This is a genomic window from Pseudomonas sp. NPDC089741, assembly GCF_044748825.1.
Taxonomy (GTDB): domain Bacteria; phylum Pseudomonadota; class Gammaproteobacteria; order Pseudomonadales; family Pseudomonadaceae; genus Aquipseudomonas; species Aquipseudomonas helmanticensis.
The window spans coordinates 112,320-167,650 of the sequence record NZ_JBIVGT010000004.1 but is presented as its reverse complement, the minus strand read 5'-3'; the positions used below and the strand labels follow the sequence as shown (position 1 = coordinate 167,650).

57 protein-coding genes (1 of these 57 only partly in view) are annotated in these 55,331 nt (G+C 59.0%); 28 read left to right on the top strand and 29 right to left on the bottom strand.

The window, feature by feature from the left end; genetic code table 11:
• The 3 genes in view from ACIPZE_RS06280 to ACIPZE_RS06270 are tightly spaced (at most 15 nt apart) and all read left to right on the top strand, a layout consistent with a single transcriptional unit that may run on beyond the window.
• Positions 1–398 carry the 3' portion of an MFS transporter gene (locus tag ACIPZE_RS06280; protein ID WP_283437327.1) on the top strand. It extends 100 nt beyond the left edge of the window, so 398 of the gene's 498 nt are visible here — the last part of the coding sequence; its start codon lies off the left edge, out of view; the stop codon is at positions 396–398.
• A 15-nt stretch (positions 399–413) separates the two neighbouring features.
• Positions 414–1,190 carry a class II glutamine amidotransferase gene (locus tag ACIPZE_RS06275; protein WP_283437326.1) on the top strand — a complete coding sequence of 259 codons (777 nt, stop codon included), beginning with the start codon at positions 414–416 and terminating at the stop codon, positions 1,188–1,190.
• A gap of 12 nt (positions 1,191–1,202) precedes the next feature.
• Positions 1,203–1,745: a DUF2937 family protein gene (locus ACIPZE_RS06270; protein WP_283437325.1), complete on the top strand. Its 543-nt coding sequence runs from the start codon at positions 1,203–1,205 to the stop codon at positions 1,743–1,745.
• 143 nt (positions 1,746–1,888) lie between these two features.
• On the opposite strand, the gene ACIPZE_RS06265 is transcribed toward ACIPZE_RS06270, so the two are convergent.
• Positions 1,889–2,803, bottom strand: a complete 915-nt coding sequence (locus tag ACIPZE_RS06265) for a LysR family transcriptional regulator (RefSeq protein ID WP_283437324.1) — start codon at positions 2,801–2,803, stop codon at positions 1,889–1,891.
• Positions 2,804–2,962: 159 nt separating this feature from the next.
• Here ACIPZE_RS06265 and ACIPZE_RS06260 point away from each other — a divergent pair, with 159 nt between their 5' ends.
• The 4 genes from ACIPZE_RS06260 (at position 2,963) to ACIPZE_RS06245 (ending at position 6,678) form a co-directional block, all read left to right on the top strand.
• The gene (locus ACIPZE_RS06260) at positions 2,963–4,249 is read left to right on the top strand and encodes an MFS transporter (protein WP_283437323.1); all 1,287 of its coding nucleotides are present in this window, start codon (positions 2,963–2,965) and stop codon (positions 4,247–4,249) included.
• A 61-nt stretch (positions 4,250–4,310) separates the two neighbouring features.
• Positions 4,311–5,063 (top strand): 5-oxoprolinase subunit PxpA, encoded by a 753-nt coding sequence (locus ACIPZE_RS06255; protein WP_283437322.1) that lies wholly within the window; start codon positions 4,311–4,313, stop codon positions 5,061–5,063.
• Positions 5,060–5,764, top strand: coding sequence for a 5-oxoprolinase subunit PxpB (pxpB, locus tag ACIPZE_RS06250; protein ID WP_283437321.1), 705 nt, complete (start codon positions 5,060–5,062; stop codon positions 5,762–5,764). Before ACIPZE_RS06255 ends, pxpB begins: the two co-directional genes overlap by 4 nt.
• Positions 5,761–6,678, top strand: coding sequence for a biotin-dependent carboxyltransferase family protein (locus ACIPZE_RS06245; protein WP_283437320.1), 918 nt, complete (start codon positions 5,761–5,763; stop codon positions 6,676–6,678). The genes pxpB and ACIPZE_RS06245 overlap by 4 nt, the downstream gene beginning before the upstream one ends.
• 160 nt (positions 6,679–6,838) lie before the next feature.
• Here ACIPZE_RS06245 and ACIPZE_RS06240 read toward each other — a convergent pair whose 3' ends face one another.
• Positions 6,839–8,017, bottom strand: coding sequence for a VWA domain-containing protein (locus ACIPZE_RS06240; protein ID WP_008085921.1), 1,179 nt, complete (start codon positions 8,015–8,017; stop codon positions 6,839–6,841).
• A gap of 12 nt (positions 8,018–8,029) precedes the next feature.
• Positions 8,030–8,875, bottom strand: a complete 846-nt coding sequence (locus ACIPZE_RS06235; protein ID WP_038358424.1) for a MoxR family ATPase — start codon at positions 8,873–8,875, stop codon at positions 8,030–8,032.
• A 200-nt stretch (positions 8,876–9,075) separates the two neighbouring features.
• Here ACIPZE_RS06235 and ACIPZE_RS06230 point away from each other — a divergent pair, with 200 nt between their 5' ends.
• A complete protein-coding gene (locus tag ACIPZE_RS06230) occupies positions 9,076–9,306 on the top strand; it encodes a DUF4160 domain-containing protein (RefSeq protein ID WP_400772123.1) in 231 nt (76 codons plus the stop codon).
• On the top strand, positions 9,294–9,791 hold the full coding sequence (locus tag ACIPZE_RS06225) for a DUF2442 domain-containing protein (RefSeq protein WP_400771984.1): 498 nt from the start codon (positions 9,294–9,296) through the stop codon (positions 9,789–9,791). Before ACIPZE_RS06230 ends, ACIPZE_RS06225 begins: the two co-directional genes overlap by 13 nt.
• Here the strand turns inward: ACIPZE_RS06225 and ACIPZE_RS06220 are convergent.
• Complete coding sequence (locus ACIPZE_RS06220) at positions 9,788–10,864, bottom strand: DUF748 domain-containing protein (protein WP_283437318.1); 1,077 nt, start codon at positions 10,862–10,864, stop codon at positions 9,788–9,790. The genes ACIPZE_RS06225 and ACIPZE_RS06220 overlap by 4 nt on opposite strands.
• Positions 10,865–10,992: 128 nt before the next feature.
• Between ACIPZE_RS06220 and cysK the strand changes: the two genes are divergently transcribed.
• Entirely contained in the window at positions 10,993–11,967 is a 975-nt protein-coding gene (gene cysK / locus ACIPZE_RS06215) for a cysteine synthase A (RefSeq protein WP_129390555.1), read from the top strand.
• 256 nt (positions 11,968–12,223) lie between these two features.
• Positions 12,224–13,162: an aspartyl/asparaginyl beta-hydroxylase domain-containing protein gene (locus ACIPZE_RS06210; RefSeq protein WP_129390558.1), complete on the top strand. Its 939-nt coding sequence runs from the start codon at positions 12,224–12,226 to the stop codon at positions 13,160–13,162.
• A gap of 57 nt (positions 13,163–13,219) precedes the next feature.
• Here ACIPZE_RS06210 and ACIPZE_RS06205 read toward each other — a convergent pair whose 3' ends face one another.
• Positions 13,220–13,378, bottom strand: coding sequence for a hypothetical protein (locus ACIPZE_RS06205; protein WP_283437317.1), 159 nt, complete (start codon positions 13,376–13,378; stop codon positions 13,220–13,222).
• Between the two features lie 81 nt (positions 13,379–13,459).
• A complete protein-coding gene (locus tag ACIPZE_RS06200; protein WP_400771982.1) occupies positions 13,460–13,939 on the bottom strand; it encodes a hypothetical protein in 480 nt (159 codons plus the stop codon).
• 450 nt (positions 13,940–14,389) lie between these two features.
• On the opposite strand from ACIPZE_RS06200, the gene ACIPZE_RS06195 reads away from it, so the two are divergent.
• Complete coding sequence (locus ACIPZE_RS06195; protein WP_400771980.1) at positions 14,390–15,253, top strand: DMT family transporter; 864 nt, start codon at positions 14,390–14,392, stop codon at positions 15,251–15,253.
• 75 nt (positions 15,254–15,328) lie between these two features.
• On the opposite strand, the gene ACIPZE_RS06190 is transcribed toward ACIPZE_RS06195, so the two are convergent.
• A complete protein-coding gene (locus ACIPZE_RS06190) occupies positions 15,329–16,237 on the bottom strand; it encodes a DMT family transporter (protein WP_129390570.1) in 909 nt (302 codons plus the stop codon).
• Positions 16,238–16,635: 398 nt separating this feature from the next.
• Between ACIPZE_RS06190 and aceK the strand changes: the two genes are divergently transcribed.
• From aceK to ACIPZE_RS06165, 5 genes are all read left to right on the top strand, one after another.
• Entirely contained in the window at positions 16,636–18,357 is a 1,722-nt protein-coding gene (gene aceK, locus ACIPZE_RS06185) for a bifunctional isocitrate dehydrogenase kinase/phosphatase (RefSeq protein ID WP_400771979.1), read from the top strand.
• Between the two features lie 276 nt (positions 18,358–18,633).
• A complete protein-coding gene (gene hrpA / locus ACIPZE_RS06180) occupies positions 18,634–22,545 on the top strand; it encodes an ATP-dependent RNA helicase HrpA (RefSeq protein WP_283437315.1) in 3,912 nt (1,303 codons plus the stop codon).
• 334 nt (positions 22,546–22,879) lie between these two features.
• Entirely contained in the window at positions 22,880–24,001 is a 1,122-nt protein-coding gene (locus ACIPZE_RS06175; RefSeq protein WP_400771977.1) for a beta-ketoacyl-ACP synthase III, read from the top strand.
• A 95-nt stretch (positions 24,002–24,096) separates the two neighbouring features.
• Positions 24,097–24,711: an RNA polymerase sigma factor gene (locus tag ACIPZE_RS06170; protein WP_283437313.1), complete on the top strand. Its 615-nt coding sequence runs from the start codon at positions 24,097–24,099 to the stop codon at positions 24,709–24,711.
• Positions 24,705–24,944: an anti-sigma factor gene (locus ACIPZE_RS06165; RefSeq protein WP_129390586.1), complete on the top strand. Its 240-nt coding sequence runs from the start codon at positions 24,705–24,707 to the stop codon at positions 24,942–24,944. Before ACIPZE_RS06170 ends, ACIPZE_RS06165 begins: the two co-directional genes overlap by 7 nt.
• A gap of 159 nt (positions 24,945–25,103) precedes the next feature.
• Here the strand turns inward: ACIPZE_RS06165 and ACIPZE_RS06160 are convergent, their stop codons facing one another.
• Positions 25,104–26,435 carry a putative porin gene (locus tag ACIPZE_RS06160; RefSeq protein WP_129390589.1) on the bottom strand — a complete coding sequence of 444 codons (1,332 nt, stop codon included), beginning with the start codon at positions 26,433–26,435 and terminating at the stop codon, positions 25,104–25,106.
• Positions 26,436–26,717: 282 nt separating this feature from the next.
• On the opposite strand from ACIPZE_RS06160, the gene ACIPZE_RS06155 reads away from it, so the two are divergent.
• Positions 26,718–27,842 (top strand): GNAT family N-acetyltransferase, encoded by a 1,125-nt coding sequence (locus ACIPZE_RS06155; protein WP_400771974.1) that lies wholly within the window; start codon positions 26,718–26,720, stop codon positions 27,840–27,842.
• A gap of 95 nt (positions 27,843–27,937) precedes the next feature.
• Here ACIPZE_RS06155 and ACIPZE_RS06150 read toward each other — a convergent pair whose 3' ends face one another.
• The 7 genes from ACIPZE_RS06150 to ACIPZE_RS06120 all read right to left on the bottom strand — a co-directional run bounded on the left by ACIPZE_RS06150 (position 27,938) and on the right by ACIPZE_RS06120 (position 33,946).
• A complete protein-coding gene (locus ACIPZE_RS06150; protein ID WP_400771972.1) occupies positions 27,938–28,276 on the bottom strand; it encodes a hypothetical protein in 339 nt (112 codons plus the stop codon).
• A gap of 5 nt (positions 28,277–28,281) precedes the next feature.
• On the bottom strand, positions 28,282–28,551 hold the full coding sequence (locus tag ACIPZE_RS06145; protein ID WP_400771970.1) for a hypothetical protein: 270 nt from the start codon (positions 28,549–28,551) through the stop codon (positions 28,282–28,284).
• Positions 28,552–28,742: 191 nt separating this feature from the next.
• The gene (aqpZ, locus tag ACIPZE_RS06140) at positions 28,743–29,438 is read right to left on the bottom strand and encodes an aquaporin Z (protein ID WP_129390601.1); all 696 of its coding nucleotides are present in this window, start codon (positions 29,436–29,438) and stop codon (positions 28,743–28,745) included.
• Between the two features lie 278 nt (positions 29,439–29,716).
• Complete coding sequence (locus tag ACIPZE_RS06135) at positions 29,717–31,549, bottom strand: ABC transporter ATP-binding protein (RefSeq protein ID WP_400771968.1); 1,833 nt, start codon at positions 31,547–31,549, stop codon at positions 29,717–29,719.
• Positions 31,550–31,637: 88 nt separating this feature from the next.
• Positions 31,638–32,201 (bottom strand): peptidylprolyl isomerase, encoded by a 564-nt coding sequence (locus ACIPZE_RS06130; protein WP_283437308.1) that lies wholly within the window; start codon positions 32,199–32,201, stop codon positions 31,638–31,640.
• Between the two features lie 3 nt (positions 32,202–32,204).
• Positions 32,205–33,008 carry an alpha/beta fold hydrolase gene (locus tag ACIPZE_RS06125; protein ID WP_400771966.1) on the bottom strand — a complete coding sequence of 268 codons (804 nt, stop codon included), beginning with the start codon at positions 33,006–33,008 and terminating at the stop codon, positions 32,205–32,207.
• 14 nt (positions 33,009–33,022) lie between these two features.
• Complete coding sequence (locus ACIPZE_RS06120; RefSeq protein ID WP_129390612.1) at positions 33,023–33,946, bottom strand: LysR family transcriptional regulator; 924 nt, start codon at positions 33,944–33,946, stop codon at positions 33,023–33,025.
• Between the two features lie 49 nt (positions 33,947–33,995).
• Between ACIPZE_RS06120 and ACIPZE_RS06115 the strand changes: the two genes are divergently transcribed.
• From ACIPZE_RS06115 to ACIPZE_RS06105, 3 genes are all read left to right on the top strand, one after another.
• Positions 33,996–34,310 carry a 3-phosphoglycerate kinase gene (locus ACIPZE_RS06115; protein WP_129390615.1) on the top strand — a complete coding sequence of 105 codons (315 nt, stop codon included), beginning with the start codon at positions 33,996–33,998 and terminating at the stop codon, positions 34,308–34,310.
• Between the two features lie 231 nt (positions 34,311–34,541).
• Positions 34,542–35,141, top strand: coding sequence for an FMN-dependent NADH-azoreductase (locus tag ACIPZE_RS06110; RefSeq protein WP_129390618.1), 600 nt, complete (start codon positions 34,542–34,544; stop codon positions 35,139–35,141).
• A gap of 322 nt (positions 35,142–35,463) precedes the next feature.
• Positions 35,464–36,321, top strand: a complete 858-nt coding sequence (locus ACIPZE_RS06105) for a carboxylate/amino acid/amine transporter (protein ID WP_283437304.1) — start codon at positions 35,464–35,466, stop codon at positions 36,319–36,321.
• A 90-nt stretch (positions 36,322–36,411) separates the two neighbouring features.
• On the opposite strand, the gene ACIPZE_RS06100 is transcribed toward ACIPZE_RS06105, so the two are convergent.
• Entirely contained in the window at positions 36,412–37,710 is a 1,299-nt protein-coding gene (locus ACIPZE_RS06100; RefSeq protein WP_400771963.1) for a mechanosensitive ion channel family protein, read from the bottom strand.
• Between the two features lie 191 nt (positions 37,711–37,901).
• Here ACIPZE_RS06100 and ACIPZE_RS06095 point away from each other — a divergent pair, with 191 nt between their 5' ends.
• Positions 37,902–39,242, top strand: a complete 1,341-nt coding sequence (locus tag ACIPZE_RS06095; RefSeq protein WP_129390653.1) for a DEAD/DEAH box helicase — start codon at positions 37,902–37,904, stop codon at positions 39,240–39,242.
• A gap of 56 nt (positions 39,243–39,298) precedes the next feature.
• Here the strand turns inward: ACIPZE_RS06095 and ACIPZE_RS06090 are convergent, their stop codons facing one another.
• From ACIPZE_RS06090 to ACIPZE_RS06070, 5 genes are all read right to left on the bottom strand, one after another.
• The gene (locus tag ACIPZE_RS06090) at positions 39,299–39,898 is read right to left on the bottom strand and encodes a hypothetical protein (protein ID WP_129390657.1); all 600 of its coding nucleotides are present in this window, start codon (positions 39,896–39,898) and stop codon (positions 39,299–39,301) included.
• 12 nt (positions 39,899–39,910) lie between these two features.
• Entirely contained in the window at positions 39,911–40,495 is a 585-nt protein-coding gene (locus ACIPZE_RS06085; RefSeq protein WP_129390660.1) for a papain-like cysteine protease family protein, read from the bottom strand.
• A 260-nt stretch (positions 40,496–40,755) separates the two neighbouring features.
• Positions 40,756–41,031, bottom strand: coding sequence for a hypothetical protein (locus ACIPZE_RS06080; protein ID WP_400771961.1), 276 nt, complete (start codon positions 41,029–41,031; stop codon positions 40,756–40,758).
• Positions 41,032–41,111: 80 nt separating this feature from the next.
• Complete coding sequence (locus ACIPZE_RS06075) at positions 41,112–42,215, bottom strand: tetratricopeptide repeat protein (RefSeq protein ID WP_400771959.1); 1,104 nt, start codon at positions 42,213–42,215, stop codon at positions 41,112–41,114.
• Between the two features lie 81 nt (positions 42,216–42,296).
• The gene (locus ACIPZE_RS06070) at positions 42,297–43,031 is read right to left on the bottom strand and encodes a DUF899 domain-containing protein (RefSeq protein WP_400771957.1); all 735 of its coding nucleotides are present in this window, start codon (positions 43,029–43,031) and stop codon (positions 42,297–42,299) included.
• A gap of 175 nt (positions 43,032–43,206) precedes the next feature.
• Here ACIPZE_RS06070 and ACIPZE_RS06065 point away from each other — a divergent pair, with 175 nt between their 5' ends.
• Positions 43,207–43,599, top strand: a complete 393-nt coding sequence (locus ACIPZE_RS06065; protein ID WP_400771955.1) for a transcriptional regulator — start codon at positions 43,207–43,209, stop codon at positions 43,597–43,599.
• A gap of 77 nt (positions 43,600–43,676) precedes the next feature.
• On the opposite strand, the gene ACIPZE_RS06060 is transcribed toward ACIPZE_RS06065, so the two are convergent.
• From ACIPZE_RS06060 to ACIPZE_RS06050, 3 genes are all read right to left on the bottom strand, one after another.
• Positions 43,677–44,546, bottom strand: a complete 870-nt coding sequence (locus ACIPZE_RS06060; protein ID WP_400771954.1) for a DUF6279 family lipoprotein — start codon at positions 44,544–44,546, stop codon at positions 43,677–43,679.
• Positions 44,547–44,623: 77 nt separating this feature from the next.
• Positions 44,624–45,340 carry a TorF family putative porin gene (locus ACIPZE_RS06055; protein WP_283437298.1) on the bottom strand — a complete coding sequence of 239 codons (717 nt, stop codon included), beginning with the start codon at positions 45,338–45,340 and terminating at the stop codon, positions 44,624–44,626.
• A gap of 218 nt (positions 45,341–45,558) precedes the next feature.
• Entirely contained in the window at positions 45,559–45,747 is a 189-nt protein-coding gene (locus ACIPZE_RS06050; RefSeq protein WP_016985943.1) for a hypothetical protein, read from the bottom strand.
• Between the two features lie 340 nt (positions 45,748–46,087).
• Between ACIPZE_RS06050 and ACIPZE_RS06045 the strand changes: the two genes are divergently transcribed.
• The 3 genes from ACIPZE_RS06045 to ACIPZE_RS06035 all read left to right on the top strand — a co-directional run bounded on the left by ACIPZE_RS06045 (position 46,088) and on the right by ACIPZE_RS06035 (position 48,616).
• On the top strand, positions 46,088–46,924 hold the full coding sequence (locus ACIPZE_RS06045) for a S1 RNA-binding domain-containing protein (RefSeq protein ID WP_129390679.1): 837 nt from the start codon (positions 46,088–46,090) through the stop codon (positions 46,922–46,924).
• Between the two features lie 115 nt (positions 46,925–47,039).
• Positions 47,040–47,444 (top strand): DUF2177 family protein, encoded by a 405-nt coding sequence (locus ACIPZE_RS06040; protein WP_400771952.1) that lies wholly within the window; start codon positions 47,040–47,042, stop codon positions 47,442–47,444.
• Between the two features lie 239 nt (positions 47,445–47,683).
• Positions 47,684–48,616, top strand: coding sequence for a DMT family transporter (locus ACIPZE_RS06035; RefSeq protein WP_129390685.1), 933 nt, complete (start codon positions 47,684–47,686; stop codon positions 48,614–48,616).
• On the opposite strand, the gene ACIPZE_RS06030 is transcribed toward ACIPZE_RS06035, so the two are convergent.
• On the bottom strand, positions 48,561–49,742 hold the full coding sequence (locus ACIPZE_RS06030) for an MFS transporter (RefSeq protein WP_400771950.1): 1,182 nt from the start codon (positions 49,740–49,742) through the stop codon (positions 48,561–48,563). The genes ACIPZE_RS06035 and ACIPZE_RS06030 overlap by 56 nt on opposite strands.
• Before the next feature lie 105 nt (positions 49,743–49,847).
• Here ACIPZE_RS06030 and ACIPZE_RS06025 point away from each other — a divergent pair, with 105 nt between their 5' ends.
• Together ACIPZE_RS06025 and ACIPZE_RS06020 are read left to right on the top strand one after the other, a co-directional pair.
• Positions 49,848–50,741 carry a LysR substrate-binding domain-containing protein gene (locus tag ACIPZE_RS06025; RefSeq protein WP_400771949.1) on the top strand — a complete coding sequence of 298 codons (894 nt, stop codon included), beginning with the start codon at positions 49,848–49,850 and terminating at the stop codon, positions 50,739–50,741.
• Positions 50,742–50,883: 142 nt separating this feature from the next.
• Complete coding sequence (locus ACIPZE_RS06020) at positions 50,884–51,012, top strand: PA1414 family protein (protein ID WP_003184145.1); 129 nt, start codon at positions 50,884–50,886, stop codon at positions 51,010–51,012.
• 89 nt (positions 51,013–51,101) lie between these two features.
• Here ACIPZE_RS06020 and ACIPZE_RS06015 read toward each other — a convergent pair whose 3' ends face one another.
• The 4 genes from ACIPZE_RS06015 to ACIPZE_RS06000 form a co-directional block, all read right to left on the bottom strand.
• Positions 51,102–51,350, bottom strand: coding sequence for an acyl carrier protein (locus ACIPZE_RS06015; protein WP_158836264.1), 249 nt, complete (start codon positions 51,348–51,350; stop codon positions 51,102–51,104).
• Positions 51,351–51,392: 42 nt separating this feature from the next.
• Positions 51,393–52,118 carry an MBL fold metallo-hydrolase gene (locus ACIPZE_RS06010; RefSeq protein WP_400771948.1) on the bottom strand — a complete coding sequence of 242 codons (726 nt, stop codon included), beginning with the start codon at positions 52,116–52,118 and terminating at the stop codon, positions 51,393–51,395.
• A gap of 85 nt (positions 52,119–52,203) precedes the next feature.
• Positions 52,204–53,583 carry a sodium:solute symporter gene (locus tag ACIPZE_RS06005; protein ID WP_400771946.1) on the bottom strand — a complete coding sequence of 460 codons (1,380 nt, stop codon included), beginning with the start codon at positions 53,581–53,583 and terminating at the stop codon, positions 52,204–52,206.
• A gap of 155 nt (positions 53,584–53,738) precedes the next feature.
• Positions 53,739–55,241, bottom strand: a complete 1,503-nt coding sequence (locus ACIPZE_RS06000; protein WP_129390704.1) for a cytosine permease — start codon at positions 55,239–55,241, stop codon at positions 53,739–53,741.
• Positions 55,242–55,331 lie beyond the last annotated feature (90 nt).

Genomic DNA, 55,331 nt, shown 5'->3' with positions numbered 1-55,331 from the left:
TGTGGCGCTGGCTGCGCGAACCGCTGCGCGTGCTGATGGCGGTGTTGCTGTTCAGCCCGACCATCATTGACCCGGTGAAAGCCAAGGTTGCACCGTCCATCGCCATCACCGCGCTGGATCTGGCCTTCAAGGTCGGCAACAACGCCTGGCGGGCGATTTCCGATCTGTTCATGTACAGCATGATCGCTTTCGGTCTTTACCTGATCTTCGTGCTGATCCGTTTCCCGATCGAACGGGCCTCCAAAGCGCGCCGCGAACAGGCTGAATCCGCCAAGGCTGCGGCCCGCGCCGATGACCGCGACGACGATCAACCGTTCGGCGGTGCCGGGGATGACCGTTACGGCCGCCCACCTTTGCCGAATAACCCGCAGCGCATGCGGGTCGAGCCGCGCCTGTAACCCGAGAGTCCGCACATGTGTGAATTACTGGGCATGAGTGCCAACGTGCCGACCGATATCGTGTTCAGCTTCACCGGCCTGATGCAGCGCGGCGGCCGCACCGGCCCGCACCGTGACGGCTGGGGCATCGCCTTCTATGAAGGCCGTGGCTTGCGTCTGTTTCAGGACCCGGCGGCGAGCAGCGAGTCGGAAGTGGCCAACCTGGTGCAGCGTTATCCGATCAAGAGCGAAGTGGTCATCGGCCACATCCGCCAGGCCAACGTCGGCAAAGTCTGCCTGTCCAACACCCACCCGTTCGTCCGCGAGCTGTGGGGGCGCAACTGGTGTTTTGCGCACAATGGCCAACTCGCCGATTTCACCCCGATCAAGAGTTTCTACCGCCCGGTCGGCGATACCGACAGCGAAGCGGCGTTCTGCGATTTGCTCAACCGCGTGCGTGCAGCTTTTCCGGAGCCGGTCGATATAGAAGAGCTGCTGCCGGATCTGGTGGCCGCGTGCGCCGAATACCGCAGCAAAGGCGTGTTCAACTGCCTGCTCAGCGACGGCGACTGGCTGTTCTGCTATTGCTCGACCAAACTCGCACAGATCACCCGGCGCGCACCGTTCGGCCCGGCGCGGCTCAAGGACGTCGACGTGATCGTCGATTTCCAGGCCGAAACCACGCCCAACGACGTGGTGACGGTGATCGCCACCGAGCCTTTGACCGAAAACGAAACCTGGACCCGCTACGAACCGGGCCAATGGAGCCTGTGGCGACGCGGCGAATGCGTAAGCCTTGGCAAGACCGAATAAGGATTGCACCCCATGTTGCTCAGTTACCTACGGCTGGTGTTGTTTGCGGCGGGCCTGTTGATCGGTGTCCAGGTGCCGGGGTTCATCAACGATTACGCGAAACGCGTCGAGGCGCACCTGATCGAAGCGCAAACCGGCCTGCGCGGCTTCCAGGGCACTGCCGAGCAGTTTTTCAAGGGCGATATCCAGGCGCTGGTCGCGCATTACCGCGCCAGCGAAGACCCGGTTTTTCGCAGCGATGCCGACAGCCTGAGCACGTTGCTCAATCGGCAGACTGCGCTGGATAAACAGTTCCAGGCGATGCAAGGGCCGTGGTACATCCGCTTCCTGCAAGTGGTGCTGGCGGCGGATCCGGATATTCGCAAGGAAACCTGGAACGGTTACAGCTATCAGATTCTGCTGACCCCGGAAGCGATGATCTGGGGCATGAGCGGCGCTTTGCTGCTGTCGTTCGGGATTGAATGCCTGTTCCGCCTGATCGACTGGGTGGTGCTGGGCGGCAAGCGCCTGCGTCAGAGCCGGCCGATCGAAGACCGCGACGTGCGCGGCCTCTGATGATCGTTCCCACGCTCTGCGTGGGAATGCAGCCCGGGACGCTCCGCGTCCCAAAGCGGACGCGGAGCGTCCATTGAGGCATTCCCACGCGGAGCGTGGGAACGATCATGTAGGAGCTGCCGAAGGCTGCGATCTTTTGCTGTTCAGGGGTTCAAAACCACATACCCATCACCGACCTTCTGCGCATACCCCGCCAACACCTGCTGACACAACGTCACAATCTCCTCGACCCACTCCACCCCCACCCGCCACGACACCACCACCTGCAAATTCGGTGGCCGTTGATCAATCGCCAACAAGGTCAATTCGCCCCGCGCCAGCTCTTCAGCCACCAGCACCGGCGGTAGCACGCCAACCCCGAAGCCATCGCGCAACAGCCGAGTAATCGCCGACACCGAATTCACGCAATTCAAGCGCGGCGCCATTACGCCGTTCGCCTGCATCAATGCGAGAAGATCCTGATGCGGCCGGGAGTTTTTCGAGTAAGTGATGATTCGCTCCTGCGCCAGTTCAGCGAGGTCGGCGTAGTCGCGGTTGTAGATCGAATTGCTGGCGACAATCCAGCCCAGCGGATGGCTGGCCAGCTCCAGGCTGCGCACACTTTCATGACGCACCAGGTCGGTTTGCAGGATCAGGTCGAGAAAACCTTTTTGCAGCTGATCGCAGAGGTTCAGCGAGGTATCCGCCACCAACTCGATTTCCACCCGTGGATACAGATCGGTCATCTGCGCCACCAGCGGGCTCAGCCAGGTGTGGATCACTGTGTCCATTACACCGATGCGCACCCGGCCGACCTTGCTTGAGCGGGTCTCGATCGACTGCCTCAGCGCCGACATGGTGTCGAGCATCTGCTCGGCATATTCCAGCACCTTCAAACCTTCCGGCGTCAGACTGACACCGCGTGAATCGCGCAGAAACAGCTTCACCCCCAGTTCGCCTTCCAGTACCGCAATGCGGCTGGAAATCGACGCCTGAGTGGTGAACAGCTTGTCGGCGGTGAGGCGAAAACTCTTCAGGCGGGCGACCCAGACAAAGGTCTCGAGAAACTTCAGGTTCATGGGCAAGGCTCGGCTGACAAATTTTTCTTATGCCTAAGGCGGGTTTTTATTCGTTGGACGCGAGAGGGTGCTGCGACGAAAAATCGGCGCATGCGGTTCCCACGATAGGCGTCGTCGGGGCTACGAACAAGACCAATAAAAAACCTGCGGAGATAAGCCATGAGTGCTCCCGACACCCTAAAAGCATCCACGGTAACGGCGCGTCCCGGGCCGTTCGACTGGTATCGCAACATCAACCAGCAGGAGCGCCGCACGTTCTGGAGCTGCAAGATCGGCTACGGGCTGGATGGCATGGATACGCAGATGCTCAGCTTCGTCGTGCCGACGCTGATTGCGATGTGGGGCATCACCACCGGCGAGGCCGGGCTGATTCACACCAGCACCTTGATTGCTTCGGCGATTGGCGGTTGGGTCGCCGGGATTCTTTCCGATCGCATCGGCCGCGTGCGCACCCTGCAACTGACCGTGCTGTGGTTCGCCTTCTTCACCTTCCTCTGTGGCTTCGCGCAGAACTACGAACAATTGCTGATCGCCCGCACCTTGATGGGCTTCGGTTTCGGCGGCGAATGGACGGCCGGCGCGGTGCTGATTGGCGAGGTGATCCGCGCCCAGGATCGCGGCAAAGCGGTGGGCATGGTGCAATCCGGTTGGGCGCTGGGCTGGGGGCTGACGGCGATTCTGTACGCGCTGCTGTTCTCGGTGTTGCCACCAGAAGACGCCTGGCGCGCGCTGTTCATTCTCGGCATCGTGCCGGCAATTTTCGTGATTTTCGTGCGTCGACTGGTCAAGGACCCGGAGATCTATCGCGAGGCCAAGGCCCGGCAAACGCCAGAGAATCAGTCGAAGTTCTACGAGATCTTTGCGCCCGGCATGCTCTTCACCACGTTCCGCGCTTCGCTGCTGACCACCGGCGCGCTGGGCGGTTATTACGCGATTACCTCGTGGCTACCGACCTTCCTCAAAAATGAGCGCGGCTTGAGCGTGCTCGGCACCGGCGGGTATCTGGCGATGGTGATCGTCGGTTCTTACGTCGGCTATGTGATCAGCGCCTATCTGACCGATCTGCTCGGCCGGAAAAAGAACTTCATCCTGTTCGCGGTCGGCTCGTTCACCATCGTTCTGCTCTACACGCAATTGCCGGTCAGCAACGGCGTGATGCTCTGGCTGGGCTTCCCGCTGGGCTTCTTTGCTTCGGGGATTTTCAGCGGCATGGGCGCGTTTCTGACTGAGCTGTTTCCTACACGCATTCGTGGTTCGGGGCAGGGCTTTTGCTACAACATCGGTCGGGCGCTGGCGGCATTGTTTCCGCTGCTGATCGGCCTGCTTAGCCAGAAAGTACCGTTGAGCGTCGGCATTGGCGCGTTTGCGGCGGTGTCTTACGGCGTGGTGATTATCGCGGCCTTGAGCCTGCCGGAAACCCGTGGCAAGCAACTCGATGCGCAGTAACTGATAACCTGCGAAACGAATTCCTACAGATAAAAAGACAAGCCCTACAGGAGTGTTCACCGTGAGCCGCCTGCTATTGAATTGCGACATTGGCGAGAGTTTCGGCAGCTGGACCATGGGTCTGGATGCCGAGGTCATGCCCTTCATCGATTGCGCCAATGTCGCCTGCGGCTTCCATGCCGGCGACCCGAGCATCATGCGCAAGACCGTCAGCCTGGCGCTGAGCCACGGCGTGCAGATCGGCGCGCATCCGGCCTATCAGGATCTGGTCGGCTTCGGCCGCCGCTCCATGGCGTATTCGGCGCAAGAGCTGCAAGACATCCTGCATTATCAGATCGGCGCCCTCGACGGCATTTGCAAGGCGCAGGGCGGTCGAGTCAGTTACGTCAAACCTCACGGCGCGATGTACAACGACATGATGGCCAACCCGGCGCAACTGCGTGCGGTGATTCAGGCCGTAGCGGCTTACGATCGAAGTCTGCCGCTGATGTTGATGGCCACTCGCGATAATTCTGCCGCGCAACAAATCGGCGATGAGTACGGCGTAACGCTGTTGTTCGAAGCCTTCGCTGACCGCGCGTACGACAGCGCTGGCAAACTGGTTTCGCGGCAACTGCCCGGCGCGGTGCATCACGAGCCGGAAAAAATCATCGAGCAAGCGCTGACCATTGCCCGTGGCGACAATCTCACCGCCAACGACGGCAGCGTCTTGCGCCTGCACGCCAACACTCTCTGCGTGCACGGCGACAACGCCAGTTCGGTGGCCGCCGTGCAGCGTATTCGCGAGGCCTTGAATCAGCAGGATGCACAATGAACCCAAGGATTGAAGTGGTGGCACTGGATTGCCTGATGCTGCGCCTGTTCGACGAAATCGCTGAGGCCAACATGCCGTGGATGCTCGCCGCCAATGAGCGTTTGCGTGCGGTATTCGGCGAGCAATTGATCGATCTGGTGCCGTCGTATACGACGCTGATGGTGCATTACGATCTGACGGTTTTAAGCCCGAACCAGGCGCGTGAATTGATCGCTGAGGCGCTGATCGATCTGTCGCCGAATGCGCGCAACGCTGGGCAATGCCACGTGGTGCCGGTCTGGTATGACTTGAGCGTCGGCCCGGAGCTGAGCTTGCTTGCCGAGCGCAGCGGGCTGGCGGTGGAGGAGGTGATTCGGCGCCACAGTGGCCGCGAATATCAGGTATTCGCCCTCGGTTTTGCGCCGGGTTTTGCCTTTATGGGGTTGGTCGAAGAAATTCTCGCGGCGCCACGTTTGAACACGCCGCGCAAGAAAGTCGCCGCCGGCAGCGTCGGAATTGCTGAGCGGCAAACGGCTGCCTATCCCGTGGTCTCGCCCGGTGGCTGGAACCTGATCGGTCGCACGCCGGCGAAGCTGTTCGACCGCCATCGTGACGGCTACAGTCTGATGCAACCCGGCGACACCGTGCGTTTCGAAGCGGTGAGCCACGCCGAATTCATCCGACTGGGCGGCGATGACACGCCATTGGAGGCGCAGGCATGAGCCGACTGACGATTGAGGCGAGTACGCCGCTGTGCCTGTTGCAGGACGCCGGGCGATTTGGCGTGCGGCATCTGGGCGTGACCCAGGGCGGTGCGGCGGATTGGTGCTCGATGAGCTGGGCCAACTGGCTGCTGGGCAATGGACTGGATGTGGCAGTGATCGAAATCACCCTCGGCGGTTTTACCGTGCTGGCTGAAGAAGATTGTTTGCTGGCGCTGGCCGGTGCTGATCTGGGCGCACAGATTGATGGTCAGCCGCTGGCGCCGTGGCGCAGTTTCAAGTTGGGCAAAGGGCAGACGTTGCGATTTACCCAGCCGCTGCTCGGCGCTCGGGCGTATCTGGCGGCGCCCGGTGGTTTTGCGGCGCCGAAGGTATTGGGCAGCAGTGCCACGGTGGTGCGCGAAGAGCTCGGCGGTCTGGATGGCATGGGCTTGTCGTTGGCCAAGGGATCGGCGTTGAGTTATCACGGGGAATCGCTGTGGGTTCGCGAAGTGCCGCTGGCGCTACGGCCGGACTTGCAATCGACTGCGCCGCTGGATCTGGTGCTCGGCGCACAGATTGGCCAGTTCAGCGGGCAGAGTCTGTTTGACGTGTTCAACAGTGCCTGGACGCTCGACAGCCGCGCCGATCGCATGGGCATTCGTCTGCTGGGCAAGGCTTTGCAGTATCAGGGACAGCCGATGATTTCCGAGGGGATTCCCTTGGGCGCGGTGCAGGTGCCGCCGGATGGGCAGCCGATTGTGTTGCTCAATGATCGGCAGACGATTGGCGGGTATCCACGGTTGGGCGCTTTGACGCCGTTGGCGTTGGCGCGGTTGGCGCAGTGTCTGCCGGGGGCAAAGGTGTGGTTGCGGCCGGTGGTGCAAGATGTCGCGCACCGTGAGCATGTCGAGTATTTGCGGCGATTGGGTTGAGGATCAAAAGATCGCAGCCTGCGGCAGCTCCTACAGGGGAACGTGAATTTTGATCGTCCCCATGCTCCGCGTGGGAATGCCGCCAGGGACGCTCCGCGTCCCTGTGACGCAGAGCGTCACTGGATGCATTCCCACGCAGAGCCTGGGAACAATCTGGTCGTCACTTGGACAAAAACCGCATCCCTTCCTCAAGCCCGCGCAACGTCAATGGATACATCTGATCCTCGATCAAGTCCCGCACGATATTGGTCGACGAGGTATACCCCCAGGTATCTTTCGGATACGGGTTGATCCAGATGAGTTTCTTGTACTTCTCCATGAAACGCTGCATCCACACATAACCCGGTTCTTCGTTCCAGTGCTCGACGCTGCCGCCGGCCTGGGTGATTTCATACGGCGCCATGGCGGCATCACCAATGAAAATCACCTTATAGTCGGCACCGTATTTGTGCAGCAGATCCTGGGTCGAAGTGCGCTCGGAGGTGCGGCGCATGTTGTTCTTCCACACCGATTCGTAAACGAAGTTGTGGAAGTAGAAGTACTCCAGATGCTTGAACTCGGTCTTGCAGGCCGAGAACAGCTCCTCGCAGATCTTCACGTGCGCGTCCATCGAACCGCCGATGTCGAACAGCAACAACAGCTTCACCGTATTGCGCCGCTCCGGGCGCATCTGGATATTCAGCAAGCCGGCGTCGCGCGCGGTGTGGTCGATGGTGCCGTCGATGTCGAGTTCTTCCGCCGCGCCCTGGCGAGCGAATTTGCGCAGGCGACGCAGCGCAACCTTGATGTTGCGCGTGCCCAGTTCCACCGAATCGTCGAGGTTCTTGTACTCGCGCTGATCCCAGACTTTCACCGCTTTGCCCTGACGTTTTCCGGCATCGCCAACCCGAATGCCTTCCGGGTTGAAACCACCAGAACCGAACGGGCTGGTGCCGCCAGTACCGATCCACTTGTTGCCGCCGGCGTGACGTTCCTTCTGTTCTTCCAGACGCTTCTTGAACTCTTCGATCAGTTTGTCGAGACCGCCGAGGGACTGGATCTGCGCGCGCTCTTCGTCGCTCAGCGAGCGCTCGAATTCCTTGCGCAACCAGTCTTCGGGAATCAGCGCCTGCAAGTGATCGTCGAGCTTTTCGAGGCCATTGAAGTAGGCACCGAACGCGCGGTCGAACTTGTCGAAATGGCGTTCGTCCTTCACCAGAATCGCCCGCGACAAGTAGTAGAACTCGTCCATGTCGGCGAAGGTCACGCGCTGTTTCAGCGCGTTGATCAGGTCGAGCAGCTCGCGCACCGACACCGGCACCTTGGCTGCACGCATTTCATTGAACAGGTTGAGCAACATGGCATCAGCCTCTTAGCGCGTGCCGCGACGGCTCATGAACGCCAGGCGCTCAAGCAGTTGCACGTCCTGTTCATTCTTCACCAAAGCACCGGCCAGTGGCGGGATGGCCTTGGTCGGATCGCGTTCGCGCAACACCGCTTCACCGATGTTGTCGGCCATCAGCAGCTTCAGCCAGTCGACCAGTTCCGAGGTCGACGGCTTCTTCTTCAGGCCCGGCACCTTGCGCACATCGAAGAACACGTCCAGCGCTTCGCTGACCAGATCCTTCTTGATGTCCGGGTAGTGCACGTCGACGATTTTCTGCAGGGTCGGGCGATCCGGGAAGGCGATGTAGTGGAAGAAGCAGCGGCGCAGGAAAGCGTCCGGCAGCTCTTTTTCGTTGTTGGAGGTAATGATGATGATCGGGCGTTTCTTGGCCTTGATGGTCTCGTCGATCTCGTAAACGTAGAACTCCATCTTGTCGAGTTCTTGCAGCAAGTCGTTGGGAAACTCGATGTCGGCCTTGTCGATCTCGTCGATCAGCAGAATGACCCGCTCCTCGGACTCGAAAGCCTCCCAGAGCTTGCCTTTCTTCAGGTAGTTACGCACGTCGTGGACTTTTTCAGTGCCCAGCTGCGAGTCGCGCAGACGGCTGACCGCATCGTACTCGTAGAGGCCCTGATGCGCCTTGGTGGTGGACTTGATGTGCCAGGTGATCAGTTTGGCATTGAACGATTCGGCCAGTTGCTCGGCGAGCATGGTCTTGCCGGTGCCCGGCTCGCCCTTGACCAGCAGCGGCCGCTCCAGGGTGATGGCGGCGTTGACCGCCAGCTTCAGGTCATCGGTGGCGACGTAGGCCTGGGTGCCTTCGAACTTCATCTGCTAATCCTCGAACGGTAACGCCGACCTGAACGGGCAGGGCGGGGGCGAAATAATCGGATGCCCGACTATAACGCGCAGGCCGGTCGACTGTGAACGCAGACGGCTTATTCAGTCTCTGAATGGGGCGTCACATGTTGACTCAGTCTCGGCGCTTGGCCAGTATTCAGTATCGCCGATTTGGCGATAGCCTCTCGGGCATGACGACTAAATACCGATTTCGCGACAAATACCGCATTCAGTTGCGCGAGAAGGATCACCCTCCGCCCCATGTCCACCTGATCGGTGGAGGCGTGGATGTGATGCTGAGTCTGGAGACCGTTGAAGTGATGACGGGCAAGGCGCCGCCCCTGATTATCAAGGAAGCGCTGATGTGGGTCGCGGCTCATCAAGTGCAACTGTTGGAGGACTGGAAACGATGTTATCCATGAAAAGGCCTCGTCTGTCGGCTGTGCAAGCACTGTCAGATTTTCGATTGGCACTGACCTTTATTGATGGTCAGGAACTGACACTTTATCTCGGCGAGGATATTCAAGCTTATCCAGGTCTGAAACCTTTGCTCGATCCCGAAGTGTTTGCCACTGTGACAATGGACGATGAGGGCTGGACTGTAGAATGGCTTGAACGTGATATACAGATTGGCGCAGACACGCTTTATATGGATGCGCTGGCTCAAAACGCAGCCGATGAGAACACCCGTATTTTTATTGATTGGCGCGCCCGAACGGGGCTGTCTCTTAATCAGGCTGCCGAGGCACTGGGTGTCAGCGCCCGCAGCATCAGTCGCTACAGCAATGGACGTGAGGCAGTGCCACGTTCGCTGGCGCTGGCTTGTCTGGGCTGGGATTCACTGCAACAAAACTCAACTTTGGCAGCAGAGGCGTCTGGTCGCTATATCGTCAACCGCAAAACCTAACCCGCATCCGGCTTCGGCCGTTCATACCGCGCATTGAATGCCTGAACAAAGCCATTACGCAATATCTGCAGAAACGCTTCGAACGCGCTGATATTTTGCTGATGGACGTTGCCGCTGAGTTCGACCTTGGTGGCGAACTGGTTTTTTGCCTGGTTCTTCAGCACGGTTTCGGTGCCGCCCACCAGCGCCTCCCAGACCGAGCGGAAGATGCTCTTGTTCTTGTTTTCCACGTCCTGCTGCCAGTTGAACACCTCAACGTCGCGCAGTAGCGGCTTGATGTAACCGCTGACTTGCGCTTTTTTGGCTTGGGCTTCGATCACCACATCACCGTGGCCGGCGTTGAAGTCGAACTTGCCATAGGCTGAAGCGAAGTCGTTCATGCTTTTGAGTTCGATGTCCTTGGCGCGCAGACGGAATTCGAAGTCTTCGAAATTGCTCAGCGGGTCAAACGTGGCGGTGGTTTCCAGCGGTGCGTGGCCGAGCAGCAGAGCTTTACCCTCGAAACGGGCATCGCGTTTGCCCTGTTTATCGACGACGTTAGTCAGGTTGTAGATGCTGGCCTCGACGTTCGTGGCGTTCATGTTGACCGGCGGTTTCGAGTTGAAATTACGGAAGCTGATCTTGCCCTCATGAATCTGCACTTCGTCGAGGGTGATCGGCAGTAACTTGCCCAGTTGCGCACGCCAGTCGGTGCCTTTACCGGTCTGGGAGTTTTGCTTGTTGGCGCCGCCATCGACGAAATTCACCTCAGGATTGAAGAATTTCACCTGTGCCACCACCGCATGGTCGTACCACAGCGAATGCCAACTGACCGCCAGATCAATCAGCGGCGCATTGACGAACGGTACCGGCACCTTGCCGTCGACTTTGACGATCTTCAGCCCGTTGATCTTGTAAGCCCCGCGCCATAAAGCCAGATCCACATCGGTGATCTGCCCACGGTAGTCGCCCATGTTGGCCAGTTTGTCGTTGAGGTAATCGCGCACCACGTAGGGCAGGGCAATGTGCAGCGCGATCAGCAGCACGACGATTCCTGCGAGAGTCCACAATGGCCAACTGTAGCGACGCTTCATGGCGGTAATTCCCGAACGATGTAAAGCGATTGACTGTCGGCGATCACAGACGTTCGACCCGACTGGACTGCGCTGGGCAACAGGCTTACCTTGGAAGGCTGAATTCAACGCTGCATAAGGACCCAGCCATGAGCCGCATTTTCGCTGACAACGCCCATTCCATCGGCAATACGCCGTTGGTGCAGATCAACCGCATTGCGCCGCGTGGCGTGACCATCCTCGCCAAGATCGAAGGGCGCAACCCCGGTTATTCGGTCAAGTGCCGGATTGGTGCGAACATGATCTGGGACGCCGAAAGCAGCGGCAAGCTCAAGCCGGGCATGACCATCGTCGAACCGACCTCGGGCAACACCGGTATCGGTCTGGCCTTCGTCGCCGCCGCCCGTGGTTACAAACTGATGCTGACGATGCCGGCTTCGATGAGTATCGAGCGGCGCAAGGTGTTGAAAGCGTTGGGCGCCGAACTGGTGCTGACCGAACCGGCCAAAGGCATGAAAGGCGCGATCGAGAAGGCTGCGGAGATTGTCGCGAGCGACAGCGCCAAATACTTCATGCCGGCGCAGTTCGATAACCCGGCCAACCCGGCCATTCATGAAAAAACCACCGGCCCGGAAATCTGGAACGACACCGACGGCGCTGTCGACGTGTTGGTGGCGGGTGTCGGCACCGGCGGAACCATCACTGGCGTTTCGCGGTATATCAAGAATACCCAGGGCAAACCGATTCTTTCCGTGGCCGTGGAGCCGGTGTCCTCTCCGGTGATCACCCAGGCGCTGGCCGGTGAAGAGATCAAGCCCAGCCCGCACAAGATTCAGGGCATTGGTGCCGGTTTTGTACCGAAAAACCTTGATCTGTCGATGGTTGACCGGGTTGAGTTAGTGACTGACGAAGAATCCAAAGCCATGGCCCTGCGCCTGATGCAGGAAGAAGGCATTCTGTGCGGGATTTCCTGTGGCGCAGCGATGGCCGTGGCCGTGCGTCTGGCCGAAACCCCGGAAATGCAGGGCAAGACCATCGTGGTGATTCTGCCGGACTCAGGCGAACGGTATTTGTCGAGCATGCTGTTCAGCGATCTGTTCACCGAGCAGGAGACCCAGCAATAAGTCGCAGCCTGCAGCAGTTCCTGGATATTCAATCCGTCCCTGTAGGAGCTGCCGCAGGCTGCGATCTTTTGATCTTCATGATTCAGGTCAGCCAAGGTTCAGGATCGTTATGTTAATAAGCGCTTTGTTGCGCAATCCTTAACACTGAATCTTGGCGCAAGCGGGTTTTTCCCCAGGCCGGTAGTGTTTATCATGGCCGGCTGCCATGCCGGGTAAAGGGCTTTGCGCAGCGTTGTCTTTATTCAAGGAGTTGTTGATGACCTTTTCGTTTGCCGCCAAGGCGTTTGTGCTGTTGCTGTTTCTGGGCAGCACGCTCTATGTGCATTTGCGCGGCAAGGCGCGTTTGCCGGTCCTGCGTCAGTTCGTCAATCATTCGGCGCTGTTCGCGCCGTACAACGCCTTGATGTACATGTTCTCCGGCGTGCCGTCGAAACCGTATCTGGATCGCAGCAAGTTCCCGGAACTGGATGTCCTGCGCGATAACTGGGAAACCATTCGCGACGAAGCCATGCACCTCTTCGACGAGGGCTACATTCGCGCCGCCGAAAAGAACAACGACGCCGGTTTTGGCTCGTTCTTCAAGAAGGGCTGGAAGCGTTTCTACCTCAAGTGGTACGACAAACCGCTGCCCTCGGCGCAAACCCTGTGCCCGAAAACCGTGGCACTGGTCAGTGCGATTCCCAATGTAAAAGGCGCGATGTTCGCGCTGCTGCCGGGCGGCAGCCATCTCAACCCGCACCGCGACCCGTTTGCCGGCTCGCTGCGTTATCACCTGGGTTTGTCGACACCAAACTCCGACGACTGCCGGATTTTCGTTGACGGCCAGGTCTACGCCTGGCGTGACGGCGAAGACGTGATGTTCGACGAGACTTACGTGCACTGGGTCAAGAACGAAACCGAAAAGACCCGCGTCATCCTGTTCTGCGACGTCGAGCGTCCGTTGAGCAACCGCTTCATGACCCGCATCAACCGCTCGATCAGCGCCTGGCTCGGCCGCGCAACTGCGCCGCAGAACCTCGATGATGAGCGTGTTGGCGGGATCAATCAGGCTTACGCCTGGAGCAAGAATTTCAGCGACAAGTTCAGTGGCGTGGTCAAACAGTGGAAACGCCGCCATCCCAAGGCCTACCGCGTGATGCGTCCGGTGCTGGCGGTGCTGGTCTTGACGTTGTTGGGCTATTGGCTGTTTGGCTGAGGCTGGAACAGGCAATAAAAAACCGCTCCTTGTGAGCGGTTTTTTATTGCCTGCATGTCAGCGCCGTCCGGCGAGAACGCTGGGTTCGTCTTCGATCCCTGTAATCAGTAGCTGAAGAAAGCGCTGCTGATTGACTGATAGCTCGGAAGAAACAAGCTTGTCGTCCGTTTTGATAAATCTCTTCTTGGTGGGGGATTTTTTCACGGATTTACGCATGCTCCCGCCCTCGTTGATCATTACTTGAACAGTTTTCACGATACTTTACTCTCCACTGCGAGGACAAGGCGGTCTTCCAAATCAAATTTGAAGCCGAGTTGTATAAACCGGAATTGCTCCTGGTATCGGTTCCTGTACTTCAATGCATTTACTACCGATTATTTGCGCAAACTCATCGATGGCCACCATTGCCAAAACCGCAATACGCTTTTTAAGCGGGTGAGGCACTCCGGGCCGCCCTTCCAATCGCACGATTCGAATGCGCTGGCGGCTTTTGTTCGGATTGACGAAGCACAGTCCGCACAGCTGTTCTTCAAACCAGATCGCGATATCCAGGGACAAGGGTTCTCGTGACTTCCATGCGGCAATCTCTCGCCAGCAAAAATGCGGATTCTCCCAAAGCTCAAATGCACCTAGTGCCTTGGCATCAATAGGTTCAAAGCGTACTTTCGACAGGTCATGTCCCGCTGGTAGCTGTAACAGAGCAGTGGCGATGCTTGCCTGCTTCCTGGCCAGCGACCGATACAACTGATAGCGCAGATAACTACGTTCCCTTGGCATATGATTTCGAGCATTCCATGTCTCCCCATCGATAGGTGTTGCAGTTGCTCCACAGCCTATTCAGTCGTCATCAATTCGTCGCTACCGGCCCTTTGCCCAAATCATTGCAATCCATGTCCCACGCTGGTTATAGTCGGCGCTCGTGAGTCGCACGGCTCATATTCCAATCCTTCAAAAAAGATCTGCCCCAATGCCTGCATCCCTCATCAACGCGGTAGTCGATTCAGCGGTCAACGCTGGCGTCGTGCCGTGCGGGAATCAGCAGCCCAAGCAGATCAGTCATTACCCTCCACCTGTCAGTAGCCCGCCGGTGTGCGCAGTCGTATCACCGCCGGGCGTTGGCGTTTCGGGCTGATCGGCATTTTTTGCTGAGTCCTGCGCCCGCCAGAAACCCCTACTGAATTTCAGCTTCGGCTGAGTTGGCTATTTGCCTGACTACAGGTGGTATTCATGTTTGTCCTTTCGAAAAAAACCGCGCTCGCGGCGACGTCCACGAGCCTGTTCGTTCTGCTGTGGAGCAGTGGCGCGATCTTCTCCAAATGGGGCCTGGCCCACGCTTCACCGTTTGCCTTTCTGCTGATTCGCTTCGCGATTGCCTTGTGCGGGCTGGCGCTGTTGGCGCCGTTGCTCAAGCTGAAGTTGCCCAAGGGCGGCAAGCCGATGCTCTACGCGATTGCCACGGGCGTGGTGTTGCTGGGGGCCTATCAGATTTTTTATCTGCTGGCCCTGAACAGCAAAGTCACGCCGGGGGTGATGGCAACCATCATGGGCGTGCAGCCAATCCTGACCGTGGTGTTGATGGAGCGGCAGCGTTCGGCGAGCCGGATGTTCGGTCTGGCGTTGGGGCTGGCCGGGCTGATCATGGTGGTTTACCAGGGCATCGGTCTGGCCGGGATGTCGTGGGCGGGGATGCTTTTCGGTTTACTGGCGCTGGCGAGCATGACGCTGGGTTCGATCATGCAGAAACGCATCACCGACAATCCGCTCGGTACGCTGCCGGTGCAGTACCTGGCGGGACTGTTGTTGTGCGCGATCTTCGTGCCGTTCCAGCCATTCCACTTTGAACACAGCGCGGGTTTCATCGTGCCGGTGTTGTGGATGGGACTGGTGGTCTCGGTGCTGGCGACCCTGTTGCTGTATCGGCTGATCGCGCGGGGCAATCTGGTGAATGTCACCAGTCTGTTCTACCTGGTGCCGGCGGTGACGGCGGTGATGGATTACCTGATTTTCGGCAATCGCCTGGCGGCGTTAAGCGTGCTGGGCATGCTGTTGATCATCATCGGCCTGGCATTCGTATTCCGTAAAACCCTGTAGGAGCTGCCGCAGGCTGCGATTTTTTGATCTTGCTTTCAAAAAATCGAAATCAAAAGATCGAGCCTGCGGCATCGCCTACCGGGTGTTCACTTCAACAGGTTTTACCGCAGCAGGCTTCACCACCAGCCACAACGCCAGCGCAATCAACACCCCGCCATACACATGCGCCATCGATAACGGCTCATCCAGCAGCAACGCCCCCCACAGCACGCCGAACGGCGGGATCATGAAGGTCACGGTCATCGACTTGACCGGGCCGATCGAGCTGAGCAGGCGGAAATAAATGATGTAGGCAAACGCCGTACAGCCCAGGCCCAGACCGAGCAGCGACAGCCAGACATTCCAGCCGCCCCAACTGGCCGGTGGCGCGGTGATGACGCTGTAGCCGAACAGCGGCAACAGAAACAACGTCGCCCCGAGCATGCTGCCCAGTGCCGACAGTCGCGGATCGAGTCCGCCGGCCTGATCCAGCCAGCGCCGCGCCAAAAACCCGGCAAAACCGTAGCAGGTGGTCGCCAGCAGGCAGGCGAGGGCGCCCATCAGCAGTTGCAGATCGAACGCAACGGGACCGGCACGGGTCAGCACGCCGACGCCGAACAGACCGAGAAAGACGCCGCTGAACTTGGCGATGGTGAGTTTCTCACTGAAAAACAACGCGCCGATCAGCACACCCATCAACGGCGTGGTGGCGTTGAAAATCGCCGAATAGCCGGCGGGCAACACTTGCGCGGCGACTGAATAGAGCGTTGCCGGCAGCCCGGAATTGATAACGCCGAGCAGCATCACGGTTTTCAGTTTGCCTTTGAAATCCCAGCTGATGCGCATCAGGCCAAGAATCACCAGCAGCCCGGCGGCGGCGATCGACACGCGAAAGAACGCCGTCGGGATCGAGCCGATCACCGGCGCAATCACACGCATGAACAGAAAACTCGCGCCCCAGATGGCTGCCAGCGACAACATACGGAACATATCGACAGGGCTCACGGCGGGGCTCCTTCCTTGATCGGGACGAGAGTGTTGCCGAGCGCCCTGATGAAGGCAACCGCTATTCGGGCGTTTAACTTTTTTACCTGGAGCACAAATCGCCTGACCAGTCGGTTGAGGTCAACCGCCTGGCGCGACAATTGCTGGCTGGTCGCTGAGGTCACCGCCGGCAATGCGCCGCGCCAGGCCAGGCGCCTGATTGATCGGCATGGTAATGCTGCGGGTCAGTTGCAAAAAACTGTGTCGAACTCAAGTGCTCCGTCGCGAGCAAGTCCGGCTACTACCGGGATCGCTGTACGAACTTGCCGCGCTTTTGGCAGAAATTGCACTTCACCTGCGCACGCTTACGTGGCTAAGCTCAGGCATGGATTTCCAAACGCACGCCGAGGGTCTCTTCTATGCCGCAGCAATGGCCAGCCACCGACATCGCCCGCATGATCCTCGATGGCTTTGACGATTACCGCGAGCATTTCCGCCGGATCACCGACGGCGCCCGCGAGCGCTTCGAGCAGGCGCGCTGGCAGGAGACGCAAACCGCGTCGGCGGCGCGGATCAATCTCTATGAAGAGAAGGTCGGTGAAACCATCGCCCGCCTGCGCGAATATTTCGACGACGAAGTGCTGATGAACGTCAATTGCTGGCCGCTGGTGAAAAGCGCCTACATCAGCGTCATCGACCTGCGCTTCGACGATGAGCTGTCCGAGACCTGGTACAACTCGATTTTCTGCGGACTGTTCAGCCACGACCTGATCAGCGATGGCTGCATGTTCATCCACACCACGCGCCCGAGCCTGCGCCGTGCCCGCGCCGCGCAAACCCGCACCTACAAGCCACAAGGCCAGTTGTCGGGGATGCTCGCAAGCATCTTCGCCGACTACCGTTTCAGCGAGGATTACGCCGATTTGTCGGGCGACCTGCAGCGCCTCGAAGCGCAACTGCGCGAAAACCTGCCGGACTGGGTGTGCAAAGACCCGGAACTGGCCGTCGAGCTGTTTTCCTCAGTGTTGTACCGCAACAAGGGCGCGTACCTGGTCGGACGCATCTACACCCGCGACGAACAATGGCCGCTGGTGATTCCGTTGCTGCACCGCGAAGGGCGCGGGATTCAGATCGATGCGTTGATCACTGACGAAGCCGATGTGTCGATCATCTTCTCGTTCACCCGTTCGTATTTCATGGTCGATGTCCCGGTGCCGGCGGAGTTCATCGGCTTCCTGCGGCGCATCCTGCCGGGCAAGCACATTGCCGAGCTGTACACCTCGATCGGTTTCTACAAGCACGGTAAATCCGAGTTCTATCGTGCACTGATCAATCACCTGGCCAACACCGACGATCAGTTCATCATGGCCCCTGGCGTGCGCGGCATGGTCATGAGCGTGTTCACCCTGCCGGGTTTCAACACCGTGTTCAAGATCATCAAGGATCGTTTCTCGCCGTCGAAAAACGTCGACCGGGCGACGGTGATCGAGAAATACCGACTGGTGAAAAGCGTCGACCGGGTAGGGCGCATGGCCGATACCCAGGAGTTCGCCGATTTCCGCTTTCCGCTGACCAAGTTTGATCCGGCGTGCCTTGAGGAGTTACTGGAAGTGGCCGCGTCGACGGTATCGGTCGAAGGCGATACGGTGCTGATTCGTCACTGCTGGACCGAGCGGCGAATGACCCCGCTCAACCTCTATCTGGAAAACGCCAACGACGCGCAGGTGCGCGAGGCGCTGGAGGATTATGGTCTGGCGATCAAGCAACTGGCGGCGGCGAACATCTTTCCCGGTGACATGCTGCTGAAGAACTTTGGCGTTACTCGTCACGGTCGGGTGGTGTTTTATGACTACGACGAGATCTGCTTCCTCACCGAAGCCAACTTCCGCCACATTCCTGCGCCGCGCACTCCTGAAGACGAAATGGCCTCCGAACCGTGGTACTCGATCGGACCGCTGGACGTGTTCCCCGAGGAATTTCCACCGTTCCTGTTCGCCGATTCCGGGCAGCGCGAGTTGTTCGATCAACTGCATGGCGAACTGTACAACGCCGATTACTGGAAGAGCCTGCAAGAGGCGATTCGCGCCGGCAAAGTCATCGACGTCTTCCCGTACCGCCGCAAAGGCCTCGATAACGAATAGCCCTTTTAAAAAATACCCTCACCCCAGCCCTCTCCCGGAGGGAGAGGGGGCCGACCAAGATGGCTTGCGTCAAGCACCGACCTGAAAGGGCTTGGCGATTATGGATTCGGTGATGCGCGTTCAGATCGGTGAAGCTGGCAAAGTTGACTCGGTCGGTCCCCTCTCCCTCCGGGAGAGGGCTAGGGTGAGGGTTGCAATCCCCCTGACACGCCACAAATTCCCCAAATCTGCGACAATCCGCCCCCTGCACATATAGACGACCGAATTGCGTACCCGATGACCGACGAATCGCCCTCCATCGACAAACTGCTGAAAAACCTCGACCACGCCATGCTTGCCGACCGCCACCGGCTGCGGCGGCAGTTGCTTGAGCTGCGCAAGAAACCCGATGAGGCCAAACTGGCCCAGTGGGTCGTGCGCATGCAGGCGTCCTGTGATCAGGTGCTGGCCCGCCGCGCCAGCCTGCCAGTGATTCGTTACGACGACAGTTTGCCGATTGCCGCCAAGCGCGACGAAATCAAAAAGGCGCTGGAAAAGCATCAGGTACTGATCATCGCCGGCGAAACCGGCTCGGGTAAAACCACGCAGTTGCCGAAAATCTGTCTGGAGATCGGTCGCGGTCAGCACGGTTTGATCGGTCACACCCAGCCGCGTCGAATTGCTGCGCGCAGCGTCGCCAGCCGGGTTGCCGAAGAACTCGGCACACCGCTCGGGTCACTGGTCGGCTATCAGGTACGTTTCGAAGATCAAAGCGATTCCAATACGCTGATCAAACTGATGACCGACGGCATTCTGCTCGCGGAAACCCAGAATGACCGTCACCTTGAACGCTACGACACGATCATCGTCGACGAAGCGCACGAACGCAGCCTCAACATCGATTTCCTGCTCGGTTACCTGAAAACCCTGCTGCCGCGTCGCCCGGATCTGAAAGTCATCATCACCTCGGCGACCATCGATCTGGAGCGCTTCTCCAAGCACTTCGACGATGCACCAATTGTCGAGGTGTCGGGTCGCACGTTCCCGGTCGATACCTGGTATCGCCCGCTGACCCTTGAGCAGGACGAAGAGGGCAACCGCGTCGAGGATGACCTGACGGTGGATCAGGCGATTCTCGCCACCCTCGATGAAATCGCTGCCTACGAGCGCAGCGAACGCCGCAGCCCCGGCGACGTGCTGGTGTTCCTGCCGGGCGAGCGCGAGATTCGCGACGCCGCCGACATGCTGCGCAAGGCCCAGCTCAAACACACTGAAATCCTGCCGCTGTACGCGCGTCTTTCTCCGGCCGAGCAACAACGGATTTTCCAGTCGCATCCGGGCCGTCGCGTGGTGCTGGCGACCAACGTCGCCGAGACTTCGCTGACTGTGCCGGGCATCCGTTACGTGATCGACAGCGGCACCGCGCGCATCAGCCGCTACAGCTATCGCGCCAAGGTTCAGCGCTTGCCGATCGAGGCGATTTCCCAGGCCAGCGCCAACCAGCGTAAAGGTCGCTGCGGCCGGGTCGAACCGGGTATCTGCATTCGTTTGTACAGCGAAGAGGATTTCCTCGGGCGCCCGGAATTCACCGATCCGGAGATTCTGCGTACCAACCTTGCCGCCGTTATTTTGCAGATGCTGCATCTGCGCCTTGGCGAAATCACCGCGTTCCCGTTTATCGAGCCGCCGGACGGTAAGGCCATCAGCGACGGTTTCAACCTCCTGCAAGAACTCTCGGCGGTGGATCGCAACAGTCAGCTAACGCCGCTCGGTCGCCAATTGGCGCGCCTGCCGGTCGATCCGCGCATGGGCCGCATGCTGCTTGAAGCGGCCAAGCTCGGCAGCCTGCAGGAAGTGTTGATCGTCGCCAGTGCGATGTCGATTCAAGACCCGCGCGAGCGGCCGCCGGAGCGTCAACAAGCGGCCGATCAGGCGCATGCGCAATGGAAGGACGTTGATTCTGACTTCGCCGGATTGGTGAATCTGTGGCGTGGTTTCGAGGAACAGCGCCAAGCCTTGACCGCGAGCCCGCTGCGCAACTGGTGCCGGAAGAATTTCCTCAACTATCTGCGTCTACGCGAATGGCGTGATTCCCATCGCCAGTTGAGCCTGATCTGCCGCGACATGCAGCTGAGCCTTAACAAAGAGCCGGCGGATTACCCGAAACTGCACAAAGCGGTGCTGGTCGGACTGCTCAGCCAGATCGGCCAGAAAACCGAGGACGGTGATTACCTCGGCGCGCGTCAGCGACGTTTCTGGATTCATCCGTCGTCGGGCATCGGCAAGAAGCGCCCGCAATGGCTGATGACTGCCGAACTGGTGGAAACCACCAAGCTCTACGCGCGCATGGTCGCCAAGATCGACGCCGACTGGATCGAACCGCTGGCCGGGCACCTGATCAAGAAAAACCATTTCGAACCGCACTGGGAGAAGAAGCGCGGCCAGGTCGTGGCGTTTGAACAGATCACCCTGTTCGGCCTGATCGTGGTCGGTCGCCGCCCGGTGCATTACGGCCCGGTTGACCCGGTGGTTTCGCGTGAGCTGTTCATCCGCGAAGGTCTGGTGCGCGGCGAGATTCAATCCCGAGCCAAGTGCCTCACCGCCAATAAACAACTGCTGGAACAGCTCGACGAACTCGAAGCGAAGGCCCGTCGCCGCGACATTCTTGCCGACGAAGAAACCCTGTACGCGTTCTACGACGCGCGCTTGCCGGCGGAGATTCACCAGACCGCGACCTTCGACAGCTGGTATCGGGTCAACAGCCAGAAAGACCCGCAACTGCTGATCATGCGCGAAGAAGACGTGCTGGCCCGTGAGGCCAGTGAGGTCACCGCGCTGCATTATCCGGACACGCTGCACATCGGTGATCTGGAGTTGGCGCTGACCTATCACTTCGAACCCAATCACCCGCGCGACGGCGTGACCCTGCGCGTGCCGGCGCCGCTGCTGCCGATGCTGCCGCCGGAGCGTCTGGAGTGGTTGGTGCCAGGGTTGATCGAAGCCAAGTGCATCGCCCTCGTGCGCAACCTGCCGAAAGCGCTGCGCAAGAACTTCGTGCCGGTGCCGGACTTCATCAAGGCGGCCTTGCAACGCATGACCTTTGCCGAAGGTTCGTTGCCGCAAGCGCTGGGCCGTGAATTGCTGCGCATGACCGGCGCGCGGGTCAGCGATGAAGCGTGGGCGGAAGCTGAGCAAGGGGTCGAAGGGCATCTGCGGATGAACCTGGAAATCGTCGATGGCCAAGGCAAGTTCCTTGGTGAAGGACGCGATCTGGCCGAGCTGACCGCGCGGTTTGCCGAAGCCAGTCAGGCCGCGTTGGCCGTGCCGCAAAGTGCGAAAAGCCAGCAGCCGGTCGAGGCGAAAGTCTTCGCGCCGGTCGCGGAAAAGACTCAGCAGAAGATCGCCGGGCTGTCGATGACGGTGTATCCGGCACTGGTCGAAGAGGGTGGTACGGTCAAGGAAGGGCGCTTCTCAACGCCGGCCGAAGCCGAGTTTCAGCACCGTCGTGCGTTGCAGCGATTGTTGATGCAGCAACTCGCCGAGCCGGCCAAGTTCCTCCGTGGCAAGTTACCGGGGCAGACCGAACTCGGCCTGCTCTATCGCGAGTTGGGTCGGGTCGATGCGCTGGTCGAAGACATTCTGCTGGCCAGCCTCGACAGCTGCATTCTCGAAGGCGAAGACCCATTGCCGCGTGATGGTGCCGGGTTGGCGGCATTGGCCGAGCGCAAACGCGGCAGCTGGACCGAACACGCTGAACGCGTGGCGCGGTTGACGCTGGATATCCTGAAAATCTGGCACGGGCTGCAAAAGCGCTTCAAGGGCAAGATCGATCTGGCCCAGGCTGTGGCACTGAACGACATCAAGCAGCAGATCAACAATCTGGTGTATCCGGGGTTTGTCCGCGAGACGCCGATGCAGTGGCTCAAGGAACTGCCGCGTTACCTGAAGGCGGTCGAGCAGCGTTTCGAAAAACTGGGTGCGCAGGTGCAGAAAGATCGCGTCTGGAGCGGCGAACTCGCTGGCCTCTGGGCGCAATACCAGGCCCGTGCCGCCAAACATGCGCAGGAAGGCAAGCGCGATCCGCAGCTCGAGTTGTACCGCTGGTGGCTGGAGGAATACCGGGTGTCGCTGTTCGCCCAGCAGTTGGGCACCAAAGCGCCGATCTCCGACAAACGCCTGAACAAACAGTGGAGCCAGGTAGAACCCTGAGCCTGCACCTCACAACGATGATCGTTCCCACGCTCTGCGTGGGAATGCCTCTGGGGACGCTCCGCGTCCAGTGACGCAGAGCGTCACGGGCTGCATTCCCACGCAGGAGCGTGGGAACGATCATCCGCGTTGATTTTGAGAAAGGGGCCAAAAGCCTGCGTTTATGGCAAACTTCGCGACCATAAACGCCGGTTTCGCGACCCAGAGCCTTCGGCCCTGTCGCGCAGCGGAATAAAGCGATGCCAGGTTTGCGTCCCCCGGATGGGAATAGACCCTTTGTGTGTTGGTACGACGGTTCCAGCACTTTCTGCCTGAACAGATTAGAGAAACGACCATGCATAACGTCGTCATCAGCGGCACCGGCCTGTACACCCCGGCCAACAGCATCTCCAACGAAGAGCTGGTGCAGTCTTTCAATACTTACGTCGCGCAATTCAACGCCGACAACGCCGACGCGATCGCAAGCGGCGAAGTCCAGGCCCTGACCGAGTCCAGCGCCGCGTTCATCGAAAAAGCCTCGGGCATCAAGAGCCGTTTTGTCATGGACAAGGACGGCATCCTCGACCCGCAACGCATGGCCCCGCGCCTGCCGGAGCGTTCCAACGACGAATGGTCGGTACTCTGCCAGATGGCCATCGGCGCCGCCGAACAGGCCCTGCAACGTGCCGGCAAAACTGCCGCTGACATCGACGGCGTGATCGTTGCCTGCTCCAACCTGCAACGCGCCTATCCGGCCATCGCCATCGAAGTCCAGGAAGCGCTGGGCATTCAAGGCTTCGGTTTCGACATGAACGTGGCCTGCTCTTCGGCCACCTTCGGCATTCAGACCGCCGCCAACAGCGTGCAGCTGGGTCAGGCCCGGGCGATCCTGATGGTCAACCCGGAAGTCTGCACCGGTCACCTGAACTTCCGTGACCGCGACAGCCACTTCATCTTCGGCGACGCCGCGACTGCGGTGATCATCGAGCGTGCTGACACCGCCACCTCCGAGCATCAGTTCGATGTGGTCAGCACCAAACTGCTGACCAAGTTTTCCAACAACATTCGCAACAACTTCGGTTTCCTCAACCGCGCGGCAGAAGAGGGCGTCGGTGCCCGCGACAAGCTGTTCGTGCAGGAAGGCCGCAAGGTGTTCAAGGATGTCTGCCCGATGGTCGCCGAGCTGATCAGCGCGCACCTTGAGGAGAACAAGCTCAACGTCGGCGACGTCAAGCGCTTCTGGCTGCACCAGGCCAACCTGAGCATGAACCACCTGATCGTGCGTAAATTGCTCGGTCGTGAAGCCACCGAAGAAGAAGCACCGGTGATTCTCGATACCTACGCCAATACCAGCTCCGCCGGTTCGGTGATTGCGTTCCACAAATATCAGGATGACCTGGCCGCCGGTTCGCTGGCCGTGCTGAGTTCGTTCGGTGCCGGCTACTCGATCGGCAGCGTCATCCTGCGCAAACGCTGATTGCGCCTTAAAGATCGCAACCTTCGGCAGCTCCTACACTGATCTTTGTAGGAGCTGCCGCAGCCTGCGATCTTTTGCTTTTAGAGAGGTAATGCATGGCCGCAACGGACGACTCACAACTGCTCGAACGCCTGCTGGCCGGTGAGCAAAAAGCTTTCAAGGAATTGGTCAGCACCTACCAGAGCGCCATGCGCGCTGTCGCGTATGCCATCGTCGGGCAACGTCACGTCGAAGAAGTGGTGCAGGATGCCTGGCTGTCTGTGGTGCGCCATATCGGCAGCTTCGAAGGCCGCTCCAGTCTCAAGACCTGGCTGCTGACCATTACCGCCAACGCCGCCAAAGGCCGTTACAAACAAAATCGCCGTGAAGTCTTGATGGACGATCTGCCGTCACCTCATGGCGGCATTGACGACGACCGCTTTTCCCCCGGCGATGGCCATTGGCTGATCGCCCCGTTCGCCTGGCATCAGGACACCCCCGAAGCGCTGCTCACCGAAAGCGAATTGCGTGAGTGTCTGGAGCACACGCTGCTCAGCCTGTCGGAACTGCAAAGCAGTGTTTTGCTGCTGCGTGAACGTCAGGGTCTGGAGCTGGAAGAGATCTGTAATCTTCTGGAGATCTCGCTCTCCAATGTCCGTGTGCTGCTGCATCGTGCGCGGCTGAAAGTCTTCGCCACGGTGGAGCATTTTGAGGAGACCGGCGAATGCTGACGTGTAAAGAACAAGTGGCGCGTTCCAGCGATTATCTCGATGGCCAGTTGAGCTTTCGGGAAAAACTGATGGTGCGTCATCACCTGATGTTCTGCCCCAATTGCCGACGTTTCATTCGTCAGATGAAATTGATGCAGGCCACGCTGAAGGCCATGCCGGAGAAACCGCAAGAGGGCGTCGACGCCCTGGCTGAACGCCTGGCCGAACAGCGCCGCAAAGACAACTCCCTGTAGGAGCTGCCGAAGGCTGCGATCTTTTGATCTTGCTTTTAAAAAGACAGATCAAAAGATCGCAGCCTTCGGCAGCTCCTACAGGGGGGATAGCGTGGCGCGGGGGGAACGAACGGATGATGGGGATCGTTCCGCCCACGCCTGGCTATGAGGGTAAAACGCTTAGAACTTGGCTTCCGCGTCCAGTTGCAGGGTGTTGATGTCCGAATCGGTCTTCTTCAGGCTGGCGTTGGTGTAGTCGGAGTTCGCCATGAAGTACGTCGCGCCGAGCGTGAAGTTCTTGTCCAGCTCATAGCTGACTTTCAACTTGCTGCCGCGCGAACCGGTGTAGCCGTTGGCGAAGTCGGAGTCGGTGAAGGCACCGACCACGGCGTTGCGCTGCACATCGCGGTAGTTATAGTCGACGTTGAAGCCGTACAGTTTCGATTTCACACCGGCCAGCCAGCCAGTGTCCTGATCGGTGCTGGCGTCGCTGTTATTCACGTACTGACCGTAGATCGCCAGAGGTACCGGCAGGTTGGCGAAGTCGATCTGGCCGAAACCTTCATACAGCTTGAAGGTTTCGTTCGGGCTGTTGCCGTTGACGGCCAGTGCGCAAGGTGCGGTGACGGTGCCCGAAGTCGGGCAGGCGCTGTCCTTGTCGTTGTCGTAGGAATAGATACTGCCGCCCAAGGTCATTTTCACGCTGTCGGTGATAGCGAAACGCGCACCCAATTGGCCGGTGTACAGACGCAGGTCGTGTTTGAACTGCACGCCTTCGCCGTCAACGTTGTCCTTGAGGGTGTAGTGACCGGCGCTACCGAACAGTTCGGTGCTGCCGCTCAGCGGATACTTGTAAGTGACCGCCAGACCTTCCGGGTTGATATCGCTGTCCCAGATGATGTCGCCCATGCTGACCCACGGCTGGGCCATTTTACCGGCGATCAGGTGCAGGTTCTTGACCGCGTCAGGGTGGTAGTCGACGTAACCGAGGTCGAGCCAGATCTGCTTCTTGTCGAAGTAGTTGTTGAGATCCTGGTTGGTCGAACGGGCGTCGTCGCTGCTGCCGGTGGCCACACGAATGCCGGTGTCCACTTGCGGGTTGATTTCGCTGTAGGCGCCCAGACGTGCGCGGATGCGCTGACGGTCCTGGTCTTTGCTGTTGGGCACGCCATCGTTGTGCACGGTTTCTTCACGAAAGCGCACATCACCCTTGAACTGGGTCTTGGCAGCCCACGCCAGTTTCTGATCGAAAAGGCTTTGTTCGTCGTTCTTCTTCGCGACGGCCGCGACTTGTTGATTGGTCTCTTGCTGCGCCTGCTGCGCGATTTGCTGCTCCTTCTGATCCTTCGCCAGCTCGGTTTGCAGTTCTACGTACTGCGCCTGGGAAATGGAACCGTTAGCCTTGAGCATGTCGAGCAGTTTGGCGTCGACTGCGGCACTGGCCGGAACACTCATGGCCAGCAACAGGCCACCGCACAGGGCCGCCGCAGTTTTCGTGGAAGCAAGACGCATAGCAATCTCCGAAGATGAGAGGGGATGGCTGAACCATCCTGGGCACAACCGACGGTTTAACGTCGGAAAACAGTGTCCGGGTAGAACCCGGCGCTCTAAAAACAGGCGCCAGTATCGCGATGGTTTATGACAGCGCAGTGGCACAGTGATGGCAGGATGATGACGATGCAAAATGGCCGTGAACTATTGATCTAGAGCGCTGTCGCCCGAATGCGGGTGTGCAATGCAGCGCAATCGGCGATACTCGCCGAGCGCTGAAGTCCTGTTGTGGAGAGCCCGTCGATGCCGTTGCAACGCCTGCAAAATCTGTCAGAAATCGCCCCGGCCAGTTGGGATGCACTGGTGCCGGAGAACCAGCCGTTCCTGCGTCATGCGTTTCTCAGCGCGCTGGAGGACAGCGCAAGTGTTGGCCCCCACACCGGTTGGCAAGCGGAACATTTGCTGCACATCGAAGGCGATCGACTGATTGCAGCGTTACCCAGCTATCGCAAGTGGCATTCCTACGGCGAGTACGTGTTCGATCATGGCTGGGCCGATGCCTGCGCCCGTGCCGGTATCGATTACTACCCCAAACTATTGACTGCCGTACCCTTCAGCCCGGTCAGCGGTCCACGGCTGTTGGCGGCCAGCGTCGAGGATGGTTTCGAACTGCTCAAGAGCCTGCCGGGGTATCTGGAAATCGAAGGGCTTTCCAGCGCGCACATCAATTTTACCGACCCGTTCACCGATGCTGCGATGGCCGAGCAACCGGGCTGGTTGCAACGCATCGGCTGTCAGTACCACTGGCAGAATCGTGGTTATCGCGACTTTCAGGATTTTCTCGATGTGCTCAGTTCGCGCAAGCGCAAACAGATGCGCAAGGAACGCGAGCAGGTGGCCGGGCAGGGCTTCGAGTTTGAATGGCTGGAGGGGCGCGAACTGGACGAGGCGCAGTGGGATTTTGTCTACGCTTGCTACGCCAACACCTATGCAGTGCGCCGGCAAACGCCTTATCTGACGCGGGAGTTTTTCAGTTTGCTCGCCGAACGTATGCCGGAATCGATCCGCGTGGTGCTGGCCAGGCACGGCTCACGGCCGGTGGCGATGGCGTTCAGTCTGGTCGGTGGCGGCAGTTTCTACGGGCGTTATTGGGGCTGTCTGGCCGAGTTCGACCGGCTGCACTTTGAAACCTGTTTCTATCAGGGCATGGACTATGCGATTGCCCACGGCTTTCAGCGCTTCGACGCGGGTGCTCAGGGTGAGCACAAACTGATTCGCGGGTTTGAACCGGTGATCACGCATTCCTGGCACTATCTGCGTCATCCGGGATTGAAAGCTGCGGTCGAAGACTTCCTGCACCAGGAGCGTGCGGGTGTACAAGCGTATGCGCAGGAGGCCGTTGCGGCACTTCCCTACAAACAGGGTTAAGCACTGACGTCGCGCGCGACACCGCAAAATAGCTGCTGACAGCAAGGCCCGACGATTTGCTCGGGCCTTGCTTGTTCAACTATAAATACACTCGGTTACCAGCTTGCACCCGCTACGCAATTGGCTAACCCTTTCTGTGAAGATACCTTGTTGAAATCCCCAAGAGTGGCGATCGAAGAGTAATAATAAATCATCAGGTTTGGTTTTTTTGCGACCTGACAGGTATATATGAACTCTGGTCGATCACATTGGACTTTTCCCGTGTTAGCGTTGGCAGAACAATTTAGTTCGGGGCGAACTTCCGATAGTGCTTCGCCCATGTTGAACTGTAATGGCGAATCAATATTAACTGTTGGTGCCAGCATGGCCGAGGCAAAGCCAGAATAAGTTGCAATGATCAGTGCCGCGGTGATGAAACTTTTGGAATACTTCATTTTACTTACCACTCCCAGTGGGTGCCGTTATCTTCAATTACCCAAACCTTGCATTTCCTCAAGTCCAGTGCCTTTGCGGACTCGGTCTCCATGAACGCTTCGGCGGTAGGGGCTTCACTTTGGAAAGCCTTAAGTTTCCAGATGTGCGATCTGAAGTCTTCGCTGTATTGCATGCAGCGGTAAACATTCGTGCCGTTATCACCGGCAACAGCGTGGCTTTGCATCAAGCCGGTAGTCAGTGCGATAGCAATAATGCTGTTGATTAAAATGTTCATGTCTCAATCCTTGAGAGAGTCGGGTTTTAGGGGTTGAGGAAGTTGCTTCGGTTTGCGCGATTAAAGGTAATACGCCTAGAGCTTTCTGTCAGCGTTTTCGCTGTTTCAGGATATTTTGTTTAGCGCTATGGGTAACATTGAAAGGCCGCATTGTTAGTTGCAGTAATGCGGCCTCTTTAGTTGCGCGATGATCAGTTTTTTTCCTCACCCAGCCATCGATAAATACCGCCGCCGACGACTGCACCCAGCAATGGTGCGACCCAGAACATCCACAGTTGCGCAAGCGCCCAGCCGCCAACCATCAGCGCCGGTCCGGTGCTGCGCGCCGGGTTGACCGAGGTATTGGTGACGGGAATCGAGATCAGGTGAATCAGTGTCAATCCCAGCCCGATGGCGATAGGTGCCAGCCCTGGAGGCGCGCGTTTGTCGGTGGCACCGAGGATGATGATGACGAACATGGCGGTCATCACCAACTCGGTGACGAACCCCGCCGCCATCGAATATTTGCCCGGCGAGTGCTCGCCATAACCGTTGGAGGCGAGGCCGGCAGCGATATCGAAACCCTCCTTGCCGCTGGCGATGTGGGCGATCAGCGCTGCCGCGAGAATCGCCCCGAGAACTTGGGCAATGATGTAGGCAGGCAACTCCTTGGCCGGAAAGCGACCACCGACGAACAGACCGACCGAGACGGCCGGGTTGAGGTGACAGCCGCTGATGTGGCCGATGGCGAATGCCATGGTCAACACCGTCAGGCCAAACGCCAGGGCCACCCCCAGCACCCCGATTCCCAATGGCGAAGACGCGGCGATCACCGCACTGCCACAGCCACCCAAAACCAGCCAGAACGTACCCAACAACTCAGTAACTGAACGTTTGAACAGAGACATGAGAGAGTCCTTGATAGGCGTGCTATCGAGACTGCATCGAGTTGTGCGTCCTTGCAGACTTACGACAGGCTCCGTTCCGGAACCTTGGCTGAGTACAGCAGGGTTTTTACGGATTTCCAGCGCCCGTAAAAAAACCGCCAGCGCCCGTGGTTGGCGGGCTGTGGCGGTGATCATTCCCACGCTCTGCGTGGGAACGCCTCAGGGGCCGCTCCGCGTCCAGTGACGCGGAGCGTCACGGCTGCATTCCCACGCAGAGCGTGGGAACGATCTTGGAGGGGTCAATCGATCCCGACGAAGCCGCCGGTCTGGTGCGCCCACAGTCGCGAATACAGACCACCATGGGCGAGCAGTTCGGCGTGGCTGCCGCTCTCGGCGATCTTGCCGTTTTCCAGCACAACCAGCCGATCCATGCGCGCAATGGTCGAGAGCCGGTGCGCAATTGCGATCACGGTTTTGCCTCGCATCAGGGTTTCCAGGCTTTCCTGAATGGCCGCTTCGACCTCCGAATCCAGCGCCGAGGTCGCTTCGTCCATGATCAGGATTGGCGCGTCCTTGAGCAGTACCCGCGCGATAGCGATGCGCTGGCGCTGGCCGCCCGACAGCTTCACGCCGCGCTCGCCGACATGCGCGTCGAACCCGGTGCGTCCTTCGGCATCCGACAGGAGCGGAATGAACTCATCGGCGCGAGCCTTGTGTACAGCGTCCCACAGCTGCGCATCAGTCGCATCCGGTTTGCCATACAACAAGTTGTCGCGGATCGAACGGTGCAGCAACGAAGTGTCCTGGGTGATCATGCCGATCCGCGCGCGCAGGCTCTCCTGACCGACTTCGGCAATGTTCTGCCCATCGATCAGGATGCGTCCGCCCTCGACGTCGTACAGGCGCAGCAGCAGGTTGACCAGGGTCGACTTACCGGCGCCGGACGGCCCGATCAAACCGATCTTTTCCCCCGGTTTGATGTTCAGATTGAGGTCGCCGATGATCCCGCGCTTCTTGCCGTAGTGAAAGTCCACGTGCTCGAAACGCACTTCGCCTCGGGCCACTTCCAGCGGTTTGGCGCCTTCACGATCAGTGACGCTGACCGGTTGCGCGATGGTCTGCAAACCGTCCTGCACCATGCCGATGTTTTCGAAGATGCCGGTGACCACCCACATGATCCAGCCGGACATGTTGACGATGCGAATCACCAGGCCGGTGGCCAGAGCAATCGCGCCGACGGTGATCAGCGACTGCGTCCACAACCATAGCGCCAGCGCCGTGGTGCCGACGATCAGCAAACCGTTCATGGTGGTAATTGCCACGTCCATGCTGGTGACGACGCGGCCGGCCATCTGCGCTTTGACGGTCTGTTCCTCGATGGCTTCCTTGGCGTAGTGCTGTTCGAAATTGGTGTGGGCGAACAGTTTCAGCGTGGCGATGTTGGTGTAGCCGTCGACGATGCGGCCCATCAGTTTCGAGCGCGCGTCGGAGGCTTCCACCGAGCGATCCTTGACCCGTGGCACGAAGTAGTAAAGCGCGCCGATGTAGGCGGCGATCCACGTCAGCAGCGGGATCATCAGGCGCCAGTCGGCCTCGGCGAACAACACCAGCGAGCTGATGGCATAGATCACCACGTGCCACAGCGCATCCACCGCTTGCACCGCCGAGTCACGCAACGAGTTGCCGGTCTGCATGATGCGTTGGGCGATACGCCCGGCGAAGTCGTTCTGGAAGAAATTCAGACTCTGCTTGAGCACGTAGCTGTGGTTCTGCCAGCGAATCATGCTGGTCATGCCCGGGCTCAGCGTCTGATGCACCAGCAGGTCGTGCAGGCCGAAGAAGATCGGTCGCAGCACCAGTGCAACCACCACCATCCACGTCAATTCGAGGGCGTGGTCGCTGAAGAAATTCGGGTTGGGGGTGCCTTGGGCCAGGTCGATGATGCGGCTCAGGTAGCTGAACAGTGCCACTTCGATCAGCGCGGCGAACAGGCCTACGACGAGCAGGGCGGCGAAACTTGGCCAGACTTGCTTGAGGTAATAAACATAGAAAGGCCAGACCCGGTCTGGAGGGGACGCTGTCGGAGCGTCGCGGAATATGTCGATCAGTTGTTCGAAACGGCGATAGAGCATCAGATAACCACCCGGAGTACGGGCTCTCCTTTTATCAGTGTGAGCGGCGCGGGATCAGGCCGGCGCCACTCGATATGCCCTGCAGTACTCAGTCGATGCGCTTGGCCGACTTGATGATCACAGGGTCGACAGGCACGTTTTGCATGCCGCTTTTGGTGGTGGTTTGCGAATTGACGATGATGTCTACGACATCCATGCCCTTGACCACTTTGGCGAACACCGCGTAACCAGCGTCGCGACCCGGATCGAGGAAAGCGTTGTCAGCCACGTTGATGAAGAACTGGCTGGTGGCCGAATCCGGGTTGGAGGTACGCGCCATCGACAGGGTGCCGCGAACGTTGTGCAGGCCATTGCTGGCTTCGTTCTTGATCGGGGCCTTGGTGTCTTTCTGTTGCATTTGTTGGGTGAAGCCGCCGCCCTGAACCATGAAGCCCGGGATCACGCGGTGGAAGATGGTGTTGGTGTAGAAACCGCTGTCGACGTACTCAAGGAAGTTCTTGGTACTGATCGGTGCCTTGACCGGGTCCAGTTCGATTTCGATCTGGCCGTTGGTGGTGTCCAGCAGCACGTGCGGTGCTTTGGCTGGCGTGGCAGCCATCAGGTTGGCGGCAAACAGCACGGTACCAGCGGCGAGGGCGAGTTTTTTCAGCATGGGTCAGTGATCCTGAGATTGATTTTCGGCTGTGGCGAGAAACTCCAGCAGCGTTTGATTGAAGCGTTCGGGTTGGTCGAGCGGGGTGGCGTGGCGCGAGTCGGCGATCACCACCAGCCGCGCATCGGGTAGCAGTTTTACATAGGTTTCTTTCAGTGCGACGGGGGTGTAGTCACGGTCGGCACTGACGATGAGGGTTGGACAGGTCACTCGGGAAAGTCGTTCCTGAACCCCCCAGCCAACAATCGCATCGAAGCTGGCGAGATAAGCACGTTTGTCGTTTTTTGCCCAGCGTTCGGACATTTTCTGCCGCAAATCGGCCTGTTCCGGTTTCGGAAAAAGTTTGCCACCGAGGGCTTTGCCGATAGTCGCGAGGCTGAGCACGCGCATCAGGCTCCAGCGCTTGAACCATTGCCAATAATCGTCGCGGCTGCGGATTTTGACTTCAGGCGCACTGTTGACGATGGTCAGACTCTTGAGCCATTGCGGTTGATCGACTGCGAACTGGAAGCCGATCATGCCGCCCATCGACAGCCCGACGTAATGCACCGGGCCAAGCTTGAGGTGTTCGATCAGCGCGAACAAATCCGCGCTGAATCCGGCGATGCTGTAGCGCTCGCGGGGTTTGTCCGAGCGCCCATGGCCACGCACATCCGGGACGATCACCCGGTAATGCGCGGCCAGTGCCGGGATCTGCATTTCCCAGTCCAGTGTGCTCGAGCCGAGCCCGTGCACCAGCAGCAACGGCGTGCCGTGGCCATATTCCTCGTAGTGCAGGTTGCAACCTTCGTGCTCGAAATAGGCCATCGGTGAACTCCGTGTCAGGCTTGTTCAGGGGCGGCGTACGGCGCATCCAACGGCAGGGTATCGAAGGTGCGCAGCAGTTCGATGAGGATTTGCGTGGCCGGGCCCAAGGGTTTGTCCTTGTTCGAATACAGATAGAAACTCGGGTTGCGGCTGCCGCCCTGATCCAACGGTAGCAGCTTGAGCGAACCTTCCTTCAATTCGCGTTCGATCATGTGCCGTGGCAGCCAGGCAAAACCCAGGCCGCTGCTGACAAATGTGGCGGCGGTGGCGAGGCTGCCTACGGTCCAGCGCTGTTCGGCGCCGAGCCAGCCGACGTCTCGTGGCTGTTGGCGGCCGGAATCACGGATCACCACCTGCATCTGGGTTTCCAGATCCTGAAAACTCAGCTCGCGGTTGAGCCGGTGCAACGGGTGATCGGGATGCGCCACGGCGACAAACTCGACGTCGCTCAACTCCGCACCGAGGTAACCGGGAATGCTCAGGCCGGTGATCGCCAGATCGGCCACGCCTTCGAGCAGCACTTCTTCCACGCCCGACAACACTTCCTCACGCAGACGCACGCGGCAACCACGACTCTGCGGCATGAACGCGGTCAGTGCGCGCACGATCCGCGCGCTTGGATACGCAGCATCGACCACCAGACGCACCTCGGCTTCCCAGCCTTGTTCCATATGGTGGGCGAGGTCTTCCAGTTGGCTGGCCTGTTTCACCAGTTGCCGCGAGCGGCGCAGCAACACGCCGCCCGCTTCAGTGAGCACCGCTTTGCGCCCGTCGATGCGCAGCAACGGCACGCCGAGCTGGTCCTGCATGCGGGCGACGGTGTAGCTCACCGACGATTGCGAACGGTGCAGGGCCTCGGCGGCCTGGGCAAAACCACCATGGTCGACCACGGCCTGCAATGTTCGCCATTGATCAAGGGTCACGCGGGGCGCTTTCATCAATAGCTCCTCTTGTCCTAAGCTGGCCGTCCCTCATGGAGACTGCCGAATGAAAAAATTCTGTTGTGTGGTGCTGGCGCTGCTTCCGCTGACTGCTTTTGCGTACCCGATCGATGTGCAGAAAAATCTCAACGGCATGAAAATCGACTACGAAACCTACGACACGGATAACGACATCGGCTCGATCCGGGTGGCCAACTACGGTGATGTCGATGCGACGTGCAAAGCGAAATTCAGCAATGGCCCGGAAGCACCGCGTACACGCAACATCGATGTACCGGCGGGCAAACACAAGAACGCCACGGCCAAGTTCACCCGCACCATCATCAAGCTGCGCATCGAACTGACCTGCACCCCGAAATAACAGTCGACCCCCTGTAGGAGTGAGCCTGCTCGCGATAGCGGTCTATCAGATGAATTAATGTTGGCTGACACGCCGCTATCGCGAGCAGGCTCACTCCTACAAGGGTATGTGTCAGCTTATAAACGAATTTATCGATGTGTTATAGCAATTATTTGCGCTTTTTCATCGATTCGACTCTGTTTAACCTTCACTCCATCGACCTACAACATTCTCGGATGGAGGCTACACAACATGTCCCGCGTTCTGATCATCGAAAGCAGCGCCCGCCAGCAAGACTCGGTATCCCGTCAACTGACCCAGACCTTCATCCGTCAGTGGAAAGCCGCGCACCCGGCCGATCAGATCACTGTGCGTGACCTCGCCGTCAATCCGGTGCCACACCTGGACAGCAACCTGTTGGGCGGCTGGATGAAAGCTGCCGAGCAACGCAACGCCAGCGAACAAGCGTCGCTGGATCGCTCCAACGAACTGACCGATGAGCTGGTGGCTGCCGACGTGCTGGTGATGGCCGCGCCGATGTACAACTTCGCCATCCCGAGCACCCTCAAAGCCTGGCTCGACCACGTGCTGCGTGCCGGCGTGACCTTCAAGTACACCGAAACCGGCCCGCAAGGCCTGCTCAGTGGCAAGCGTGCCTACGTGTTGACGGCTCGCGGCGGCATCTACGCCGGCGGCCCGGCAGATCATCAGGAACCGTACCTGCGTCAGGTAATGGGCTTCATCGGCATCCACGACGTGACGTTCATTCACGCCGAAGGCATGAACCTCGGCGGTGATTTCCAGGAGAAAGGCCTCAACCAGGCCAACGCCAAGCTGTCCCAGGTCGCTTGATATGTTAATCGCCAGATAATCTCCGATTGTTTAAGTGACCTGGCGCAACCCCTTCAAGGCTCTACGCGCATCGAACCTCCCTTTGCACTTTTTGCTCCTGAGTGCTGTAGCCCGATTGAACGCATTAGCGAGATCGGGCTTTTTTTTGCCCACGATTCTCCGATCCCCGTGTAGGAGCTGCCGAAGGCTGCGATCTTTTGATGTCGATTTTAAAAACCAGGATCAAAAGATCGCAGCCTGCGGCAGCTCCTACACGGGGATTTTTGTTGGTTGCGGAATCGAAAACCCGCTATCGTCGCCGCCATTCGAATTAGGGGCGAGCATGGGCTATCTACTTTTTGTCACGCTGATCCAGGCGTTTTCCTTCAGCCTGATCGGCGAATACCTCGCTGGTCATGTCGACAGTTACTTCGCGGTGCTGGTGCGTGTCGTGCTGGCCGGGCTGGTGTTCATTCCGCTGACGCGCTGGCGCTCGGTCGAACCGTCGTTCATGCGCGGCATGCTGATGATCGGCGCCTTGCAGTTCGGCGTGACCTACGTCTGCCTGTACCTGAGCTTCCGCGTGCTGACGGTGCCTGAGGTGTTGCTGTTCACCATCCTCACGCCGCTGCACGTGACGTTGATCGAAGATGCCTTGAACCGCCGCTTCAACCCGTGGGCGCTGGTTGCCGCACTGGTGGCGGTGGGTGGTGCGGCGGTGATTCGCTTTGACAGCATCAACCCGGACTTCTTCATGGGTTTCCTGCTGCTGCAACTGGCCAACTTCACCTACGCCGCCGGGCAGGTGATGTACAAACATCTGGTGGCGAAGCATCCGAGTGATTTGCCGCATTACCGGCGTTTTGGCTTCTTCTACCTCGGTGCGCTGGCGGTGGTATTACCGGCTTTCCTGATGTTCGGCAAAGCCAACTTCCTGCCGGAAGCACCGCTGCAATGGGGCGTGCTGCTGTTCCTCGGCCTGGTCTCGACCGCGCTGGGCATGTACTGGTGGAACAAGGGTGCGTGCATGGTCAACGGCGGTACGCTGGCGGTGATGAACAATTTGCATGTGCCGGTGGGTTTGCTGCTGAATTTGCTGATCTGGAATCAGCATGAGGAGCTGGGGCGGTTGTTCCTCGGCGGTAGCGTCATCCTCGCCGCCGTGTGGATCAGCCGCCTCGGCATCAGACGCACCGCATAACCCCTGTAGGAGCTGCCGCAGGCTGCGATCTTTTGATCTTTAAAGTCAAAAGATCGGAGCCTGCGGCAGCTCCTGCAGGGGAATTGTGTTTTACAGGAGGTGTTTTTGCGGCTCGGGGATGCTGGCCGCGCCGAGCACCGCTGGCAGCAGGCCAGAGCGCAAATCCCCACCACTCGGCTGCTGATACAGGCTCAAGCCAAACTCCGGCAGCACCGCCAGCAGATAATCAAAAATATCCCCCTGAATCCGCTCGTAATCGGCCCACGCCGTGGTGCGGGTGAAACAGTAGATTTCCAGCGGAATGCCCTGCGCCGTGGTCTGCATCTGGCGGACCATGCAGGTCATGTTCGGCTGAATCTCCGGGTGACTCTTCAGATACGCCAACGCGTATGCCCGGAACGTGCCGATATTGGTCATCCGGCGACGGTTCGCCGACATCGCCGCGACATTGCCCTGCGCCTCGTTCCAAGCCTTGAGCTCGGCTTTCTTGCGGCTCATGTAGTCGGTCAGCAGGTGCACCTGCGAGAGTTTCTCCTCCTCATCATCGCGGATGAAACGCACGCCGCTGGCGTCGATGAACAGGCTGCGCTTGATTCGCCGCCCGCCGGATTGCTGCATGCCGCGCCAGTTCTTGAACGACTCGGACATCAAGCGCCAGGTCGGAATCGAAACGATGGTCTTGTCGAAGTTCTGCACCTTGACCGTGTGCAAGGTGATGTCGACCACGTCGCCATCGGCGCCGACTTGCGGCATTTCGATCCAGTCGCCGACCCGCAGCATGTCGTTGCTGGTCAACTGCACACTGGCGACGAACGACAACAAGGTGTCCTTGTAGACCAACAGAATCACCGCCGACATCGCGCCCAGACCCGAAAGCAGCAACAACGGCGAGCGGTCGATCAATGTCGCGACGATGATGATCGCGCCGAACACGTACAAAACCATTTTCGCCAGTTGCACATAGCCTTTGATCGAGCGTGTGCGGGCGTGCTCAGTGCGTGCATAGATATCGAGCAGTGCATTGAGCAGGGCGCTGACCGACAGCAGCAGGAACAGAATGGTGAACGACAACGCCACGTTGCCGAGGAAGGTCATGGCGGTCTTGCTCAGTTCCGGCACCAGATGCAGGCCGAACTGGATCACCAGCGACGGAGTCATCTGCGCCAGGCGCTGAAACACCTTGTTGTGGCGAAAATCATTGATCCAGTGCAGCGCCGGCTGGCGACCGAGCATGCGACTGGCGTGCAGGATCAGATAGCGCGCCACTCGTCCGAGCAGTAACGCGATGACCAGCAACACCGTCAGAGCCAGACCGGCCTGCAAGAGCGGATGCTGTTCGAGAGTGCCCCAGAGGTCCTGGGCGTTGAGCCAGAGCTGTTTGAAATCCATATGAGCAACGATTCTTCTGTAAGACGCGATGGGCGATTAGAGCATTTAAGACGCGGTGTATTACCGTTGGAGACAAATCGAGCAACAAAAAAGCCACTGATTGCGTCCGTTTGCATAAAGAAACTCGGCCTGAGCGCTCGAAACCGGTAACCTATGCAGCTGTTTTTTTGCATATCTTCGAGGTAGCACCCGTGTTTTCCCAATTCGCCCTGCACGAACGCCTGCTTAAAGCTGTGGCCGAGCTGAAATTTGTCGAGCCAACGCCTGTGCAAGCCGCGGCCATTCCGCTGGCGCTCCAAGGGCGTGATTTGCGGGTGACTGCGCAAACCGGTAGCGGCAAGACCGCCGCTTTCGTTCTGCCGATCCTCAATCGCCTGATCGGCCCGGCCAAGGTCCGCGTCAGCATCAAGACGCTGATCCTGCTGCCGACCCGCGAGCTGGCCCAGCAGACTTTGAAGGAAGTTGAACGCTTCGCACAGTTCACCTTCATCAAGTCCGGCCTGATCACCGGCGGTGAAGACTTCAAGGTTCAGGCCGCGATGCTGCGCAAAGTGCCGGACATCCTCATCGGCACCCCGGGCCGCATGATCGAGCAACTCAACGCCGGCAACCTCGACCTGAAAGAAGTCGAAGTACTGGTGCTCGACGAAGCCGACCGCATGCTCGACATGGGCTTCTCTGAAGACGTCCAGCGTCTGGTCGACGAATGCCCGAACCGTCAGCAGACCATGCTGTTCTCGGCCACCACCGGTGGTTCCGGCCTGCGCGAGATGATCGCCAAGGTGCTGAACAACCCTGAGCACTTGCAGCTCAACGCGGTCAGCCAGCTGAACTCGACCACCCGTCAGCAAATCATCACCGCCGACCACAATCAGCACAAAGAGCAGATCGTGAACTGGCTGCTGGCCAACGAGACGTATCAGAAGGCGATCATCTTCACCAACACCCGCGCCATGGCCGACCGCATCTACGGCCGCCTGGTGGCTCAGGAATACAAAGCGTTCGTGCTGCACGGCGAGAAAGACCAGAAGGATCGCAAACTGGCGATCGACCGTCTGAAGCAAGGCGGCGTGAAGATTCTCGTGGCCACTGACGTTGCCGCCCGTGGTCTGGACGTTGATGGTCTGGACATGGTGATCAACTTCGACATGCCACGCAGCGGCGACGAGTACGTGCACCGCATCGGTCGTACCGGTCGTGCCGGCAACGACGGCCTGGCGATCTCGCTGATCTGCCACGGCGACTGGAACCTGATGTCGAGCATCGAGCGCTACTTGAAACAGAGCTTCGAGCGCCGCACCATCAAGGAAGTCAAAGGCGTCTACGGCGGGCCGAAGAAGGTCAAGGCCTCGGGCAAAGCCGTTGGCGTGAAGAAGAAAAAGACCGACGCCAAGGGCGACAAGAAGAAAACTGCCGCCAAGACGCCGACCAAGCGCAAGAGCGCCAACCGTCCGAAGCCGGACTCTTTGGTCAGCAGCGACGGCATGGCACCGCTCAAGCGCCGCAAGCCAGCAGAGCCTGCGGCTGAGTAAGGCGTTTCAAGCGTGCATAAAAAAACCCGGACAATGTCCGGGTTTTTTTTCCTCCATCAATTGCCGAGTTGACCGCTGGTGTCCGCGTCGAAGCGTCGCTTGGCCTGATCAGCTGCCGGTTTCAAGGCAGCGAGCAATGCCGCTTCGCCGTGCAGCTGCATGACCCCGAATGCTTTCGGCGTCGGTTCGATCGGGATCAGCACATCCTCACCGTCGCCATGCAGCCAGATCGCGACAACGTGCAGCGCCGAAACGAACAGCACGCGCAGTTCGACGGTTTTGCCCTGGAGCTGCGGTGCTTGTTCCGCCAGTTTCAGCGCACCTACCGCAGCGGCGGCGTGATCGCCATGGTTCAACGAGGCGAACTCGACATGCCCGCGAACCTCGGCCAGTTGCGCATCGGCAATCGTTACGCCATCGGCAAACACCAAATAATGCCAGTCGCCGATTCGTGCGTCTTTCAGCCCTTTGCCGTTGCTCAGGTCATCCAGACTGAGCGAATAGCCTCGATAGGCCTCGCTGAGACTGATCTTCGCCGGCGCCGCATTGGCGAACTGCCGATTGGCACCAAAACCCTGGGTTTGCAGCGCGGCTTGCAGCGCCGGGCGCAAAGTCTGTACGCCGTTGGAAGGCGCCTTTGGATAAGTCAGTTGCATGATGTCGCCCTCCTAGTTTTTCACGGTGAAGTAGGTATGAGTCCAGTTGCCGCCGCCGTTGTAAGCACGGGGAAAGGCATTCAGCGCACGCGTCGAATAGCCGTAGATCGAGTCGGCGACCAAAACGTAATCGCCGTTGGTGCCGTAGATCGTCAGGAAATGCGCGCCGCCGCCGTACCAGGCGCAGCGCAGACCGACCGGGCGGCCCATGCTGATCTGGTTCTGGATGGCCGACATCTGCAGCGAACCCTGATTCATGCCGTTGTAGCTGCGGGTGGTTTGCAGAGCGGAATCCAGGTAGCCGTAGACGTTGCACGGCCCCGGCTGATTGCAGCAGTTACGGTCCAGCTGGGTGCTGGCAACACCGCACTGAGTCCAGTTGCCGGTGCCGTAATAGTTGCCGACCGAGGCGGAAACGGCGGCCCAGCACCAGTTGGTCTGAGTCTGTTGCTGCATGTTGAAGTTGAGACTGCCAGCGGCGAGGGCGCTGATTTTTTCAGCCGCTTCGACCTCGACCAGTTGCGGGTCGAGCAATCGGCCAAGCAGACATCCTGGCAGTGTCTCGGCGGTAAAGTGTGTTGCTTCAGTGGTTAACATTTTTCAATCCTCCATGAATGAAAACAAGCGTCCAGCTTGTGTGGGTGTTGCGGTATTACAGAGCGATCGGCGTTAAAGGGTTGCCATCTCCGATGGCGGGTGCCGATCTCCTTGCTCGATGTAACCCTAGTCATGGATATGCGTTTGTGCAAATAAATAAATGCATTTATGCATTTTCACGGTCAAAAGATCGCAGCCTGCGGCAGCTCCTACGGGGTTTGTGCAGGAGCTGCGGAAGCTGCAATCTTTTGATTTTGCTATTAGCCCTCGGTTTTCTTCTCGGCCGAATCCAGCTCTTTCAACCGCTGATCAATCAACTGGCACTTGTCCGGCAAATCCGCACTGGCCGTGCCCAGATCCATCTTCTGCAACTCGGCATTGATCTCCTTGGCCTTGGCCGGATTCTGTTCGGTGAGCTTGGCAACTTCCTTGGCCAGTTGTTCACGTTTGGTGGTGGCCTCTTCCGGCGTACAGGCCCAGACGGGCAGGGCGCAGGCAAGAGTGGCGGCGAGAGTGAGCTTGATCAGGGTTTTCATGGGGAGGGCCTCAGTTCCGGTTAAGGCGGGTTAACCGGTTGAGGCTGCAATGAGCAAAAAAGTTCACTGGGATAGACGGCTCAGCCTTGTTTCACCAACTCGCCTTCAAGTTGCTTCATGCCTTCCGGGGTCGAATAAAGTACTTCCAGCGACGCCACCTCATCAAGTTGCTGCGAACTCAAAACCCCTTCTTCGGTTTTCAGTTGCTGCTGCATAGGCTGACGAATATTGTCGGGCAGGTCTTGTTTGAGCGCCACTCGCAACATGGCGCATGCCTTGGTTTTGCTTTTGCTGAAACCCAAACCATTGTCGAGACGGGCAGCCAGTGTGACTTGAGAAACGGCATGTCCCTGAAGGGCGGCCTGGAGATACCAGTGGCTGGACAACCGATCGTCCTTGGGACCGCCGTCCTGCCCCGAATAGAGCAGGCCCAACACAAACTGCGCGTTCTCGCGGCCATGCTCCGCCGCTTTGGTATACCACTGCAGCGCGGTCGCGGTGTTTTTTGGCGAGCCGATCCCGTTCAGCGCAGCACCACCGAGCATTTCCTCGGCTTGATCTTCGCCGAGTGCCGCCGCCTGCTGCAGCAGTTCGATGGCTTTTTTCTGATCCTGGGGAATGCCTTCACCAAAGAGATAGATCGTTGCCAACAACGTGATCCCGCGGTCATTTCCCTGGGCCGCGGCTTTTTCAGCCAGTTCGAATGCTCGGGCAGGGTCCTGTTTTACCCCTGTTCCTGATCGATACAGGTAGCCCAGTTCGACTCGCGAGTTCGCATAACCTTGTGCTGCTGCCAACGATAAAAGGTGGGCCGCTTTGACAAAGTCCTGTGGCTCATCAATCCCGGCGAGCGCCAACAGCGCCATGAAGTGCTGAGCCGGTGCATAACCCTGGTCGGCTGAGTGAGTGAACAGTTTACGCGCGGCCACAGTGTCAATTTCGACGCCTTGACCGTACTGAAGGCGTCTTGCCAACTGGTATTCGCTGATGGGATCGCCCTTGTTGGCCGCGTAGCGGAACCATTCAGTGGCTTTCGCCGGATCAGGTTTGCCAAAAATGCCTTCCTGATACGCCGACGCAATCAGCGTCGCCGGGCTGTAAGACGTCTTGACGAAAAACACTGGAATGCTGATGAGTACGAGAGCGAAACAGGCGAGCAGAATCAGAGCGAGACGACGATACATGGCAGCCGTTCATGTTTGGGAGGAGCGCGGATTATAGCGGCGCTGATCGTGCTTGCGACCAGCACCATACGCACAATCAGGCTATTTGCTATGACAGCAATCGGAGGGGGTCTGCGTCTCGTATCGATCATGATGCCGAACCCACTCCATGATCTCGTCTTCATTCCTGCCCTTGGGCGTGAGGTCGAGGTAGTTGTAGGCGCCGACCAGCATGTCGAGACCACGGGCATAGGTTGAATAGGTATGGAAGATGTCGCCATTTGCGTCGCGATAGAACACGCTCAGCCCGGGCATTTCTTCCTCGGCGCTGTCGGTCTTTTCGTAGTTGTAGGTAGCCGTTCCTGCCGCGACATCGTCGGCACGGGCGCACACGCCGAAGTCATAGTTGAAGTCGCAGCCTTCTGACGACACCCAGTCGAATTTCCAGCCCATCCGTTGTTTGAACGCCTGAAACTCGTTGAATGGCGCATGGGAAACAGCCACCAGCGCAATGTCGTGATGCGCCAGATGCTGGTTGGCGCCATCGATATGGTCACTGAGGAAAGAGCAGCCCTGACAACCTTCCTCCCAATCCTTGGCAAACATGAAGTGATAAACGATCAACTGGCTGTGTTTGCCGAACAGATCGGCCAGTTTCAATTCGCCGTTCGGGCCTTGAAAATGGTAATCCTTGTCGACTTTCAGCCATGGCAATGCGCGACGTTGGGCGCTGAGGCGGTCGCGTTGTTGGGTGAAGGCTTTTTCGTCGGCGAGATGTTGTTTGCGGGCGGCGAGCCATTCTTCGCGCGATACCACCGGATGATTCTCAACGTTCATGATGATTTCTCCTGCGGGGTTGAAACCGTCTGTTTCAGATTAGTCGTTTAACCCTCCGGCAAATCGACAGACCGCCGGTCGGTCGTCGCGCAACATGCGGCTGAACGGCTGCGAGCAGCTCCGGTCACAACCTATGAACGCGCCATAAATCACGCGCACCGGAGGTTGAATCAGGATGACGACTTATAACTGGGATTTGATTGAGCGCTTGCTGCATGAAGTGCAAAACAGCGCCGGCCATAGTTTTGCCCCTCGTGCCTACGCCGAAGACTACGCCGCAGCGAAAGCCAGCGCCGGCGAGCCGATCGACAACCTTGACCATCTGAAAACGCTGGCCTGCGACTATGAACGCTTGCTGTTGTTGCGTGGCTACATCGCACCGCGTCCGGATGAAGAGGGCAGCACCGGCAACAATTTTGTCCTGACGCCACGCGGTTCGAGCCTGCTGAGCCTGATCGACAGCAGCATTCCCGGCAATGACCATCCGCGTCAGGTGCTGGATGAGCAGGAAGATGCGCTGGCCGAGGCGACATTTGATGAAGTGGCTTCCAAAGCCCAGATCGCCTGAATCAAAAGATCGCAGCCTTCGGCAGCTCCTACACGGATCTCTGTAGGAGTTGCCGAAGGCTGCGATCTTTTGATCTTCTAATTCTGCTTCGCGGCCTTGAGGCATTTGAGGTCATTGAAGTCCTTACGCACCCCCTCGATCTTCTTCAACAACCGCTGCCGCTGTTGCGGCGTACTCTCGGCCATTAAATCCACCGCCAGCGCGCGCGCCTGCGCTTCAGTATCGGCGTAGGCCTTGCGGTAATCGGCTGTCCACAAGCTTTCGCGATTGACCAGCAGCGTCTCGATTCTCTTTGGGGATTCGGGACTTTTGCGCTGCGCCACGGCGGCGCTGAATTGCTTCTGCCAATGCTCACGGTTGGCGATCCATTGGGTGTTCTGATCACCCAAAGCGGTCGACCAGGCCATCACTCGTTGTTCCTGAGTTGCGCTCAATGGTCCGAGCCAGTCGTTCAAGCGCTTGTCCATGCGTGCGCCGCGCTCGGCGATTTGTTGATTCAGCGGGGGCTTGAGGTATTCCTGCTGGCGTTTGCGCAAATCCTTGGCAAACGCATCATTCATTTCGGCCACCTGCTTGTCGTCCAGGCCTTGCAGCAATTCGATGGCCGACGGGGTGATTTCCTTCGCGGTTTCGGCGATGGCTTTTTTGGCCTCCGCCGTACGCGCCTGCAGTGCGGCGTCGGTGACCTGATTGCTCTCGACCATCGTTTGCAGGCGATCGAGCCAATCGAGATAGCCCGGCAGTTGCGTGGTGCAATGCCAAGTGAGGTGTTCCTTGAGACGCTCGTTGAACCAGTCTTTCTGCTCGCCGTTCATGTCCACGTAGTCGCTGAGCGTCCAGGGAATGATCACGTCGAGGTTGCGATAGGCGAGGCCGACACGGCTGCAGGCGCCGAGGGCGAGGGTAAAGGTCAGCAGAACGGCAATGTGTTTGAACCAGCGAGACATGGGCGAATCCTTGCGTTGGCCTGGCTTCGAAAGTCTGATTCTTATGTGATGCAGGATGCGCGCGGCAGTTCAGCCGATCAATAGAACGCGCGTTCGGCCTTGAGGGTGACGAGGCCGTCGCACTGGCTGTTGTGCCCGGAATAGGCCGAGCAATCGCTGCCGCTGAGGCTGGAGTTGCTGTAGATCAGGTCAAGGTCGACGCCCATGAACGGCCGCGACAGTTGTACTGACCAATCGGTGAAACTGCTGACATAACCACCGTCCACGGCGACTGGCGTGTTCAATTGGTGGGTGGTGTATTTCATGCTGACGCCAATGCCGAACGGCTGATTGCCGCCAAGGTCGGCAAACAGGGTGTTGTTCTGTTTATCCGGGTCGTTGCTCAAAGCCACGCCGAAACGGCTGCCGAGCAGAGTCAGGCCACCGAACAGCTCCTGGCTGTCGAGGGTTTCCACGCTGGGATAGCTGTAGTGGATCATGCCGACTTCGTAGCCGAGGGTTTGATCGAAGGGTTGTTTAAAACCGACGTAGGAATCGATTTCGAGATTCTTGCCCGGCGTGATGCCCATGCTCGGTGCGTATTGGCCGACATAGAGGCCGCTGTCGTGGCTCAGATCGAGGCCGCCATGAAACGACCCGGCCGCCGAGGGTTTGACCAGGCCCTGGGCCATGCTGCGCGTTGGCGTGGTGCCGAGCTTGAGGTCGAAGTCGCCCATTTCACGCTGGAAAACCTGCGCGTGTGCGGTCGTACCGGCCAGCAGGCCAACGAGTAATAAACAGGATGTTTTGCGCATGCGTCACTCCATGAACAGCGAGCGCAGGACGGCGGGCCTGCTGAAACGCTTGATCCAGACGCGTGCAAGGATACCGGCGAATGTTCGGCATTGATGGCCGTTCGTCGATTTTCAGAATTTTCGGTATTTGATTTGTTTAAAGCGGGGAGGGTGTTTCGCGGTGCCAGTCCAGGCGCTTCGAAGCTCAAAGCGCCTCTGGACGGGTGTAAAACCGGGTGTTACTTCTTGCCCAGGCTGATCTGCTTGGACGGGCCGAACGTCTGGCCACTGACGCCTTTGGCAATTTGCTGGATCTCGCCGCCGGACTTGAGGAACGCTGCGATCTGATCGTTGATCGATTCGCTGGTTTCAACGGCTGGAGCTGGCTTTGCTTTGCTGGTGGATGCTTTTACACGCATGGCGGCCATTAACCTGTAGAAAAGTAACTCGGCCAGGCATCGTACAGGAATAACTTGACAATTGCTTGGTAAATATCCCCCGGAATAACCAAGCGGCGTGCTGCATTATTCTCGATTCAATATTCGAAATAACCCGCTAACCTGCTGTTTTAAATAAGAACACTAATGAATCCTGGCGGTGTGGCAATCTGCCGCGAAGGCGCATAACCGACTGACGGGCGGCAGCGCGCGTGGTGGTGATCAAGGAAATTCAAGGCTTTGCGCGGATTTCCCGCAAAGCGCCGATCAGCCGGCGAACCTTGCAGGCAAAACCGGGTAGAATGCCGCCCACGCAATGAGGGTTCTGGAAATGGCTTTAGTCGGGCGTTACAACAGTTTGCAAGTGGTTAAACACACTAACTTCGGTTTATATCTGGACGGCGGTGCCGACGGCGAAATTCTTTTGCCCAACCGTTATATCCCTAAAGATATTCCCAGTGAAGATGAAGACTGGCTCAACGTATTTGTTTATCTGGACAGCGAAGACAAACTTCTCGCTACCACTGAAAAACCAAAAGTTCAGGTCGGTGAATTTGCCAGCCTGAAAGTTGTTGAAGTCAACAGCATCGGCGTGTTCCTCGATTGGGGGCTGCCGAAGGATCTGTTGCTGCCGTATTCCGAAGAGAAACGGCAGATGACCGCCGGCGAATACTGTGTGGTGCACGTCTATCTCGACAAGCACACCCGCCGCATTACCGCCACCGCGCGGCTGGATCGCTACCTCGACAAGACTCCGGCCAACTACAGCCAGGGCCAGGAAGTTGACCTGCTGGTTGCCGAAGCCACCGAGATGGGTTTCAAGGCGATCATCAACAACAAGCACTGGGGTTTGATCCACAAGAACGAAATCTTCAAGTTCATGCGCGCCGGCATGAGCGAGAAGGGCTACATCAAGGAAGTGCGTGCCGACGGCAAGATTGCCCTGAGCCTGCAACCGGTTGGCCAGGAAGCGGCCAGCAGCCTGAACTCGAAGATCCTCGCCAAGTTGCGTGACAACAGCGGCACCCTGCCGGTCAGCGACAAGAGCGATCCGGCGCTGATCAGCAGCCTGTTCGGCGTCAGCAAAGGCAACTTCAAGAAGGCCATAGGTGCGCTGTACAAGGAAGGCAAGATCGTCATCCACGCCGATCGCATTGAACTAACCTGAGCCACCGCTGGCCCGATGTAGGAGCTGCCGCAGGCTGCGATCTGTTGATCTTGTCTTTTAAAAGCAATATCAAAAGATCGCAGCCTGCGGCAGCTCCTACATTGAGGGCGGTGTGATGAATAGAACGCTGATGGCTTACGTTGCAACGCTGCTGACGTTTCTGCTGCTCGACGGCATCTGGCTCGGCCTGCTGATGGCGCCGACCTATCGCGAGCTGCTCGGTTCGCTGATGCTGGAAAAACCGCTGCTGGTGCCCGCAGCGGTTTTTTATTGCCTGTATGTTTTTGGTTGCGTGGTGTTTGTGGTGCTGCCGGCACTGAGTTGGCAGCGCGCGGCGAAGATGGGCGCGTTGCTGGGGCTGGTGGCGTATGGCACCTATGACCTGACCAATTGGGCGACGCTGCGCGGCTGGTCAGTGCAGGTGACGTTGATGGATTGGGCATGGGGGACGTTTGCCACTGCGCTGGCCTGTACCGTCGGGTTTTTGCTGGCGAGGCGGTTTGCTGGAGTTGATCGCTAAACTGCGTCGATTGAACTGACGCCATCGCGAGCAGGCTCACTCCTACAGGGGAATGCGATCAACTGTAGGAGCCAGCCTGCTGGCGATAGATGGCGAAGCCATCCGCGATTCAACCCTGACGCCACTGAAGAACTGAATGTCTTTTTCAGACGGCTTTTTCCGTCTGACTGATTGATAATCCCCGCACTGTTATTGACCATTGGATGGCCTGCCATGTTGTGTGTGTTCGAGGTGTTGCGGTGAGTGTCGATCGGCGTAACGCCGACCGTTTTGCCTTGCAGGTGATGATCGGCCTGTGCCTGATCTGGGGCGTGCAGCAAGTGATGATCAAGTGGGCCGCGCCGGACATTGCACCCGTGATGCAGGCTGCCGCGCGTTCGGGGATTTCCGCGTTGCTGGTCGGGCTGCTGATCTGCTGGAAGGGCGGTTGGGATCAGGTCGGCAACACTTGGCGCGGTGGTTTGCTCGCCGGTGCGCTGTTCGGTCTGGAGTTCTTCTTCATTGCCGAAGGCCTGCAACTGACCACTGCCGCGCATATGTCGGTGTTCCTCTACACCGCACCGATTTTTACCGCGTTGGGGGTGCACTTTCTGTTGGCCAGCGAGCGCCTGCGACCGGTGCAATGGCTGGGCATTCTGCTGGCGTTCATCGGTATCGCGATTGCTTTTGCCGGCGGTGTGTCGTGGGACAACCTCGACCGGCGCATGCTGCTGGGCGACGCCTTCGGTGTATTGGCCGGTGCCTGTTGGGGCGCGACTACGGTGGTGGTGCGTGCCTCGCGGCTGTCGGAAGCGCCGGTGACATTGACCCTGTTCTATCAGTTGATCGTCGGCTTCGTCGGTCTGCTGTTGATCGCACTGTTCAGCGGTCAGATTACCCACGTCAGTCTGACGCCCGTGGCCGTGGCCAGTGTGCTGTTTCAGGGACTGGTCGTGTCGTTCTTCAGTTATCTGGTCTGGTTCTGGCTACTGCGGCGTTATCTGGCGGCCAACCTGGCGGTGTTTTCCTTCATGACGCCGTTGTTCGGCGTCACTTTCGGCGTGTTGCTGCTGGGCGAACAACTGACCCTTAACTTCGTCGTTGGCGCAGTGCTGGTGCTGCTCGGCATCACCTTTGTCAGCGCCGAGCAGTGGGTACGTCGGCGTTTGCGCAAAGCGCTCGGCCAGCACTGACCGATTGCATCGCCAGGCCGCCGGCAATCAGCAAACCGCTGCCGGCGATCACCAACGCCGGATGCAAACTGCCGCTGTAATGACTGCTCAGTGCCGCCAGTAAGGGGCCGCTGAGTTGACCGACGGCGAAGCAGGCGGTGAGCATGCCGGCATTGCGCTGGGTGGCGTGCGGCGCCAGCTCTCGCGAGCGCTGCATCACCAGTTGCATGCACGCAAGGAACGGCGTGCCGCAAAGAATTACGCCCAGTGCCAGACCGAGGCCACTGCCCAGCAGACAGGCAAACACCCCGACGGCTTGCAGCCATAGTGTCGCCGTCAGCCAGTGCCGTGTGGTCTCAGGGTCATGTCGGCGCAAGCTCACCAGCAGCACGCCGATCGCCGCACCCAAACCAAAGCACGGCCAGAACAGATCGGCCTGCCATTGCCCGTGAAACTGCGCATTGGCCATTTGCGAAAGAAACGTCGCCGGGATGATGTAACCCACGCCATACAGCGCATAGATCAGTGCCAGACGGCCGATACCGCGATGCGACGGACTGACGTGAGCCGCGACGACTGATGCGGCGGCGACCGGTTGCGGCAGAATTCGCCACACCCCGAGCAGCATCAGCAATGCGGCCACGGCATAAATCAGCCACAACGTCGCCGAGGTCTGCTGCAGCAGATGTGAGACCAGCGCCAGCAAGCCTGTGAGAAAAATCCCCAGACCCGGTCCGGCAAATACCAGCGCACCCAGCCTCGGACGACCGGCTGCCGCCGCCAGCGGCTGACTCAACGATGTGATCATCACCAACACCCAGGCACTCGCCACCCCGGTGCCGAAGCGCAGCACCAGGTGCGACCAGAACCCGTCAGCCCAGAACGATGCCAGCGTCAGCAGCACGCACAACCACAGCCCACCGTGCAGCCGACGCAGCACTTGCTGCGGGCGATGCGCGAACATTGCATCCACCGCGCCCAACAGGTAACCGAGGTAGTTGGCTGCGGCAATCAGACCGGCGGCGGTCAGGTCGAACTGGCCTTCGCTGAGCAGGTGCGGCATTTGCGGGGTGAGGGCGAAACGCCCGATGCCCATGGCCATCATCAGGGCGACGAAGCAGGCGCACAGGCGCGTCAGTGGTGACATGGTCGGATTTCCGTAGAAAGCTGTAATGACTGTCAGGCTAGGACTGATTGACTTTCTTTAAAATTGAATAATAGTGAGTAACTTGTTCTGTTCTGGAGAAAGGTTGTGGAGTTCAGCCAACTGCGGATTTTTCAGGCCGTGGCCGAGGAGGGTTCGATTACCCGCGCCGCCGAACGCCTGCACCGGGTGCCGTCGAATCTGTCGACTCGGCTCAAACAGCTCGAAGAGCAACTCGGCGTCGAACTGTTCCTGCGCGAGCGTCAGCGCTTGCAGCTATCGCCAGCGGGCAAAGTCCTGCTGGACTACACCGGCAAACTGTTTGCATTGCGCGATCAGGCCAGTGCGGCAGTGATGGGTGGACAGCCGGCGGGGGATTTTGTCCTTGGCACCATGTACAGCACGGCGGCGATTCATTTGCCGGCGTTGCTGGCGCGCTATCACAAGGCGTATCCGGCGGTGAATCTGCAAGTGCAGTCGGCGCCGAGCGGTGAGTTGCTCGAAGGTCTGCTCACCGGGCGGCTGGATGCGGCGCTGGTGGATGGCCCGCTGGAATTGGCCGGCCTTGATGGCGTGCCGTTGTGCGAGGAGCGGCTGGTGCTGATCACTGAAATCGATCATCCGCCAGTCACGAGTGCCCGGGATGTGGAGGGGCGTTCGGTGTTCACCTTTCGTCGCGGCTGCTCCTACCGCATGCGCCTGGAAGCGTGGTTTGCGCATTACCACGCGTCGATGGGCCGGGCGATGGAGATCGAGTCGTATCAGGGCATGCTCGCCTGCGTGATTGCCGGCAGTGGCGTGGCGCTGATGTCGGAGTCGATGCTCGCCAGTCTGCCGGGGCGCGATAGCGTCGCGGTGCATCCGTTGGCCGAGCCATTCGTGGGTGCGACAACGTGGCTCATGTGGCGCAAGGGCATGGTCGGTGCCAACCTGAACGCCTGGGTTGAGGTGCAGCAAGCGGTCTATCCTGCGGCTCAGATCGAAACCCGCGAAACAGCGTGAACCAATGCTGGCAGACTCTGTTCAATTCAGTAACAGATCATTGCGGATTTGGCCGAGCATTGCGTAGGACTTCGGACTATTATCAGTGCGAAGCGGCCTCAGAATTCCGGCCGCTCAGCACCACCCTGAAGGGGGCATGACGATGAAAGAGAAAATTCAAAACTGGCTGCATGATTTGGGTGTTGCCCTCGGCTTGATCGAACCGCCTCTGCAACCTGTGCCGATCCGCACGGACGACGAACAGCGTCGGCGCCAGCCTCGTCGGCGGTAGTGCATTAATAAAAGATCAAAAGATCGCAGCCTGCGGCAGCTCCTACACGGATCAATGTAGGAGCTGCCGCAGGCTGCGATCTTTTGCTTTCAGTGCCGACCAATTTCAAGCAAGAACCGGCTCAAGTCATTCGCGGTCCTCGCGGTCTTGAGCATGCGGTCTTCCTCGGCGGTGAACGCCGTCAGTCCGAATTCATCTTCCAGATGAAAGATCAGATCCTCGATATCGGCTTTCTCCAGACCCAATTGCACCAGGCTGGTGTGGTCATTGAATTCGCGGTTTTCCAGCAAACGGCGGATGAACCGGTGCACGGCGGCACGCACGGCAGCTCTTCTCATGGCAGATATTTCGATAGTTGTTCTGCTTGAGTGAAGCAGGCCTCAGGCGTGCCCGCGCAACCATTCGTCAATCATCGAGCGCAAACGCTCTCCGGCAAAACTGCCGAAATGCCCGCCATGCACGGTGCGGATCGGCAACGCCTGCAAACGTCGCAGACTGGTGGCGTAATCCTGCAGATTGGAATGGTAGGCGTCTTCGATCAGCGGCCCGTCGTAGATGATGTCGCCGCTGAACAGGGTTGCAGTCGCCGCCTCGTACAGGCTGATTCCGCCTGGCGAGTGCCCCGGCGTGTGCAGCACTTGCAGCGTGCGATTGCCCAGATCGAGCACATCGCCGTCCTCGACAAACCCGGTCGCGGGCGCGGCTCTGACCCGGTATTCGGCGTAGCACAACGGGCAATCCGGATGCGCCTCGAACATGTCGTCACCGACGAAGGCGCGGCTCAGATCATTCTCGCCATCCGGCGCCGCCAGAATGTCCGCTTCGGCGCGATGCACCAGCCGCTCGTCAAACTCATGATGCCCGGCGATGTGGTCGAAGTGGCAATGACTGGCGACTGCCACCAATGGCCGTTCGGTAATCCACGGCAATTGCTCGCGCAGGCTGACCAGCCCTGAGCCGCTATCCAGCAGCAGGTCTTTGTCGCGGCCCTGCACATGCCACAGGTTGCAGCGGTAGAACGGGCGGATATACGGCTCATGGATCAGCCGAATGCCATCGCCCAAACTCTGCACTTCAAACCACTGATCGCGCGAAACGATCCTCATATTCACTTTTCTCCAGACGAAAAAAACGGGTGTGGCAACCGACGCCACACCCGTCGAAGAAAGCATCAAGTCGTTACATCAAAGCTTAGATCGCACTCGCCACTGTCGCCGGGCGAGGGGAGACCAGGCTGACCACCACGAAACTCACCAGACCCACAGCCAGGCTGTAGTAGATCGGCGTGTTCGCATCCAGACCGTCCTTGAACATGAACAGCAACGCCGTGGCAAAGCCCAGGCCCATGCTGGCGATGGCGCCGGCCGTGGTCGCGCGTTTCCAGAAGATCGCTCCCATCAGGGGGATCAGCATGCCGCCCACCAACAGGTTGTAGGCGAGGGTCAGGGCGCTGATCACATCGTTCACCACCAGCGCGATACCCAGCACGACCACACCGGTGAGCAGGGTGAACAGGCGGTTGATGCGCAGGCTCGACGGTTTGCCGCCACGCAGTTTCGGCAGCAGGTCTTCAGTCAGGGTGGTGGCCGCAGCGAGCAGGCCGGCGCTGGCGGTGGACATCATCGCCGCGAGTGCGGCAGCGATCACCAGACCACGGATGCCGTCCGGCAGCGACAGTTTGACGATGGCGGCGAAGGCGTTGTTGACGTTGTCCAGATCCGGGATCAGCACGTGAGCGGCCATGCCGATCAGCGCGCAGGCGAGACCGTAGACGATGCAGTAGACGCCCGCGATGCTGCCAGCGTACTGCGCGATTTTGGCGGTCTTGACGGTGAACACCCGTTGCCAGATGTCCTGACCGATCAGGATGCCGAAGAAGTAGATCATGAAGTAGGTGATGATCGTGTCCCAGCCGATGGTGGTGAAGCTGAAGGCAGTCGCCGGCAGTTTCAGCACCAGTTCGTCCCAACCGCCAACGCGGTACAGGCAGATCGGCAACAGGATGAACATCAGGCCCACGGTCTTGATGATGAACTGGACGATGTCGGTCAGGGTCAGCGACCACATGCCGCCGATTGCCGAGTACACCACCACGACGCCACCGCCGAGCAATACCGAGATCCAGAATGGCAGGCCGAACAGCACTTGCAGCACGGTGCCGATGGCCAGAATCGAGGTCACGCCGATCATTAGCGCGTAGGCCAGCATGATTGCGGCGCTCGCCGAGCGGGCCATCGGGTTGTAGCGTTTTTCGAGGACCTGGGTAACGGTATAGATCTTCAGTTTCAGCAGCGGTTTGGCGAGGAACAGGTTCAGCGCGACGATGCCGCAACCGAGTGCCGCGCACAGCCAGAAACCGGAAATGCCATGCACGTAACCCAGACGCACGGTGCCGACGGTGGACGCGCCACCGAGTACGGTCGCGGCCATGGTGCCCATGTACAGGCTTGGGCCGAGGTTACGACCGGCAACGAGAAAGTCCTCGTTGGTCTTGGCCTTGCGCATGCCGAAGTAGCCGAGCAAAAGCATGCCGGCGGCGTAGATGAGGACGACGAATAAATCCAAAGCCATGATGGCGTGTCTCCGATTGTCTTTTTTATGGTGAGGCCAAAATCATTTCCCTTGTAGGCCTTCGCCTGCTCGCGATAGCGGTCTTTCAGTCACATCGATGTTGGATGTGCTGCAGTCATCGCGAGCAGGCTCACTCCTACAGGGTTTGTGTTTAATCAGGCGGCCTGGCGCAGTTCAGGTTTCTCTATGACTTGGCTGCGCACATCCTTCGGGCCGAACACTTCGCGCGGTTCGGGGAACAGGCTCAGCAGCGTCAGGTACACCACCGAAGCCAGGCCCAAGGTCACCGGCAAGCTGATGTCGATGCCGCCGGCCATTTCACCCAGCGGGCCAACGAACTGCCCCGGCAGATTGACGAAGCACAGGCCAACCGCCGCGCTCGGGATCCAGGCACCCAGACCGCGCCAGTTCCAGCCGTGACTGAACCAGTAGCGTCCGCCCTGTTCGCCGCGCGTGAACACTTGCAGGTCATCCGGGCAGTAGAAGCCGCGACGCACCAGCAGACCGATGATCATGATCACCATCCATGGCGTGGTGCAGGTGATGATCAGCACGGCGAAGGTCGACACGCTCTGCACCAGGTTCGCGGCAAATCGGCCGATGAAGATGAAGGCAATCGACAGCACGCCGATCAGCAACGTCGCTTTCACTCGCGAGAGAACACGCGGGAACACGCTGGACATGTCCAGCCCGGTGCCATACAGCGAGGTGGTGCCGGTGGACATGCCGCCGATCACCGCAATCAGGCACACCGGCAGGAAGAACCAGCTCGGCGACACCGCCAGCAAACCGCCGACATAGTTGTTCGCCGCGATGTAGTCCGGCGCCTTGATCGCGACGATGGTCGCGGTGGTCAGGCCGAACAGGAACGGGATGAACGTGGCGATCTGCGACAGCACCACCGCTGCCATGATCCGCTGCTTGGAGGTGTCACGCGGGATGTAGCGCGACCAGTCACCGAGGAACGCACCGAAGGATATCGGATTGCTCATCGCTACCAGCGCAGCGCCGATGAACGCGGCCCAGAAGCCCGGCTGACCGAGGTTCACCGTACCGGCGTAGTTCACATCGAAAGGACCGGCAAAGGCGAAGATGCCCAGCAGGAATAACAGGCTGGCGCTCCACACCGCGATCTTGTTCACCCACAGCAAAAAGCGGAAGCCGTAGATGCACACGGTCAGCACCAGGATCGCGAACAGACCGTAGGCCAGGCCCAGGGTCAGGTCGGTTTCCGGCAGACCGATCAGGCGTTTTGCACCACCGATCAGCGCATCCCCCGAACTCCACACCGAGAGCGAGAAAAACGCGATAGCGGTCAACAGCGACAGGAACGAACCGACGATTCGCCCGTGCACGCCGAAGTGCGCACCCGACGACACGGCATTGTTGGTGCCATTGAGCGGGCCGAACAGGCCCATCGGTGCGAGGATCAGCGAGCCGAGCAGCACGCCCGACACAATCGCCCAGACGCCGGCCTGAAAAGACAGACCGAACAGCACCGGGAAACTGCCGAGCACGGCGGTGGCAAAGGTATTCGAACCGCCGAAGATCATCCGGAACAAGTCCGTCGGGCCTGCGCTGCGTTCGTGGTCCGGGATCTGTTCGACCCCGTGGGTTTCAATTTGCGTAAGGCTTTGGTCGTTGTTGTTGTTATTCATGATCTGCTCCGATCATAAAGGCGCGCTCATCGTGCGTGAGCGTCACCTGTCTTGGCTAAGGGGATGGCAGCCCTTCCGGCATTGCGGACA

Excerpts from the sequence above, each read along its gene's own strand:
- ACIPZE_RS06275 (WP_283437326.1), top strand. The coding sequence starts at position 414 with ATGTGTGAATTACTGGGCATGAGTGCCAACGTGCCGACCGATATCGTG.
- ACIPZE_RS06270 (WP_283437325.1), top strand. The coding sequence starts at position 1,203 with ATGTTGCTCAGTTACCTACGGCTGGTGTTGTTTGCGGCGGGCCTGTTG.
- ACIPZE_RS06265 (WP_283437324.1), bottom strand. The coding sequence starts at position 2,803 with ATGAACCTGAAGTTTCTCGAGACCTTTGTCTGGGTCGCCCGCCTGAAG.
- ACIPZE_RS06260 (WP_283437323.1), top strand. The coding sequence starts at position 2,963 with ATGAGTGCTCCCGACACCCTAAAAGCATCCACGGTAACGGCGCGTCCC.
- pxpB (WP_283437321.1), top strand. The coding sequence starts at position 5,060 with ATGAACCCAAGGATTGAAGTGGTGGCACTGGATTGCCTGATGCTGCGC.
- ACIPZE_RS06245 (WP_283437320.1), top strand. The coding sequence starts at position 5,761 with ATGAGCCGACTGACGATTGAGGCGAGTACGCCGCTGTGCCTGTTGCAG.
- ACIPZE_RS06240 (WP_008085921.1), bottom strand. The coding sequence starts at position 8,017 with ATGTTGCTCAACCTGTTCAATGAAATGCGTGCAGCCAAGGTGCCGGTG.
- ACIPZE_RS06235 (WP_038358424.1), bottom strand. The coding sequence starts at position 8,875 with ATGAAGTTCGAAGGCACCCAGGCCTACGTCGCCACCGATGACCTGAAG.
- ACIPZE_RS06230 (WP_400772123.1), top strand. The coding sequence starts at position 9,076 with ATGACGACTAAATACCGATTTCGCGACAAATACCGCATTCAGTTGCGC.
- ACIPZE_RS06225 (WP_400771984.1), top strand. The coding sequence starts at position 9,294 with ATGTTATCCATGAAAAGGCCTCGTCTGTCGGCTGTGCAAGCACTGTCA.
- ACIPZE_RS06220 (WP_283437318.1), bottom strand. The coding sequence starts at position 10,864 with ATGAAGCGTCGCTACAGTTGGCCATTGTGGACTCTCGCAGGAATCGTC.
- cysK (WP_129390555.1), top strand. The coding sequence starts at position 10,993 with ATGAGCCGCATTTTCGCTGACAACGCCCATTCCATCGGCAATACGCCG.
- ACIPZE_RS06210 (WP_129390558.1), top strand. The coding sequence starts at position 12,224 with ATGACCTTTTCGTTTGCCGCCAAGGCGTTTGTGCTGTTGCTGTTTCTG.
- ACIPZE_RS06205 (WP_283437317.1), bottom strand. The coding sequence starts at position 13,378 with ATGCGTAAATCCGTGAAAAAATCCCCCACCAAGAAGAGATTTATCAAA.
- ACIPZE_RS06200 (WP_400771982.1), bottom strand. The coding sequence starts at position 13,939 with ATGCCAAGGGAACGTAGTTATCTGCGCTATCAGTTGTATCGGTCGCTG.
- ACIPZE_RS06195 (WP_400771980.1), top strand. The coding sequence starts at position 14,390 with ATGTTTGTCCTTTCGAAAAAAACCGCGCTCGCGGCGACGTCCACGAGC.
- aceK (WP_400771979.1), top strand. The coding sequence starts at position 16,636 with ATGCCGCAGCAATGGCCAGCCACCGACATCGCCCGCATGATCCTCGAT.
- hrpA (WP_283437315.1), top strand. The coding sequence starts at position 18,634 with ATGACCGACGAATCGCCCTCCATCGACAAACTGCTGAAAAACCTCGAC.
- ACIPZE_RS06175 (WP_400771977.1), top strand. The coding sequence starts at position 22,880 with ATGCATAACGTCGTCATCAGCGGCACCGGCCTGTACACCCCGGCCAAC.
- ACIPZE_RS06170 (WP_283437313.1), top strand. The coding sequence starts at position 24,097 with ATGGCCGCAACGGACGACTCACAACTGCTCGAACGCCTGCTGGCCGGT.
- ACIPZE_RS06165 (WP_129390586.1), top strand. The coding sequence starts at position 24,705 with ATGCTGACGTGTAAAGAACAAGTGGCGCGTTCCAGCGATTATCTCGAT.
- ACIPZE_RS06160 (WP_129390589.1), bottom strand. The coding sequence starts at position 26,435 with ATGCGTCTTGCTTCCACGAAAACTGCGGCGGCCCTGTGCGGTGGCCTG.
- ACIPZE_RS06155 (WP_400771974.1), top strand. The coding sequence starts at position 26,718 with ATGCCGTTGCAACGCCTGCAAAATCTGTCAGAAATCGCCCCGGCCAGT.
- ACIPZE_RS06150 (WP_400771972.1), bottom strand. The coding sequence starts at position 28,276 with ATGAAGTATTCCAAAAGTTTCATCACCGCGGCACTGATCATTGCAACT.
- ACIPZE_RS06145 (WP_400771970.1), bottom strand. The coding sequence starts at position 28,551 with ATGAACATTTTAATCAACAGCATTATTGCTATCGCACTGACTACCGGC.
- aqpZ (WP_129390601.1), bottom strand. The coding sequence starts at position 29,438 with ATGTCTCTGTTCAAACGTTCAGTTACTGAGTTGTTGGGTACGTTCTGG.
- ACIPZE_RS06135 (WP_400771968.1), bottom strand. The coding sequence starts at position 31,549 with ATGCTCTATCGCCGTTTCGAACAACTGATCGACATATTCCGCGACGCT.
- ACIPZE_RS06130 (WP_283437308.1), bottom strand. The coding sequence starts at position 32,201 with ATGCTGAAAAAACTCGCCCTCGCCGCTGGTACCGTGCTGTTTGCCGCC.
- ACIPZE_RS06125 (WP_400771966.1), bottom strand. The coding sequence starts at position 33,008 with ATGGCCTATTTCGAGCACGAAGGTTGCAACCTGCACTACGAGGAATAT.
- ACIPZE_RS06120 (WP_129390612.1), bottom strand. The coding sequence starts at position 33,946 with ATGAAAGCGCCCCGCGTGACCCTTGATCAATGGCGAACATTGCAGGCC.
- ACIPZE_RS06115 (WP_129390615.1), top strand. The coding sequence starts at position 33,996 with ATGAAAAAATTCTGTTGTGTGGTGCTGGCGCTGCTTCCGCTGACTGCT.
- ACIPZE_RS06110 (WP_129390618.1), top strand. The coding sequence starts at position 34,542 with ATGTCCCGCGTTCTGATCATCGAAAGCAGCGCCCGCCAGCAAGACTCG.
- ACIPZE_RS06105 (WP_283437304.1), top strand. The coding sequence starts at position 35,464 with ATGGGCTATCTACTTTTTGTCACGCTGATCCAGGCGTTTTCCTTCAGC.
- ACIPZE_RS06100 (WP_400771963.1), bottom strand. The coding sequence starts at position 37,710 with ATGGATTTCAAACAGCTCTGGCTCAACGCCCAGGACCTCTGGGGCACT.
- ACIPZE_RS06090 (WP_129390657.1), bottom strand. The coding sequence starts at position 39,898 with ATGCAACTGACTTATCCAAAGGCGCCTTCCAACGGCGTACAGACTTTG.
- ACIPZE_RS06085 (WP_129390660.1), bottom strand. The coding sequence starts at position 40,495 with ATGTTAACCACTGAAGCAACACACTTTACCGCCGAGACACTGCCAGGA.
- ACIPZE_RS06080 (WP_400771961.1), bottom strand. The coding sequence starts at position 41,031 with ATGAAAACCCTGATCAAGCTCACTCTCGCCGCCACTCTTGCCTGCGCC.
- ACIPZE_RS06075 (WP_400771959.1), bottom strand. The coding sequence starts at position 42,215 with ATGTATCGTCGTCTCGCTCTGATTCTGCTCGCCTGTTTCGCTCTCGTA.
- ACIPZE_RS06070 (WP_400771957.1), bottom strand. The coding sequence starts at position 43,031 with ATGAACGTTGAGAATCATCCGGTGGTATCGCGCGAAGAATGGCTCGCC.
- ACIPZE_RS06065 (WP_400771955.1), top strand. The coding sequence starts at position 43,207 with ATGACGACTTATAACTGGGATTTGATTGAGCGCTTGCTGCATGAAGTG.
- ACIPZE_RS06060 (WP_400771954.1), bottom strand. The coding sequence starts at position 44,546 with ATGTCTCGCTGGTTCAAACACATTGCCGTTCTGCTGACCTTTACCCTC.
- ACIPZE_RS06055 (WP_283437298.1), bottom strand. The coding sequence starts at position 45,340 with ATGCGCAAAACATCCTGTTTATTACTCGTTGGCCTGCTGGCCGGTACG.
- ACIPZE_RS06050 (WP_016985943.1), bottom strand. The coding sequence starts at position 45,747 with ATGGCCGCCATGCGTGTAAAAGCATCCACCAGCAAAGCAAAGCCAGCT.
- ACIPZE_RS06045 (WP_129390679.1), top strand. The coding sequence starts at position 46,088 with ATGGCTTTAGTCGGGCGTTACAACAGTTTGCAAGTGGTTAAACACACT.
- ACIPZE_RS06040 (WP_400771952.1), top strand. The coding sequence starts at position 47,040 with ATGAATAGAACGCTGATGGCTTACGTTGCAACGCTGCTGACGTTTCTG.
- ACIPZE_RS06030 (WP_400771950.1), bottom strand. The coding sequence starts at position 49,742 with ATGTCACCACTGACGCGCCTGTGCGCCTGCTTCGTCGCCCTGATGATG.
- ACIPZE_RS06020 (WP_003184145.1), top strand. The coding sequence starts at position 50,884 with ATGAAAGAGAAAATTCAAAACTGGCTGCATGATTTGGGTGTTGCCCTC.
- ACIPZE_RS06015 (WP_158836264.1), bottom strand. The coding sequence starts at position 51,350 with ATGAGAAGAGCTGCCGTGCGTGCCGCCGTGCACCGGTTCATCCGCCGT.
- ACIPZE_RS06010 (WP_400771948.1), bottom strand. The coding sequence starts at position 52,118 with ATGAGGATCGTTTCGCGCGATCAGTGGTTTGAAGTGCAGAGTTTGGGC.
- ACIPZE_RS06005 (WP_400771946.1), bottom strand. The coding sequence starts at position 53,583 with ATGGCTTTGGATTTATTCGTCGTCCTCATCTACGCCGCCGGCATGCTT.
- ACIPZE_RS06000 (WP_129390704.1), bottom strand. The coding sequence starts at position 55,241 with ATGAATAACAACAACAACGACCAAAGCCTTACGCAAATTGAAACCCAC.